This window comes from Spirochaetota bacterium (assembly GCA_038043445.1).
In the GTDB taxonomy this organism is placed as follows: Bacteria; Spirochaetota; Brachyspiria; order Brachyspirales; family JACRPF01; genus JBBTBY01.
In genome coordinates this window covers 57,672-109,864 of record JBBTBY010000063.1, presented here as the reverse complement: position 1 = coordinate 109,864, position 52,193 = coordinate 57,672, and the positions used below count along the sequence as shown (strand labels likewise).

General features: G+C 53.7%; 41 protein-coding genes (1 of these 41 only partly in view). 9 read left to right on the top strand and 32 right to left on the bottom strand.

Features of this window, described 5'->3' with window-relative positions; translation table 11 throughout:
- Positions 1–74: 74 nt before the first annotated feature.
- The gene (locus AABZ39_09660) at positions 75–1,775 is read left to right on the top strand and encodes a TonB-dependent receptor (protein MEK6795032.1); all 1,701 of its coding nucleotides are present in this window, start codon (positions 75–77) and stop codon (positions 1,773–1,775) included.
- Positions 1,776–1,823: 48 nt separating this feature from the next.
- Positions 1,824–4,379 (top strand): MMPL family transporter, encoded by a 2,556-nt coding sequence (locus tag AABZ39_09655; GenBank protein ID MEK6795031.1) that lies wholly within the window; start codon positions 1,824–1,826, stop codon positions 4,377–4,379.
- A 497-nt stretch (positions 4,380–4,876) separates the two neighbouring features.
- Here the strand turns inward: AABZ39_09655 and AABZ39_09650 are convergent, their stop codons facing one another.
- Positions 4,877–5,179: a type II toxin-antitoxin system RelE/ParE family toxin gene (locus tag AABZ39_09650; GenBank protein ID MEK6795030.1), complete on the bottom strand. Its 303-nt coding sequence runs from the start codon at positions 5,177–5,179 to the stop codon at positions 4,877–4,879.
- The gene (locus tag AABZ39_09645; GenBank protein MEK6795029.1) at positions 5,179–5,457 is read right to left on the bottom strand and encodes a prevent-host-death protein; all 279 of its coding nucleotides are present in this window, start codon (positions 5,455–5,457) and stop codon (positions 5,179–5,181) included. Before AABZ39_09645 ends, AABZ39_09650 begins: the two co-directional genes overlap by 1 nt.
- 105 nt (positions 5,458–5,562) lie before the next feature.
- Here AABZ39_09645 and AABZ39_09640 point away from each other — a divergent pair, with 105 nt between their 5' ends.
- The gene (locus tag AABZ39_09640) at positions 5,563–7,356 is read left to right on the top strand and encodes an ABC transporter ATP-binding protein (GenBank protein ID MEK6795028.1); all 1,794 of its coding nucleotides are present in this window, start codon (positions 5,563–5,565) and stop codon (positions 7,354–7,356) included.
- A gap of 116 nt (positions 7,357–7,472) precedes the next feature.
- A complete protein-coding gene (locus tag AABZ39_09635; protein MEK6795027.1) occupies positions 7,473–8,312 on the top strand; it encodes an AraC family transcriptional regulator in 840 nt (279 codons plus the stop codon).
- A 7-nt stretch (positions 8,313–8,319) separates the two neighbouring features.
- Here AABZ39_09635 and AABZ39_09630 read toward each other — a convergent pair whose 3' ends face one another.
- From AABZ39_09630 to AABZ39_09615, 4 genes are all read right to left on the bottom strand, one after another.
- Positions 8,320–10,614, bottom strand: coding sequence for a right-handed parallel beta-helix repeat-containing protein (locus AABZ39_09630; GenBank protein ID MEK6795026.1), 2,295 nt, complete (start codon positions 10,612–10,614; stop codon positions 8,320–8,322).
- Positions 10,615–10,642: 28 nt separating this feature from the next.
- On the bottom strand, positions 10,643–12,160 hold the full coding sequence (locus tag AABZ39_09625; protein MEK6795025.1) for a sulfatase-like hydrolase/transferase: 1,518 nt from the start codon (positions 12,158–12,160) through the stop codon (positions 10,643–10,645).
- A gap of 65 nt (positions 12,161–12,225) precedes the next feature.
- Complete coding sequence (locus tag AABZ39_09620) at positions 12,226–13,680, bottom strand: sulfatase-like hydrolase/transferase (GenBank protein MEK6795024.1); 1,455 nt, start codon at positions 13,678–13,680, stop codon at positions 12,226–12,228.
- Positions 13,681–13,715: 35 nt separating this feature from the next.
- On the bottom strand, positions 13,716–14,756 hold the full coding sequence (locus tag AABZ39_09615; protein MEK6795023.1) for a glycoside hydrolase family protein: 1,041 nt from the start codon (positions 14,754–14,756) through the stop codon (positions 13,716–13,718).
- Between the two features lie 106 nt (positions 14,757–14,862).
- On the opposite strand from AABZ39_09615, the gene AABZ39_09610 reads away from it, so the two are divergent.
- A complete protein-coding gene (locus tag AABZ39_09610) occupies positions 14,863–15,195 on the top strand; it encodes a YkgJ family cysteine cluster protein (GenBank protein MEK6795022.1) in 333 nt (110 codons plus the stop codon).
- 3 nt (positions 15,196–15,198) lie between these two features.
- Here the strand turns inward: AABZ39_09610 and AABZ39_09605 are convergent, their stop codons facing one another.
- Entirely contained in the window at positions 15,199–16,233 is a 1,035-nt protein-coding gene (locus tag AABZ39_09605; protein ID MEK6795021.1) for a tetratricopeptide repeat protein, read from the bottom strand.
- A 64-nt stretch (positions 16,234–16,297) separates the two neighbouring features.
- On the bottom strand, positions 16,298–17,386 hold the full coding sequence (locus tag AABZ39_09600) for a GerMN domain-containing protein (GenBank protein ID MEK6795020.1): 1,089 nt from the start codon (positions 17,384–17,386) through the stop codon (positions 16,298–16,300).
- A gap of 61 nt (positions 17,387–17,447) precedes the next feature.
- Here AABZ39_09600 and AABZ39_09595 point away from each other — a divergent pair, with 61 nt between their 5' ends.
- From AABZ39_09595 to pheA, 3 genes are read left to right on the top strand one after another with little or no spacing between them, the layout of a single operon-like run.
- Positions 17,448–18,638: an MFS transporter gene (locus tag AABZ39_09595; protein ID MEK6795019.1), complete on the top strand. Its 1,191-nt coding sequence runs from the start codon at positions 17,448–17,450 to the stop codon at positions 18,636–18,638.
- Entirely contained in the window at positions 18,639–19,607 is a 969-nt protein-coding gene (locus AABZ39_09590; GenBank protein ID MEK6795018.1) for a site-specific DNA-methyltransferase, read from the top strand.
- Complete coding sequence (pheA, locus tag AABZ39_09585) at positions 19,594–20,673, top strand: prephenate dehydratase (protein MEK6795017.1); 1,080 nt, start codon at positions 19,594–19,596, stop codon at positions 20,671–20,673. The genes AABZ39_09590 and pheA overlap by 14 nt, the downstream gene beginning before the upstream one ends.
- A gap of 72 nt (positions 20,674–20,745) precedes the next feature.
- On the opposite strand, the gene AABZ39_09580 is transcribed toward pheA, so the two are convergent.
- Entirely contained in the window at positions 20,746–24,480 is a 3,735-nt protein-coding gene (locus AABZ39_09580; protein MEK6795016.1) for a sugar-binding protein, read from the bottom strand.
- 436 nt (positions 24,481–24,916) lie between these two features.
- Between AABZ39_09580 and glyQ the strand changes: the two genes are divergently transcribed.
- The gene (glyQ, locus tag AABZ39_09575) at positions 24,917–25,786 is read left to right on the top strand and encodes a glycine--tRNA ligase subunit alpha (protein ID MEK6795015.1); all 870 of its coding nucleotides are present in this window, start codon (positions 24,917–24,919) and stop codon (positions 25,784–25,786) included.
- A gap of 12 nt (positions 25,787–25,798) precedes the next feature.
- On the opposite strand, the gene AABZ39_09570 is transcribed toward glyQ, so the two are convergent.
- The 23 genes from AABZ39_09570 to gmd all read right to left on the bottom strand — a co-directional run.
- Positions 25,799–26,512, bottom strand: coding sequence for a glycosyltransferase family 2 protein (locus AABZ39_09570; protein ID MEK6795014.1), 714 nt, complete (start codon positions 26,510–26,512; stop codon positions 25,799–25,801).
- Positions 26,509–27,759, bottom strand: coding sequence for a DegT/DnrJ/EryC1/StrS family aminotransferase (locus tag AABZ39_09565; protein MEK6795013.1), 1,251 nt, complete (start codon positions 27,757–27,759; stop codon positions 26,509–26,511). Before AABZ39_09565 ends, AABZ39_09570 begins: the two co-directional genes overlap by 4 nt.
- 37 nt (positions 27,760–27,796) lie before the next feature.
- Positions 27,797–29,227 carry a glycosyltransferase gene (locus tag AABZ39_09560; GenBank protein ID MEK6795012.1) on the bottom strand — a complete coding sequence of 477 codons (1,431 nt, stop codon included), beginning with the start codon at positions 29,225–29,227 and terminating at the stop codon, positions 27,797–27,799.
- Positions 29,217–30,158, bottom strand: a complete 942-nt coding sequence (locus tag AABZ39_09555) for a GDP-mannose 4,6-dehydratase (GenBank protein MEK6795011.1) — start codon at positions 30,156–30,158, stop codon at positions 29,217–29,219. Before AABZ39_09555 ends, AABZ39_09560 begins: the two co-directional genes overlap by 11 nt.
- Complete coding sequence (locus AABZ39_09550) at positions 30,155–31,393, bottom strand: class I SAM-dependent methyltransferase (GenBank protein MEK6795010.1); 1,239 nt, start codon at positions 31,391–31,393, stop codon at positions 30,155–30,157. Before AABZ39_09550 ends, AABZ39_09555 begins: the two co-directional genes overlap by 4 nt.
- Before the next feature lie 190 nt (positions 31,394–31,583).
- A complete protein-coding gene (locus tag AABZ39_09545; protein ID MEK6795009.1) occupies positions 31,584–32,957 on the bottom strand; it encodes a hypothetical protein in 1,374 nt (457 codons plus the stop codon).
- On the bottom strand, positions 32,954–33,349 hold the full coding sequence (locus AABZ39_09540; GenBank protein ID MEK6795008.1) for a DUF2304 family protein: 396 nt from the start codon (positions 33,347–33,349) through the stop codon (positions 32,954–32,956). Before AABZ39_09540 ends, AABZ39_09545 begins: the two co-directional genes overlap by 4 nt.
- Positions 33,346–34,068, bottom strand: coding sequence for a glycosyltransferase family 2 protein (locus tag AABZ39_09535; GenBank protein MEK6795007.1), 723 nt, complete (start codon positions 34,066–34,068; stop codon positions 33,346–33,348). The genes AABZ39_09540 and AABZ39_09535 overlap by 4 nt, the downstream gene beginning before the upstream one ends.
- Before the next feature lies 1 nt (position 34,069).
- Positions 34,070–34,885: a glycosyltransferase gene (locus AABZ39_09530; GenBank protein ID MEK6795006.1), complete on the bottom strand. Its 816-nt coding sequence runs from the start codon at positions 34,883–34,885 to the stop codon at positions 34,070–34,072.
- A 79-nt stretch (positions 34,886–34,964) separates the two neighbouring features.
- Complete coding sequence (locus tag AABZ39_09525) at positions 34,965–37,136, bottom strand: hypothetical protein (protein MEK6795005.1); 2,172 nt, start codon at positions 37,134–37,136, stop codon at positions 34,965–34,967.
- A gap of 7 nt (positions 37,137–37,143) precedes the next feature.
- Positions 37,144–38,310 (bottom strand): UDP-N-acetylglucosamine 2-epimerase (non-hydrolyzing), encoded by a 1,167-nt coding sequence (gene wecB / locus AABZ39_09520; protein ID MEK6795004.1) that lies wholly within the window; start codon positions 38,308–38,310, stop codon positions 37,144–37,146.
- Positions 38,311–38,325: 15 nt separating this feature from the next.
- Positions 38,326–39,267 (bottom strand): GDP-L-fucose synthase, encoded by a 942-nt coding sequence (locus AABZ39_09515; protein MEK6795003.1) that lies wholly within the window; start codon positions 39,265–39,267, stop codon positions 38,326–38,328.
- 19 nt (positions 39,268–39,286) lie between these two features.
- Entirely contained in the window at positions 39,287–40,705 is a 1,419-nt protein-coding gene (locus AABZ39_09510; protein ID MEK6795002.1) for a glycosyltransferase, read from the bottom strand.
- 77 nt (positions 40,706–40,782) lie between these two features.
- Positions 40,783–41,973 (bottom strand): glycosyltransferase family 4 protein, encoded by a 1,191-nt coding sequence (locus tag AABZ39_09505; protein MEK6795001.1) that lies wholly within the window; start codon positions 41,971–41,973, stop codon positions 40,783–40,785.
- Between the two features lie 5 nt (positions 41,974–41,978).
- The gene (locus AABZ39_09500) at positions 41,979–43,625 is read right to left on the bottom strand and encodes a glycosyltransferase family 39 protein (GenBank protein MEK6795000.1); all 1,647 of its coding nucleotides are present in this window, start codon (positions 43,623–43,625) and stop codon (positions 41,979–41,981) included.
- Positions 43,626–43,734: 109 nt separating this feature from the next.
- Positions 43,735–45,588: a glycosyltransferase family 87 protein gene (locus AABZ39_09495; protein ID MEK6794999.1), complete on the bottom strand. Its 1,854-nt coding sequence runs from the start codon at positions 45,586–45,588 to the stop codon at positions 43,735–43,737.
- Positions 45,585–47,411 (bottom strand): glycosyltransferase family 87 protein, encoded by a 1,827-nt coding sequence (locus AABZ39_09490; protein ID MEK6794998.1) that lies wholly within the window; start codon positions 47,409–47,411, stop codon positions 45,585–45,587. Before AABZ39_09490 ends, AABZ39_09495 begins: the two co-directional genes overlap by 4 nt.
- Before the next feature lie 2 nt (positions 47,412–47,413).
- Positions 47,414–48,232 carry a class I SAM-dependent methyltransferase gene (locus AABZ39_09485; protein MEK6794997.1) on the bottom strand — a complete coding sequence of 273 codons (819 nt, stop codon included), beginning with the start codon at positions 48,230–48,232 and terminating at the stop codon, positions 47,414–47,416.
- A gap of 1 nt (position 48,233) precedes the next feature.
- Positions 48,234–49,328, bottom strand: a complete 1,095-nt coding sequence (locus tag AABZ39_09480; protein ID MEK6794996.1) for a DegT/DnrJ/EryC1/StrS family aminotransferase — start codon at positions 49,326–49,328, stop codon at positions 48,234–48,236.
- 1 nt (position 49,329) lies between these two features.
- Entirely contained in the window at positions 49,330–49,935 is a 606-nt protein-coding gene (locus tag AABZ39_09475) for a GNAT family N-acetyltransferase (GenBank protein ID MEK6794995.1), read from the bottom strand.
- A 29-nt stretch (positions 49,936–49,964) separates the two neighbouring features.
- Complete coding sequence (locus AABZ39_09470) at positions 49,965–50,675, bottom strand: glycosyltransferase family 2 protein (protein MEK6794994.1); 711 nt, start codon at positions 50,673–50,675, stop codon at positions 49,965–49,967.
- A 6-nt stretch (positions 50,676–50,681) separates the two neighbouring features.
- On the bottom strand, positions 50,682–51,929 hold the full coding sequence (locus tag AABZ39_09465; GenBank protein ID MEK6794993.1) for a class I SAM-dependent methyltransferase: 1,248 nt from the start codon (positions 51,927–51,929) through the stop codon (positions 50,682–50,684).
- Positions 51,930–52,074: 145 nt separating this feature from the next.
- Positions 52,075–52,193 carry the 3' end of a GDP-mannose 4,6-dehydratase gene (gmd, locus tag AABZ39_09460; GenBank protein MEK6794992.1) on the bottom strand. 907 nt of this gene lie beyond the right edge of the window, so the window shows 119 of its 1,026 coding nt (coding positions 908–1,026); its start codon lies beyond the right edge, outside the window; it ends in the stop codon at positions 52,075–52,077.

Here is a 52,193-nt window from a genome sequence, read left to right as displayed (position 1 = left end):
GATGCAGCTTAATGCGGGCATCAGTCCCGATATATTCAGCATCAAGAACCTTGAGAAATAGGCGGGGGGGGGTCATGCGCATACAGCAGCTATTGACGATAGTAATGGCGGGGATACTCGTCGTCTTCACCGCATACGGAGCAACATCGGAGAAGGATGATGCCTCCTCCGCGAATGAGATGAAAATATACCAGAAGTCGACGGCGTATTTCTTCGTCCCGATCGCCGATCTCGTGCATGAGTCGTCCCTGTCGAATTATCTGCGCGCGCCCAAGCTTTTCAACAAGTTCGGCGTGGAGGTCACTGCCGCCGAGGTCAAGTTCGTTTCGCATTGGAACGTGGATCTCGTGCTTCAGGGCTTTGATAATATATCGAACATCGTTTCGGCGAGCGCACAGGACAATTTCATCGCATGGAATCCCCGCGGATCACGCCTGGGCTTAGGCTTTCAGACCTATGCATGGGGAAAGGCCGACGGTCTTAATCCGACCGCGGTTATCAATCCGATGGACTTTCGCATGCCGACCGATCTGAAGAAAGTGCCGGCATTGTCCGCATCGTACACCGCTTACCCCGCCCCCTGGCTCTCCATAGACGCGGTGTATCTTCCGTTCAAGCAGGAGAGCATACTCCCGTATTCCATCGCAGAGAAGATACCGCGATCTGTGTTCAACAAGTATACGGCGACATCGCTTTCACTCTACATCACCAATTTCGATATGGGCACCGGCAGTGTCGGGATGACCTCGCAGCAGACACTGCAGGAAGCTGCAATGACGAACGACATCGAGAATAAAGCGTTCGCATTTGATCTCAATAACCCCGTCGGCGCGCTGCGTGCGAATTTCTTCTTCGGCCCCGTGGACTTCTCGTTCATGTACGCCTACGACATCGATCAGTTCTACACGACATCGCTTTCGCTCGAACAGTACGCGGCGCTCACCCAGGCCATGGTCGATGCCGCGGTTGAGAGCGCCGTCGACGATGCGGTGGCGCGCGGGGTGATACCGGGGGCGGCCAGTGCCGCGACGAAAGCGGGACTGAAGGCGAGCATACCGAAGGATGTATGCCGCATCTCCGCGATCGACCTTATGCGTGCGCGTGCGCATCGCTTCGGGGCCGACATGAAGACGACGATAGGTCCCTCTGGCGTGTGGGCGGAAGTCTGTTATTCGCTCACGGAAGATCCGGGGAACACGAGCTCGAGGATACGGAACCCATACATTGACTGGACCATCGGATTCGACCTCTCATACGGCCCGGACGATCTGTGGTATATCAATGTACAGTATACGGGGAGTTTCGTGCAGAACTATGACGACCGCTTCTATACCGATTACGCGAACGGCCTCCCCGATCCGCTCCAAGCATCGAACACATCGTACATGGCAAACTATTACTACCGCGCGTTCACGCAGAAGTTCGGCAATCAGTACGAAGGCCTCACGCACGGCATCGTCGTCAAAGCGAACTGGCCGCTCTTCAATGACGCGCTTGTACCGTCGATCGCGGCGAGCTATTTCTTCCCCATGATATACGACACGAAGGAAAAGACGCGCTATGGGCGCGGCATAATCATGCCTGAGATCAAATGGAACATCAATGACGCATTGAGCCTCTCGCTCGGCGCGAACATCTATTTCGCGTTCAAGAAGGACGCCGGCTCGTCGAAGCTCGCGATAGACCGCAATGACCCCATCGGCATGTTCTACGACGATTCAAGCGCCTACCTCCGGTTCACGTATGCATGGAATATCGTACGGCAGTCAGAATGAAACAGAACGATCAAACTATATCTCTACTGAAAAAGAACAAGGAACACCATGATACAATTCATTGCTAGCAATCACATCCTGCTCATCGTGCTCGGATTCTTCCTCGCCGTGTATCTCGTCTATCGCTTCGTCGGCATCCCCCGCATCGCTACTGCGTCAACGCGTCATCCCATCAGAGCGATAGTGTTATCGTTCCTGTTCGTTGGGGTGCTCGGCATCGGCCTTAAGAACCTCACCATCGACGCGGATATGAACTCGCTCCTCCCGAGCACGGTGCCGTGCGATATCACGACAAAGAAGATCGATAAGATATTCGGCGGGGTTGAATCCGTCTTCCTCAGCATAGAACCGAAGCAGGGCACGGTGTGGACGCCCGCAATCCTCGAAAAGGTCAAAGCGATTAGCACCGATCTCAAGAAGGCGCGGTATATCGATTCTGTCATATCGATATCGGAAGCGAAGGATGTCGTGAACGAGGACGATACCCTGATAACACGCCCGTTCATGGAGCACATTCCGCGGACGAGCGCTGAGATGGCCGCGCTCCGTTCGCTCGTGAAAGGCAATTCGCTCCTCGGGAAAAAGCTCGTGAGCGAGGATGACACCGTTACGCTTATCATCGCCACCGTGCGGCAGCGCATACCAGTGATGACGAACGGTAAAACCGTAGCTGTTCGCATTGAGGATGCGGAAGTAAGCGCACGCGACAAAAATGACCCGGGCCGACCGACACTGGAGAATCTCAAGGCGAAATATGAGGACAGCACGGTCACCATATCCCCGTCCGGCTACACCTATCTCAGGCACGATATGTTCGGCAAAATGGTCGCCGACATGGCGTTCTTCATCATCATCGGCATACTCATCATGCTCGTGTTCCTCTACATCTGCTTCAGGAGCAAGCGAGGAATGCTCCTCCCGTTCACCGTCGTCATACTGAGCCTTATCGGCCTTTACGGCTTCATCGGATGGATGAAGGAAGTGCTCTATATCCCGTACGTGATAATAGCGCCCATGTTCATCGCCATTGCGCATAATTACGGGACACAGCTCATTGCCAATTATTACGAGGATGTACAGCACGATACTACTGCTGACAGCAAGACCGTGGCGCGCTCGGGGATAATCAAGATGGCGACGCCGATATTCCTCTCGGTAGCGACCGTGATATTCGGTTTTCTCGCCATGTTCGGGCATCCCTTGACAAGCATCGCCTATCTCGGATTCTTCAGCGCTTTCGGCATTCTCGTGTCGTTCATACTCACCATCGTCCTCACCCCGGCGATATTGAGCCTGCTAAAAGTCCCTTCGCATCTTTTAAAACAGAAGCACGGCACGATGACCGACCGCATACTCGGCGCTGTCGCATCGTTCATCATACGCTTCCGCATACCGGTGATAGCAGTGTCCGTGCTTTCCCTCATCGGGTTCGCTTTCCTCATTCCGCGCATCGATGCCGAGAGCAACATGGTCGAGTTCTATAAAAAAGGCGCTGGGGTACGCAACACATTCGAGATGCTCGGAAAAAAATTCTCGGGCGCGGCAACGCTTAATCTCCTCATCGAATCGGAAAACCCCGTCGCGCTCGACTCGCCCGATGACGGCATTATCAAGGGACCGCAGATTCTGCAATGGATGGAACGTCTGCAGGCGACCGCACGATCGGTCAAGGATCCCGTCACCGGAAAAGCGTATGTCGGCGATTCCTATTCTCTCGCCGATCAGGTGGCATATCTCAACAAGGTCATGCAGAACGATCCGTCGCAGGACCGCGTACCTTCTAATGGAAGGCTCATCGCACAATATCTCCTCCTTTTAGACAGCGCGGGGGGCGGCAAGGACCTTTCATCGCTTGTCGATTATAAATACAACAATGCGCAGATAGTGCTCCAGATGCCGGAGATCAATACGAAGAAGGTGCAGACGGTCATCGACACGATACGTGATTTCGCGAAAAAGAACCCGCCGCCCGGTGCAAAAATTTCGTTCGGCGGGACCGTCATGTACGGCCAGGAGCTCACCCCGCTCCTCATCGAAGGACAGATACACAGCATCATATTGAGCCTTGTGATCATCGTCATCTGCTACATGGTGATATTCCGTTCATTCACGGCGGGATTCATCTCATCGATACCGCTCATCGTGGCGATCCTCTCCGTGTTCGGGCTTATGTCGATATTCAGGATAAAGCTCGATTTCGTGACATCGATTCTCACGAGCATCATGATCGGTGCGGGAACGGATTACACCGCGTATTTCCTCTGGCGCATGCGTGAGATGACACAGAAGCACGGCGATGTGAAGAAGGCGTACCATGCGACGATGCTTACCATCGGCAAGGGCATAGTCTTCAACGGATTCTCGGTGGTCATCGGCTTCGTCGTGCTCTTATTCAGCAATTTCCAGCCGGTGATATTCTTCGGTTTCCTTATCGCCGTGTCGATATTCATCTGCATCATCGCGGCGCTTACCGTCATGCCGGCGGTGATAATCATGATGAAGCCGAAATTTCTTTTCGTGAAAGGAAAGGATATTCACACAGCGGCGCATTCGCATGGCGGGGTGATCGCTGAGACTTTGCCGGTGGAGGCGAAGGGGGAGTAACCCCTATGACCGCCAGATTATTTTCGACTTCCACTGGCATTGCTTTGAGGCATATACCAGACGCCTACCTCCTCTCTCTTCCTTAAATCGGTGCTCGCTTCGACAAGCTCAGCGCGGGTTCGGCGTCCTCAGTGTCAAAAAAATATGACAACAAGCTTAACAATCCTCAAATAATCACATATTCCGACCAGAATATTTTCCCGCAAAGCTTTGCGCGGCTTTCGTAAAGGTCGAAAAATAATTATTCCGACCCGAATTATTCCCCGCAAGACCTTGCGCGGTCTCCGCAAGGGTCGAACTTTTCTCCGCAAAGCCCGAAAGATAATAATCCCGGTCCGAATTATTGCTCGCAAAGGGCGAATTATCCCGCGCAAGGGGTGAAACAAAAATATTCGGACCCGAAACATTCTCCGCAAAGGCTTGCGCGGTCTCCGCAGGGTCAAAAAGTAATAATTCTGCCCTAAATAATTCCCAGACATAGAGAGTGCCGGTGCGTCCTATCTGGGGATCCGTCTCTGCGTGTCTCTATAGACCTGCATATCCTCGCGTTTACCGATCGCGATAATATACACTCGTACTTCGTCCTCGATAATTTCATATACGATCCGAACACGTCTATTGTCCACATACAGTTTCCGATAGCCGGTGAGATTCATTCCGGCACGATTGCCAAGTTCTTCACCAAGTCTGGGGCTCTCTCGAAGCTTCGCGATCTGCCTGATCACCTTCTGCCTGACGCTCCCGTCAAGATCGTTCAATTCCTGCTGAGCAATGGGATGAAATAGGATCTCGTATGCCATTACGAGCGTTTCACCGCTTCTTTGAACGGAACAAATCGACTGCGGGGTGTTCGGCGTCGTTTACTAACCGTACTATAAATATCACGATGTTCACGTAACGATGCCGCCTCCGCCAGACGTTCATATTCCTCGACGGGCAGTATGATCGCCTCCATGCTGTTGTTACGGATCACAGCAATACGTTTCAACTGTTGTGAGCGAAGCTTCGACAACAGATCACCGAAATGGCGGGTAATACTTGTGGCGGATACCAGTTCATTCTTGAGGTAACTGATCATACTGCGCTCCCCTGCAATTGATGCGTATAATTATACGTAATATATTACGCACTGTCAAGTGCGCTGCCAGATTGACTCTTCCGCTGAACGTCATATACTCACTGCATGCGTGGAAAAAATTTCGGCAAGATAGATCGCCCTGCCGGCAGTCAGATAAAAATACTGTTCCGCCTCTGGCTTGAGGCGCGCCGGTACTGGCGGTATTTTCTCATCGCGGTGTCGGCACATATCGTCATTACCGCGGTCAATCTCTCCGCTCCGCTCTTCATCAAGGCGATATTGAAGGCACTTCGTATCGGCGGCGGCGAGCAAAGCATCATACATACGATAACATATTGCAGCATATTCCTCCTCGTTTTCTATATCATCCGCACCTCGGCGCAGTTCGCCGCGCGGTATTTCAGCCATGTCGGCGGCTGGCGGCTTGTGGCGCATATGAGGACGATCACGTACGATCACCTGCAGAAGCTTTCGCTCCGGTTCTTCCACGAAAAACAGACCGGTCAGCTCCTCTCGCGCACGGTCAATGACAATGCGAACCTCGAAAGCCTTGTCTCGCATGCCATACCGGACGCGATAATCAACAGCCTTCTTTTCGTCGGCGTGACGATAATGCTCTTCACCCAGAACAGGACGCTCGCGTTCTACAGCCTTCTCCCGCTCCCGATACTCATCTTCCTCGTCTTCCGGTTCAACCTCGTGATACGCCCGGTGCTCAGGCTGGCGCAGGCAAAGCTCGGCGATCTTAACGCTGTCGTGTTCGAGAACCTTTCGGGCATGAAGGAAGTGCAGATATTCACGCAGGAAGAGCGCGAGAGCAAGCGGGTGCATCGCTCCGCATGGGATTATACGAGCGGCATACTGGGATCGCTCAAGAAAACGGCATTCTATCACCCGGTCATTGAGTTCTGCGGGACCATCGGCACGCTTGTCGTGATATGGTTTGGCGCGCATATGGTGCTCCGCGGGCAGAACATCGCCGTCGAGGACATCGTCGCATTTCTCCTCTACCTCGGCATGTTCTACGGACCGATAACCGCCGTAGGAGGGATAGTCGAAACGATACAGACATCGCTTGCCGGCGCCGAGCGCGTGTTCGAGCTTTTGGATACGGAGCCGGACATCAAGGATGCGCCGCATGCACGCGAGCTTGCCCGCGCCCGCGGCGAGATACGGTTCGACAACGTCACCTTCGGATATACACGCACGACGAATGTTCTTGAAAACGTGAGCTTCTCGGTGAAACGCGGGGAAACGCTCGCGCTCGTGGGGCCTACGGGTGTGGGAAAAACCACCATCATCAGTCTCATCCCGCGATTTTATGATCCGCTCGGCGGGAACATACTGCTCGACGGCCACGACATACGGGGCGTTACGCTCGAATCGCTCCGCAGCCAGATAAGCATCGTGCTGCAGGACTGTTTTCTTTTCAACGGCACCATCGCCGATAATATCCGCTACGGCGCGTCGGATGATGTGAGCGGCCGCGAGCTCATTCGCGCATCGAAGCATGCGCGGGCGCACGACTTCATCACGCGCTTCCCGGACAAGTACGATACCATCATCGGCGAACGCGGCGTAAAACTTTCCGGCGGGCAAAAGCAGCGTCTCGCTATAGCGCGTGCGCTTCTTCGTAAAACACCGATACTCATTCTCGACGAAGCGACATCGTCGGTGGACTCGGAGACCGAATCGCTTATACAGGAAGCGCTCTATGACCTTATCCGCAACCGCACGACGATAGTCATAGCGCATCGGCTTTCGACGGTGCGCCGGGCCGACAATATCCTTGTGCTCGGTAATAAAGGGATAGCGGAGCAGGGTACGCATGAGCGCCTCATGAAACAGAACGGCATGTACGCGAAGCTATCAAGGATACAATTCAGACCGGGCGCGTAAACATTCTTACTTGAACGCCGGGATGACGATGCCCTCGAGTATCACCTTCTGCGCCATGAAGATCCAAAGCCGTTTGACGTAACGACGGATACCGGTGTATACTCCTTCATAATACCATGAAGCCGTCGCACATTAAGGAACATAACCGCATAGCGCATGATGCCGTCCGCCACGCAGGAACGATCTCCGTGGGCGAACATACCGCCGTCATCCTCAATTATCTGGTCACCGCGGATGCCGCCGGAACGCGCATCGAAATGCACAGCCATGTCCATTGCGAGGTCGGTATCGTAACGAAGGGCACGGTCGTCTATATGTTCGGCAAAAGGAAATTCACCGTGCGGCCGGGTGAGGCCATCGTCATTCCGCCGAAGACACCGCATATTCGCTCCTGTTCGGAGCAATGCGTGATACACGGATTTTGGATATACATGACCGGCATACCGCCGGGCAGGGATGCTGTTCATGTGACGAACACCGACGACGCGTCGCAGTTCATTTCGTCCATACACGCCGAGATCAAGCGCGGCGAAGCCGGACTCGCCTGCACGATATCGCATTACATCGCGCTTGTGCTCATTGCCGTGCTCCGCAGGCTTCCCCCGCCGGCATCGCACACGTCAGCGCGGGCGTTCATGCTCATACGCATCCGCGATGCGATAACGTTCATCAACGATCATCTGTCCGAGGACATGTCGGCAAAGGTCATTGCCCGCGAATTCGGGATATCGGCGCGCCATGCGAACCGTCTGTTCCTTGAGGCGACGGGGAGCACGCTGCATGACTTCGTGCGGAACACGAAGATGATGACCGCGTACATCGCGCTCACGCGCGGCAGGAGAACGAGCGTCCGCGAAATAGCCCTGAGCGTGGGCATGCGCGATTTCAGTTACTTCTCAAAATGCATGAAGATATTCTGCGGGTTAACACCGTCGGAGATACGAAGCATGCTGTAGGGGCGTCTCATTCCACATGCTTCGACATATCACGGTTCTTCGTGTCCGCTTCCCGCCGCAGATCGACTATCTTTTTTGCGTAATCCATCGCTTCACGATGCGCTTCACTTCCTTCGGACCGTGTCGTCAGGAAAGATATGTTCACGCGGACACCGGCAGCGCGCGGACCTGCATCGCTCAGGTCGATCTGTTTGAAACCGTGTTTGAGGAGGGGCGAGCCGGCGGCGGCATTGCGCACGCCGGCGGTGTAGGAGAAATCCCGTGCAAGCACGACATCGCCCGATCCGTTGCCCGTGAGGGCGCACCATTCGGAGTACGCCATGGACCTTCCGTACGCGCCGTACGTGCCGTCAATACCGACCGTATGCGGCGCCCCGCCGACCGAGTACAGGTAATTATCATGCACGTTCATCCCGGAATTCGTAAGACCATCGGCGTTGTTGAAGTCGAACAGCAGTCCGTTCGTCGTGATGAGGAGATTTCCGTACAGATGAGCAAGCTCGTTCTCGTAGGACTTATGCGATGCCCGTCGGGCTATGCTTCTTCCCGAGGGGCCGAGGATATTATTGCGAATGATGCTTCGCCGGCCCTTGAGATTGAACGCATCCGAGCAGGTGTCGGCAACAAGATTATCCTCAACCGTCAGGTACGAGGCGCAATCGTCGATATAGATGCCGTTGCCGCCGTACACGCTTACCTGGATGTTGCTGATGATATTGCCGCGCACGACTGACCCGATCATATTGCCGTGGGTATATATCCCCGCAAGATCGTTGGCGCACGGCCACGACTGTCCGATGTTGTAGATATGGTTCTTCGCTATGAGCGTATCGAACATGCGGAAAACATCCTCATGCCCCATCGATCCGCCGCCGCAATTGATGGCGGTCATATACCCGTCGGTGATCCTGTTATGCGCGATGACAGAGTGTGATGCCATTTCGAGGAGGAGCGCTACCGCGCCGTGAAATACGCGTCCATACCCTGCTATGTCATTGTCGGTGATGGCGATGCGCTGCATTCTGCCGGTCTCATTGTCCTCGGGCTTCTTTTCCCGCCATGCACCCATGGCCCGGATGGCGCCGCTCGCAAGGTCGCGGAATACATTACCGATGATCGCGATATCGGAATTGCCGTAGGCAAGGTCTATGCCGCATTCCCCGAGGTTCTCAAAACGGCAGTTGAGGACGGACGTCCGGCGCGTGCCGGAAAAGGTGAGCACGCTCGGCCCGTAATTCCCGTACCAGTTCCCCGTACCGTAATGGGCGTTCCACACATACTCGGAATAACGGAACGCAATGCCCTCGAACGATACCCCGTCGATGTACGCCGAATTTTTCCAATCCGACTGTACGATGAAGTACTGCGTCAGACGCGGTGCCCATGCCTCGATCGACGATGCGGTCTCTCCGTCAAGCGGCAGGTAGTAAAGCTTTCCCGTCGTCCGTTCCAGATACCAGCTCCCTTTTTCACGAAGTTCATCGAAGACATTGTCCATATAATATGACGCACCCTGGTACCACGTTTCAAAATCGTATGCGGTGTCCTGCTTTATCCAGTCCGCAACGCCGTGGGACGGATGTGAATGCACGAGCGGCATGTACGATGCATTGCGGAAATATACCGTGCGGTCGGCGGGCGATATGTTCGTAACGGCGAGATACGCCTGCTGCCAGTAATGCACGACCATGGCATTGATATCGGTGATATTCGTCCATGCTTGTACATCACCCTCGCGGAACATGAACCTGTCCTTGAACGCGGTGGAAAGTATGCGCCCCGGCTTGGAAGGGATGAGCGACTCGATGCGGCTGAACCCTTCCTTCGGATATCGCGGACGCTCGGCCCTTCGCCCATTGACGAAAAGCTGGCGGAAATACCATTTTTTCACATCCCCCACATCGGCCACCAGACAGGGTACACCGGTAGTGGGAACAATGCCCGGTTTCCATCCGACTATTTTTCTCGCGCCGGTGACTATCGGTTTTGCGCCGGGTAACGCCTTGAACATGATCGGCCATGCATCGGAATTCGTGATACGCACCGGGGCCTCGAGAACATGTACGCCATCCATGAGGTATACGGTCACCGGCTTTGCAAGCGGACCCGCGCCGGGGTCGAGCGCGGCGGCGGCAACGGCATAATTTATGCTCTTGAGCGGCTTCGCGCTCGTACGCCCTGAATTGGAATCCATACCCGTCGGTGAGACATAGTACGATGTTCCATCAACGCCGGCGGAATACCCGGGCGTTAGAGCGATCGCTATGAACAGTACGATAATCCCGACAGCGTTCATTTTCATGCCGATGCCCCCGTTCGTTGCGTAAACATTAATGCTTTTCCCTCACCAGTATCCCCGCTTTCTCGAAACGGTCAAGATACTCATCGTAATCCCAGGGGGCATCCGCGTACACCCGTTTTTTCCATTCTTCGAATGCCGATCGTAACTGGGTCACTTTTTCCGGCATGGAAGAGGCCAGATCATGCTCCTCTCGCGGATCGGCACTCAGGTCGAACAGACGGAACGGCGTCCCCGATCTGTCCTGAAGCAGTTTCCAGCGGCCGTCGCGTACTGCCGCCCGGCGAATATGGAAATTCTTCATCGATACCCCGGCTGGTCTTTCCCAGAAAAGCAGCCGACGCTCCATTCCCTTTGACTGCGTGAGCACGGGACACAGGTCCACGCCATCTGCAAGCACCTGCGCGGGTACCATAATGTTCGCCGCACCGCAGATCGTAGAAAAAAGGTCCATGCTCATTGCGGGTTCGCGGCACACCGTCCCGGCTTTGATCTTTCCCTGCCAGCATGCGATCGTCGGAACGCGCGTTCCCGCTTCGAACAGATTCGTTTTTCTGCCTGAAAAACCGCCGGGGCTGCCGTGGTCAACAGGGCCGTTGTCCGATGAGAAGAGAATGAGCGTATTCTCGAACAGGTCAGATCTTTTCAACGCATCGATGATCCTGCCGACGGCCTTATCCATACCCTCGACAACATCCTTATATGCCCGGTATAGATCGCTTCGCGGGGAGTCACCCTTCTCGTCCCATGCATCCGCTATCGCCTTGTCGTTCGGCCCGACATAGGGCAGATGCGGCGCGGTGAACGGAACATAGGCGAAGAACGGCGCGTCGTCGTTCTTCTGCATGAAACGGACAGCCTCATCGGCGAGCACATCGGTGAACCAGCCGCCCGGCGCTTTCGCCGTCGTTCGCCCGCGGTAAAAATACGATTTTCCTTTCTGTTCCATGGAGAAATTGTCGCCGGCGCTCCCTTCGACCCCGACGAATTCATCGAAACCGTTCAGCAAGGGGTGATGCGTTTCCATAGGACCAAGATGCCATTTGCCGAAGCAGCCGGTGCGATATCCGTTGTCCTTGAGTATCTCGGCGACGGTCATTTCCTCCGGGCGAAGACCCGTGAACGGTATTTCACCGGGTTTGGCCACTTTGACCATGGCGTTGCCCAACTGCCCGAGGACATTACACACGCCGGTGCGCTGATTATATTTCCCCGTTAAGAGCGATGCTCGTGTCGGACTGCACACGGCATCATTGCTGTGAAAATCCGTGAATGAGACACCTTCGCCCGCCAATCGATCGATGCAGGGTGTGGATATCGTTATATCGTTCGGGCCCGGGACAACGGATATCCAGGGGGAGCCGCCGCGAAAGCAGCTTATATCCCCGTACCCGAGGTCGTCGGCCAGTATGAGCAATATATTCGGACGCTTCCCGCTGTGATCGGTCCTGCGTTCGTCATGCAATGCCCCTTGAGCGGCCAGTCCGCTGTACAAGGAGAGGCCCCCGGCAGCGAGCATCGATCGTTGTATGAATGTTCTTCGGTCCATGGTGCTCCGCCAGACATTATCCATCTCCAGTATACTTGAACGCGCTCACCGCTGCAATGCAAAAATCAGGACAATGGAGAAAAAAAACGGACATCAGTCTTCATCGGCGCCATGGTGTTCTCCCCGCGCCAGTTGTCAGGGTCATTACGCCTTTCGCGGTTCACCGACTCGAACCAGTTTTCCAGTTCACGTCTCATGCGCCCTGCGCGCTCCGTCTCCGCGCCTGCTCTATCGTATGCCTCCGCCGGGTCATCGGCGATGTTGAAAAGCTTCGGCGTCCCTGGTGTCGGTATCTCGCGCACTATCGGCGCGCGGTCGATATCGGTGAGGAAATGAGGCTCATGAAAAAGCCGCCGATACCAGTGATTATCCCCTTCGAGTTTTTTGTCCGACGCACTCACCCGCGGCCAGTAGAGCTTCCAGTCGCCGTCGCGCATGGCGGCATTGCAGTTGAGCGCGGGTTCATAGCGGTTGTACTGCCAGAATCGCTTTACCGGGGCGTACGCTCCGCTTTGCAGATACGGCAGCATGTCCATGCCGTCGAGGGGCCTGCAGATGTCGGTGCGGATACCCGCGCATGCGGCGAGCGTGGGGATCCAGTCGCAAAAATGGATCATGTCATTGCGTACCGTACCGCCGGATAGCCCGCCGCCGGGCCAGCGTAGTACGGCCGGGACACGTATGCCGCCTTCAAGCACATCGTATTTCATCCCGGAAAATGGTCCATTATAACGGAGCATGCTCTGCGGTGCGCCGCGATACGATTCGTTTCCCATGAACGGCCCGTTGTCGCTCGTGAAGAGAACGATGGTGTTTTCTGAAAGGCCGCATGCATCGAGTGCCGAGAGTATTCGCCCGATGCCGCGGTCCATGACGCGTATCATCCCGTAGAGGGCGGCGACAGCGGGGGCGCATGTTCCCTCGAACACCGCCGCATCCATTTCGGGCGCTTCGAGCGGCGAATGCGGGGCGTTGTACGTGACCGTCAGAAAAAAATTCTCCGCTGCGTGTCGATGGATGAACGATACCGCTTCGTCGGAGAAGACATCGGTGAGATACCGCCCGTCGGAACGAATGCTCGATCCGTTGCGATCGAGTATCCAGTCGTAATAGCCCATGCCGCCGTTGAGGAATCCCAGGAATTCACGGAACCCCCGTGCGTTCGGGTGATGGCGCATATCGAAGAGCCCATTATGCCATTTGCCGATCATGCCGGTGACATATCCCGCATGCGAAAAAACATCCCCGAGCGTCCGCTCGCAGAGCGCGATACGGTCCACGCCGCGGTTGGACGAAACATCGACCGCGCCGACGCGGTGATTGTACCGCCCGGTGAGGAATGCCGCACGCGCAGGCGCGCATATCGGCGATGCGGAATAATGCTGATCGAGCCGAACACCGCTTCGCGCAAGCGCATCGATATGCGGCGTATCAACGATCGGGTTGCCGTACACCCCGATATCGCCGTAGCCGAGATCATCGGCCATGATGGCTATGATATTCGGCTTCGTATCGTTCATGCTGCGATCACTCCTTTTCCGGAAAAGGCCATGCGTTAACGGTCGTTGAGCCTTATCACGGTCGTCCATGTATCCTGTGCGTTCGAAAAATGACCTGGGCCGTCCGCGGTAGCAAGGATAAGATGTGTCGGCCTTCCGTTCTCGATAAGGAGCTGCGGCCGCTCAAGCGAACCCTGCGTCGTTACGCTGCCGTCATCCCATGATACAGTCCGGGAATACGCCTTCGGCGCCGGCGCTATCGCCCACCGCTTCAGGTCCCGCGAAAAGGCGTGTACCCCGGCATGATCTTCACCGGTGATCTTCCCCGTGAGGTCGTTGATGAGCATCTGGTAGACGCCGTCCTCATACCACATGAATGCATCTTCGATGCGAACGCCGGCATCGTCGAAAGAGAAAAGCGGTTCGTCCGAAAATCGGGTGAATTCGGGACCGAGTCCGTCCGCCGCAAGCATGCCGTATTTGAGAATGACCGGCCAGCCGTGCGTATCGGGATCCCTTCCGGACTTGTATGCGACAAAAACGCGCCCATCGGGATGGAAATAGGCGGCAGGGTTCGTGATCATGTATTCATCCCACATCCCCGGACGCGGCATGGCTATCGGCGCATCGAGCCTCGCCCACGGGCCGTACGGGGAATCGGAAACCGCATAGCCGACATACTGTCCGCGCATTGCCTCACGGTGAATATCGCTCCATTGCTGTGCCGGGTGTTCTGCATCCGGCATGTCGTCGCGATATGTCGTTGCAGTATAGAACAGGATATATCTGCCGTCCACCCGGTGTATGTGCGGATTATGTGTCATGCGCCCGTCCCAGAACGAACGATCCCGCGGCGGAAGCGACACGTCCGAGAACGCATACGGCCCCTCGGGCGTTCTTGAAACGGCATGTACGATCTCGGAATTGGGCACCCAATGCACGGCGAACGGCAGCGACTTCGGTATACGCGATGCATACAGATGATAAAGATCGTCATCACCGCGAACGGCGCTCCCGCACCACACCCAATAATCGCGCAGCCTGAACCCGCCGTTCTTTACGGCTTTTCCTAATCGATCACTGAAGGGGATCATCATAGAGTGAATATATATCGCGGAGCTGCTGCAAGCAATAAGAAAATCAGGACTTTACTATAGAGGGAAAGGACATGGACTATCGCATTACAAGTGATATACTATCCGCATGGGATATCAGTTCTCGTTCGCCTGCAAGCGCTGCGGACAATGCTGTCGCGACCGCGGCTTCGTCTATTTCTCCCGCGACGATATTCGCCGGGCGGCGAAGTCGCTTCGTATCGGGGAAAAGGACTTCATGAAAGGATATCTCTTCCGCCGAGGCAGACAGTCATTCATCAAAGTGGGCGACGATGGCTGCCCGCTCTTAACGGCGAACGGCTGCAGGATACAGGATGGGAAACCGGAACAATGCGCGACATTCCCGTACTGGAAAGATTACGTCGATGAGGACGGACGTCTTATCAATTTCGATCGCGATTGTCCGGGAATAGCGGAATAAGAGCTACTGCTCCTGCTCTTTAAGCTTTTCCGAGTTCTCTTTTTCGCTCTTAACGAGCGCCATGCCGTTGCGGTATGCCTGCTCGTCCGGGTTCATGGAGAGCGCCTTTCTGATGTTCTCCATGGCGTAATCGTACTCGCCGTTGAACACCAGCGCAAGGCCGTAGTTGTAATATGTCTTCGCCTGTATCTCGGTTTTTGTCCCTTTGCCGAGCATGTTCTTGAGCATCTCGATGCCCTCGGGCATGAGGTCGCTTCTGATGTTCTTCACGGCAAGGTCCACTTCCGGCAATTCATTATCCCGCATGAAATCCGCGCGGACGTTCACGTAGGACGGTGTTATCATACGAACGAACGAATAGCAGGATTCGGCGAGCGTTGTAGCGAACGCCTCTTCCTTATCGATGGCTTCGGGGACCTCATCTTTTCCGATCTTCACGAATTTGCGCTTGATGTTCATCGGCCGTACCGCAGCAAGCGTGGCCTTTTCGATATCAACGACCTGATACGTGATGTTGAGCGTGTAGGTGCCGGTACGCGTATGCATCATATTCGAAAATACGGTTATATTCGTGACCCACGTTGACTTGTCTTTCGGGTTCTTCTTGTCGATGTTCGTTTTCGCGGTCACCACCATTTTCTCAGTGAGCGTTTCCGTGTATCCGTCATCGTCGATGCTCGCGTAGATGATGCCGGCGGCGGCAATGAATTTCCCTATCTGGGCCACGGACTTCTCATTGAACATGCCGGTAAGCTGAATATTATGCTCTTTCAGCACATCAGCCATATGCTTCCTGTCGATGACGCCCTCAAAGGCCTTACTGTCTATCATCGACGATTCCAGCCGTGCGATGAGCTTGTTCACATGCGCCGCATTATTGCCGGTGAAATTGCCCATGGCCATGCGTTTGACGCCGCGCATGGATATCTGGGCGGGTCTTTTCACGGTGAAAAAGACCTCGGTCGTGGCGCAGCCGCCGAGCGTAAGGAGCAGGGCGGCGATAGAAACGGTGAGAAGGGGGGTGGTTTTATTTTTCATGGCAGTAATAGTAACGCACAGTAAAAAATCTGTCAAGAGCAGGTCGATGATTTAAAGGGCGGTATCAGTTGACCGTAAGCGCGCTGCCGGAGCGGGTGAACGGTTTTGCTATGGAGAATCCCTCGCCGCCGATGCTGTCGCGCCGTTTGCCATTGATAAGGAAGACGACGCTCTTTATCCCGGAGAATTGCGTTGCGGTGAACACTATCTGATTCACCTGCGCGCGAAGGCCTTCATATCCCAGGCGATTGTATTCGAACTCGGCATTGAAATCGAGGAATACGGTATCCCCTTCCTGCTTCGCATCGATAAGATACGCTTTTTCCGGTATACAGGTGATGATATTCCCGTCGCGTTCGCGATTATCGGGTCCGTCAAGGAGCGCGGTGATGGCATCCTTTATCGTCGGCTTGTAGCCGAGCGGCCGCTTGCGCGGTGCCAATTCGATATTTCCTTTGTCCTCGTCATATTTTATGAAATATATGGAAGGCTTCACTGCTTTTACCGGTGCTTCCGCACGAGCAACGGTCTCAGTCCTCTTTTTGACCGACGTATCGCTTTCCGCGGTCCGTTCGGCCGTTCGTTCTTTCGGCTTCGCTTCACCCTTTGCGGTCCGTGATGCCGTCTTCACCTCGCGGCGGGGTTTTGTCTCGACGGCTTTTTTCTCGGGAACTTCGGCTTTTGCCGTTCTGTCCGTCTTTACCGCATCGTCCTTTTCTTCCCGCACGGGCTTTTCACGCTTCGTGATATGCTCTTTACCGGCGTCATCGTCGTCGACCTTGGTGACCACGGTAAGCTCACGGGCCGGGGGTGTCTGCACGTCTGCCAGAAAATTCTTGAGCGCATCCTCGAGCTTTTTCGCCTTGGGGTCGATCTTGGTCTCGGTCCTCTCTGCCGCGGGCTTCGTGATGAATCTACCCACGATCTCGCGCCCGCCGTTCTTTGCGATATATATCACGCCGACTATGGCGCCGATGATGACGATGTTACGCAGGAGTACGCCGCCCTTTCCCTTGCCCGTAGCGCGCCCGAAATACGTCCGCCCGCGGGGAAAATGCTCATGGACGCCGTGCGAGAGGCGAGGGCGTGGGCGGTGCTTGAATCGTTCATAGTGCGGCATAGTGATGCATCTCCTGTCGTAGGTTTCATCCATATTATCGATATTCCGGGGGATTTATTGATTGAAAAAATCCGCCCCCGTGATACAATATCCCATGCTGGCCCGTCTACGTTTGCGCTTCGAACACATACCCCGAGATCTGTGGCTTTTCATCGCCGTTGTCGCCGCGACCGGGTTCACCACGAATGTCATCGAATCGACGTTCAACAATTTCCTGAGCGAAACGTACAATCTCACCGGCATGGCGAGGAGCGTCCTCGAACTCCCCCGTGAATTGCCCGGGTTCACCGTCGTATTCGTTTCGGCGCTGCTCTTCTTCCTTTCATCGCGGAGGCTTGCCGCATTTTCCATGTTCCTGCAGGCAGTGGGCCTCATACTGATAGCGTTCTTTGCGCCGAAGTTCAACATCATGCTCGCATGGCTTTTCATCATGAGCTTAGGGCAGCATCTTTTCATGCCGCTGTCGTCGGCCATCGGGATGGAGCTCGCGCATGCGGGCAAGGAAGGCAGGCGCCTCGGGCAGTTGAACGGCATACGGACGTTCGCAGCCATCGCGGGCGGCGGTCTGGTCGTCGTCGGCTTCGGTTATCTCAAGTTCACGTTCGCGGTCACGTTCACCATCGCGGCTGTGTGTCTTGTCATCGCAGGCGTACTCATGCTTTTCATGAAACCGAAGGCAGCGCCCCCTGCGAAGATGCGTTTCATACTCCGCCGGGAATACTCGCTGTACTACTGGCTTACCATTCTCTTCGGTACAAGGAAGCAGATATTCATCACCTTCGCGCCGTGGGTGCTCGTTACCATCTACGGGAAACCGACGGCCATCATCGCGGTGCTTTTCACCATCGGCAGCATCATCGGCATTCTCTTTCAGCCCTTTCTCGGGCGCATGATAGACCGCCTCGGCGAACGGACGGTGCTTGCCGTCGAAGGCGGCGTGCTCATCGTCGTCTGTCTCGGCTACGGTTTCGCGAAGATACTGTTCGGCGATGCCGGGTTCTACATCGCGGCGTCATGCTATGTTCTTGACATGCTCCTTTTTTCGTTCGGCATGGCGCGTGCGACGTATCTCAAGAAGATCGCCGTTATACCCGCCCATGTCTCGCCCACGCTCGCCATGGGAACGACCATCGATCACGTGTTCTCCATAAGCATCGCCCTTGCAAGCGGCGTGATATGGCTCACGTTCGGCTATCAGTATGTGTTCGCCATCGGCGCTGTCATCGCATCGCTCTACGGGATATCCGCGCTTCAGATGAGACTGCCCGTACCCAAGCGGGTGTAGATGACGAAGGACCGTTCTCCGCGGAACAAGACGATGACGCTCTCGGCAGCGGAGGTACGCCGCTTCAGCACGGATATCACTACGCTCAAAGCCCCGTCATCGGTGGATGCCATTGCCGGAAGAACGATATGCCAGGATATTATCCATGCGGCGAAATATCTCCCCGCGCGTTCCGTCGACCTTCTCTTCATTGATCCGCCGTATAATATCGATAAGGAATTCCACGCAGAGTCGTTCAGGGCCCGATCGTCCGCGGGCTACGCGGAGTACATGGGATCATGGTTCCGTGCGCTTGTGCCGTCGCTCAGGAGAACGGCATCGATATACGTCTGCGGTGACTGGCGGTCCTCCGCCGCGATATACGACGTGCTTTCCCGGCATGTTATCGTGCGAAGCCGCATCACCTGGGAGCGAGAGAAGGGCCGCGGCGCGAAAGCGAACTGGAAGAACGCATCGGAGGATATCTGGTTCGCGACGGTGTCGGATAACTATGCCTTCAATACCGATGCGGTGAAGATAATGCGGCGCGTCATCGCCCCGTATACCGAGAACGGCAAACCCAAGGATTGGGAGCGGACGGCGCACGGCGGTTTCAGAAGGACGCATGCATCGAATCTCTGGACCGACCTTACCGTACCCTATTGGTCGATGCCTGAGAACACCGAACACCCCACGCAGAAGCCGGAGAAGCTCCTTGCGAAGATAATGCTCGCTTCGTCGAACGAAGGCGATATGGTACTCGACGCATTCGCCGGCTCGGGGACCGCGGCGGCAGTTGCAAAAAAGCTCGGAAGACGTTACTGTTCGATAGAGAAGGACGAGCGGTACGCGGCGCTCATCGAGAAGCGCCTTGCCGGCATCGAACGCGGCGATCGCATTCAGGGATATGAGGGCGGCGTGTTCTGGGAACGCAATTCGATCGCAGCCCAGGAAGCATTCGCCCAACGGAGAACGCATGGACATCGATAAACATCGCATTTCGATAAACCGCATCGACGAAGAGATAGTGAAGCTCATCAATGAGCGGACATCGCATGCGGTTGCGATAGGCAAGATAAAGCGTGAGCTCAACCGCGTGATATACGACCCCAAGCGCGAGGCGGAGATACTCGAGCGCATCGAGACGCTTGCAAAGGGGAAGCCCTTCCCCTCGCGCGTGCTCCGGATGATATACCGTGAGATCATGTCCGCTTCACGGGAGATAGAGGAGCCGATATCGGTGGCGTATTTCGGCCCGGAGGGAAGCTTCACCCATACGGCGGCGATAGAGCAGTTCGGGTCATCGACGGAATTCGCGGCGCTTAAGACCATCGGCGATGTGTTCAAGGAAGTGGAGGTCGATAAATACGATTACGGCGTCGTGCCCATAGAGAATTCCAACGAGGGCGCGGTCAATTACACGCTCGATATGTTCATCACCTCGACATTGAAGATATGCTCTGAGCATTTCATGAACATACATCACTGTCTTCTCTCGCAATGCACGGACGTCTCCGAGATAAAGAAGATATACTCGCATCCGCAGTCCTTCGGCCAATGCCGCATGTGGATAATGAACAATCTCCCGCATGCCGAGCTCATCGAATCATCGAGCAATTCGGAGGCGGCGAAGGTCGTCGGCTGGGATAAATTCAGCGCGGCCATAGCGGGCGTGGTGAACGCGGAGCTGTACAAGCTCAACGTGCTCGCGGAGAACATCGAGGATAATCCGGAGAATTTCACGCGCTTCCTTACCATCGGCAAGGACGATAATGAGCCATCGAAGAAGGATAAGACATCGCTCATCGTCGCCATCAAGGACAAGCCGGGCGCGCTGCAGACGGTGCTCGCGATATTCAGCGACCGCAACATCAATATGAACAAGATAGAGAGCCGCCCGACGAAGAAGAAGGCGTGGGAATATCTCTTCTACATCGATATCGACGGGCACCGGAAGGATAAGCATATCACCGAGGCACTTGCCGCGCTCGATCAGGAAACGACATTCCTCAAAGTGCTCGGATCGTATCCCAAGATCCGCATATTCCGTCAGTAGTCAGTAGAAGCCGCGCCGACGGGACCTGTGAGCGATGTTCCCCCGTTGAATAAGATCGATGTGTTTTCAGCCCTACCGCGATCGTTCCCGGGAAGACAGCATCACCCGGCCGAAATTGAGGCGGTTCTTATAGTAATCCGCATCGCCTGACCAGACAAGCGATAATTTCCTGCTCGTCGCATCGTCATCGCTGAGACAGACATCAAAACCGATCTGTGTCCCGGCTTCCGGCTTCAATCCCCCGAGCTCCTTCCACGGTATCGCGAGCTCAACATCATATCCGCCCGGCTGTGTAGATGTCTTGACGGGCATGTTCGCCGTGTTCACCTCAAGCATCCCGCTCGCCTTGAGCATGACTATCTCCGGGAATTGTACGGTCGGCATGCCGATCACGATCTGACAAGCGTTCGCGTTGAATCCGCTCGCGGTCGGCTGATCATCCGGGGCGGTGTCGAGAAAGAGTTCGATGCAGTCGCTGTTCCATACGCCCAGTCGGTTATTGCGTTCACCGCGCTTGTCATCAAGCACCTTGAAGCCGAGATAGAGCGAGACGCTGTCCCAGGCAAGCCATACACGGCCGGACATGTCGTTCCTGCCGCCCCATACAGCGGGCACGGCGTTCCTCAGGGCCGGGAGCGAATCAAGGGTTATCCCGGCATGACCGTCCCACTCACCGGCATTGACAACGCCGTCTATCACGGGCGTTTTTCCGCTGCTGGCTGCCGCCAATGGGCGAAAGCGTATGGTGACCGGCGCAAGTTCATAGTGTTTTGATCCCGCTTCGGCCTTGAACGAAAGCTCGGCTGTTGTCCACGGCTTTTCAAATTTCAGCGGGAAGAGAACGGGTGTCGCTTCCCGCGGACGTGCCGTTACATCGACAGTGCCGCCGGCTATCTCGCTTATGGATGATCTGAAGCTTAAGCGCATCGGCATGGTATCCGCGCCATGGTTCATCACCTCGGCACGGATGACGGGCGTTTCATCACGGTAACCCATACGCGCGGTGACCGCCACCGGCACACGGTATTCCATCTCGGCGGTTCCCATCAATTTCAGGAATTCATCTTTACTTATCCTGTTGGGCTTGATGTATACCGGATCAACGGCGTCATTGAGAAGGTAGCCGTTGTTCTTCTCTGCCGGGTTCTCGAGCGGATTCCCCATGAGATCGAACAAGAGTATCCTGTCTTTGGAATTCCTTAACGCGAGCGCTGCCGAACTTTTTGCGGAATAGCTGTAATTCCAATACGCGGCTATCGGCCCGTCCGCTCGCTCATAGATATAAAGTTTGTTCTTCCCGGTAAGGGTTATCTGCTTTATCGGTTTGCCGCCCTCGAAGAAACGCGCCCAGGCATTGTTTATCACAAAGAACTGGCTCGGTATGGGCTTGCGCGGATTATCGAGCGCAAGCGGCGCGATGCGCGCACGATTATATGCACCATCAACGCAGGCTGTACGTGCCACACCGTGGAACTGATCGATGAGCAGTCGTCTTGCTAATTGATGTCCCTTGACGGCCAGAGAGCCATAAAATTGTTCCGGAAGGTCCTGTTCAAAATAAAACACCTCGGAATTCCATATCTCCTTCTTTTCAGCCCCGACATCGGCAAGGAGCTGTTTGATGTCGGCTATCGCCTTTTCAGCCGGATAACTGCTTGAATCAAGCGGCGAATCGTAGGGGTGGAATGACATCGCATCGAAATATTCGTTCGCGCCTAAGTCCATGCATGCTTTCACGAACTTTAAAAGCTTGCCGCCGAGGTCCCCTGTGGCGCAGAAACCGATGACACGCGCATCGGGGTCGATCTCGCGGACGATCGTATACGCGGCCTTGAGGAAACCGATGTACTGTTCGGCGGAGAGCCAGAGATTCGGTTCATTTAATATTTCATACGCCCGCACTTTTCCCTTGTAGCGCAGCACGCATTCCCTGAAATACCGCGCCCATATATCCACCGGCGGAACGCATACGCGGCATTTCATCGACCCTTTCGTGTCGGCAATGCCGTATCGTTCCTGCGCCCATTTCGGCACTTTTGCATATATCTTCTGGGAGTTTTTTTCATCGACGATGAACGTGTCGAGCGAGGCCACCGGCTTTATGCCGCGCTTCGTGAGCTCTTCTATCTGCCTGTCGAGGACCTGCCATTCATAATTTCCTTCATCGACCTCATTGTGGCCCCAGCCGAAATCCCAGCAGCGATACCAGCGGTCGCCGACATTCGCTATGAAATCATACGTCTCATCTATGGTCGCGCCGAGATACTCGAGCGTCGGCTGTGTGGCCCAGCTCTGGGCGAACCAGTTGGCCCGGAAATTCATCTGCCCGCCGCTGGTGAACCCCTTGGGCCCCGGTATCGCCATGAGATTCTCGATGACGGCGTAATCGAATGAATACGCATCGAGCACAGCCCCCGTTTTTGCATTGACAAGTTCATAGTTCATGACGAACATCCCGTAGCGCTTCGGGTTGATCTCCGCGGATATCTCCCCGGCGGAATTCCCCTTGAGCGTAATGGATGATGTCTCTCCCGTCCTGACCGTTCTGTCGAAGTAGTTATCCAGTATGGAGAATCTGAATTTGACCTCGGCGTTCCCTGCGGTATTGTTACGCGCCCGGAACGTCACTGTATAGGGCTCGTTCGGGGTGTACGCATAGTAGCGATTGAGCGTACGCGTGAGGCCGATCTCAAAATCGTCGGGCTGATACTTCGATGATCTCCCTTCTGTGAGCTGTATGCCGTCTATCCACATCGTCCCCGCCTGATTGCGTGTCGGCGGCGGCATCTTTCCGTGACCCTCGGGTATATTGGCTATCTGCAGCGTATAGAAATCGTGGTTCGGCGCCGCGGTAAAGGTTAACGACATGCGCTTCCAGTCGCTGCCGACCTCATTCCACACGGAATATCCTTTTCGTGCGCCGCTCGAAATGATGCTCAGCAGGGAGAAGGCAACCACCTTGATATCGCCGGCGGTCTTGAACCATCCGGACAATGTATATTCCTTGCCGGGCACGAGCGGTATATCGCGGGAGCTTAAGAGCATCGCGTCGCCGTCGGGATTATCAAGCCGGAGGCTCGCTTCCCCGTGCATTTTCTCGTTCGGATCGATGAGCGGCTGACGCGGTTCATTATTGTTCGGATCGCGCCCGCGCATATAAAGGCCACGCGTCAAGGCATACTCATCGAAGCCGATCTCAAAGCTCGAGTTCTGAAAAAGGTTGCTGCGGTTAAGCGATACCACGGCCTTTTTTTTCTCCGGCGGGGCTTCCGTATTGGGCGCAAGCACAACGTCATCAAGATATACCTCGCCGTAGAGGATATCAAAACGCATGAAAAGGTCCCGGTCCTTCCATTCCGCCGTAAGCGGCAGTTTCAGTACGAACTCATACGCATCCCACTCATCGCTCACCGTGACCGTCTTAAGCTTGTAATAATGCGGCGACACGGATGTGTCGGTATAATAGTACACCCGAAGCGGCTGATCCTTCGCCCGCGCGCGTGCAAAAAAACGGAAGCGGTATTCCGTACCGGCGACGATGCCCGCTATCTTCGCGCGGGTAATGAGTACGACGGCTTTTGCGCTTGCTGCGGCGTCCTCACTTTCATGCTTCAGGTGAGCGGATGCCTTACCGCGTATATCGCCTTCTTCGGCGGCGGTCGACACGGTATTTTTGCTGCCGTACGGGGCGATGGTCCATCCTGCCGGCATGCCGTTCTCAACAGCCTCAAAGTCCCCGTTCAGAATGAGATCCTGTCCAAAGAGAGAAGCGATCGCGATGATGAAGATGACGGCGTATTTTAACATGCGTTTTCCTGCTGAGGTTCGTTCGTTGCGATGTCTGCGGTAAGTATACTCATGCGGTATCAGGGCGTCAAGACAAGAACGGTCATTCTCATGCACTTTCCGGTCATTATCTTAATATCACCCGGGAATGCATTAATTTCCGAAGGATGTACAAACAGTGTTGTATTCGCCGCTCGAGCCTCAATGATCGGGCCTACAGTCTTCGCTGAACTTCCACGAATACGGGAACCCGTGTAGCACCCGTATGCTCCCCACCTGACCGTTAGGCACATAATAGAGAGGTATAGTATGAATATGCCTTTCTGACACAGGCACTATACGCAGATATCCGTGCATTGTCAAGTGCTGGGGCGACACTTCAATATGACATGATTGACGCCGCCCGCATTTTACTGTATTGTTCTCCATATGCACAGCGAAGCTGAAAGGAAGAACCATGACCTTTTCATCGCTCATACACACGCTCAACGATTTTTGGGCGAAGAACGGCTGCATCATACAGCAGGGCTTCGATATGGAAGTGGGTGCGGGCACCTACAACCCCGCTACCGCCCTCCGTGCGCTCGGCCCTGAGCCCTTCAATGTGGCATACGTGGAGCCCTCGCGGAGGCCCACCGACGGCCGCTACGGGGAGAACCCCAACCGCATGCAGCACTACTATCAGTATCAGGTGCTCTTGAAGCCCTCGCCGGATAATATACAGGCGCTCTATATCGAAAGCCTTGCCGCGCTCGGCGTCGACTTCAAGGAGCACGATCTGCGCTTCGTCCATGACGACTGGGAATCGCCCACGCTGGGTGCTTGGGGGCTCGGCTGGGAAGTATGGCTCGACGGGATGGAAATAACACAGTTCACCTACTTTCAAGGCCTTGCCGGCATGGACTTGAAACCCGTCTCGGGCGAGATAACCTACGGCCTTGAGCGCATCTGCATGTACCTGCAGAACGTGAACCATTTCAAGGACATGGAATGGGGACACGGCGTCAAATACGGCGATGTACACATGCAGGGCGAACGCGAATTCTCGAAGTACAACTTCGAGATAGCGGATACGGCGATGTACTTCCGCCATTTCAACGAATACGAAGCCGAGTGCAAGCGCTGCCTGGCGGCGAAGCTCCCGCTCCCGGCATATGACATGATATGTAAGGCCGCTCACACGTTCAATATGCTCGATGCACGCAATGCCATATCGGTCACCGAACGCGCCACCTACATCGGCCGCGTGCGCGACATGATGAAAGAGGTGGCAGGGATTTATATCGCAGAACGAGAGACGATGGGATATCCGCTTTTGAAAAAATAACGGGAACGGCGGTCAGCGCTTTTTCGTGAATATCTCGGAAAAAAGCAGTTTCAGGAACGCTATGCCGGTCGGTATGCTCTTCGCATAGCTTTCCCCGCCTATGCGCGGCCCCTCATGTGTGGGGAATTCCGCGATGCGTAGCCTCGCCTTCATAGCCCGTATCGTCATCTGATATTCTATCGTATACCCGCGCCCGTCGGGCTTGAGCGTATCGAACACGGCACGGCGTATCATGCGGTAGCCGTTGATGCTGTCGGTGATGAATCTTCCGCTCCTGTTGAAGAGCGCGTTCGCCATGAGATTGAACGCATTGTTCGCCCACTTGCGCATCTTTATCGGCTGATCGTCCTCTTCGTTGTGTGCGCCTTTCATCATGCGCGATGCAATGACCATGTCATAGCTTCCGTCCGCATACGGCAGGAATTTCAGAATGTCGGCGGGGTCCTCATTACCGTCGGGGCTGAAGAAGATGATGTACTCCGCCTTGGTGCGTTCTGCTGCGATGCGAAACGCCTCGCCCCGCCCGCGCGATGTCTGGGAATAGACCTTTATTCTGTGCTTCTGGAATAACGCAAGCGTCCCGTCAGTAGAACCGCCGTCAACAGCGAAAACTTCGGTGAATGATGAGAACGGTATATGCTCGACAAGCGCGGTCATTCCGTCGATCTCGTTCCTTGTAAGTATGACAAGCGCAACTCTATTTTGTTTTCGGTTCTTCACCGTCATTGCCAGCGTCCATTGTTCGACAGCTTTCGAAATACATCAACAACGTGATCAAGATCATCCTGTTTCAAGTATTGATGGCAGCCGATATAAAAACCGTTCTCGCCGATATAGTCCGAATCGGGGACTTTTCCCTTATATCGGTCGCGATATGCCGCATACGCTGGCTGCTGTGTCGGTACCGACCCAAAAAGAGGGCGGCTTTCTATTCCGTTCTTTTCCAGATGGTCTCGCACCGTCTTCCTTGATACGATGCTGGTGTCCTTTACGACAAGCGGATAGGCAAGGTAACTTACCTCGGCACTGAATCGCGGCAGACGTATCACCGGTTCAAGGAATGACAGCCCGTTGTTCAGATAACTTACGTTCTTAAGCCGCGTATCGAAGATCTCATCCGCACGGGCAAGCTGTGTGAGCGCAAGCGCCGTCTGCAGGTCCATGGTCTTGAAATTGAACGATATGTAGCTATGCATGAATCGCGGATCATTATCGGAATTCGGATCGGGATCCCGATGCGGACATACCCCCTGCCGCCGAGTACAGACATTACAGTCGCACATGCGACCGTTCGCTTTTAATTGTCGGGCGAGCCGCGCGAACCCATCGTCATTCGTCATAAGCGCGCCCATCTCACCGGCTTGTATATTATGCGCTATATAGAACGAGTATACGGACATATCAGAAAGGGACCCGACAACATGGCCGTGATATTTCGTACCGTGCGCCTGTGCTGCATCCTCAACGACAAAAAGTGAGCACTGCCGGGCGATCTCATTTATCGCATCCATATCCGCCGGGTATCCCATCAGGTGAACCGGTACAATACCGGCGATGTTGTCAGCACCGTGTTCCTGTATCGCTGCTTCAATATGCCCTGGGGTGCAGACAAGGTCGACCGGGTCCACATCGACGAATATCGGCTCAAACCCGGTCAGGACTTGTGCATTGGATGTTGCTACGTATCCAAGCGCAGGAACTATCACTTTCTTCCCGCGGACCGCTTTTGGGTATCGTCCGGAATATTGAAGTGTCAGGCTCGCGAGCACTAATGCACTTGTTCCCGAATTCACTGCGACACCGGTTTTTGTACCGATATATTTTGCGAATTTGCGCTCGAATTCAAAGGTCTTCACGTGTTCTGAAATGCGGTTTGAATTGAGCACCTCAAGGACTGCATCCCGTTCAATATCGCCGATGATGAAATCACCGACAGAAACCGTGCGCCGTTGACTCTGTTCTGATAGTCCCATTATTTCACCACTCCGCCTTTGCAATGCATGTATTCGCTCACATTTTCTCCGCAACAATGACAGCATAGGTGAACATATCACGCAAGCCGAACGAATATCGCATGACGCGATACCCCGCCTTTTCCATGAGGGCGAACGCATGCTTTTTCGAACGTATCCTCGATATTTCATCGGGGTGGAATTTCACGTTCTTTTTCCGCAAAAGGCCTTTCACGAAGAACGATAGTATCTTGAAGAATATAACGCTCATCCCGAATTCCGGGGGCCAGAAAAGCACGACACGCCCCTTCGGCTTGAGAACGCGCGAAAATTCCTTTAATATTTTTGCTATATCGCTTTCGGTAAAATGTTCCATCACGCCGAGATTATATATACCGTCCATCGATGCGTTCTTGAGCGGCATATCGAAAATGCTCCCATGCACCATCGAAGCCTTCCCATGATGTATCGTGTTGTAGATGCTGAGCGCGGCGGGAGAGATATCGAGCGCGGTAACGGAAACCATGTCCACCACTTTTGTATCGACCTGCCCGCTCCCACAGCCGGCATGGAGCACCGTTGACCCGCGGATAAAATACTTTCTGATGAAATGGTTGAGCGAATTGATGATGATCACTTTGCGATAGAACGCCGCTATGGCATCGTAGACAAGGCGCCCCGTCGTTTTCTGCTGCGCCCAATAAGCATCCCAATCCTCGCGTACAGGAATACGAGGGTTTATCTTCATGAAAGGCTTCCCGACCAGGAATCGTTCATGATTTACCAGCGTATTGACGAATATCGAGAACAGGAAGCTGAAACTTTTCCACGCATCCCGCAGTTTCATCTTTGAATGCCCGTAGGTCCTGGCGGGAAGCGCTATGGGCACCTCGACGATCTTGAATTTGTTGAAATGCAGGATGTAGAGACTTTCATAGAAGAACGAGTAGCCGCGTGAACTTACAGCACCGAAGAGATGCCGCGGGATAACGGTCAGATCGTACAGGCGGAAAGCCCCTGTCGCATCGTACGGGAGCCGCAGAAAGAACGCGGTCAACAGATGCCCCGTATGCGTCAGCACCTTCCTGAGAAGATTCCATCCCTGAAGACTTTTCTTCTGACTGTATCTCGTTCCGACCACGACCGATGCCTTTTTTCCTGCCTGAATGAATGCGGGAATGTCCGACGGGCGATGGGTGAAATCGCAGTCCATAGTGATAAGCGCTCTATATCCTTGATCGTATGCATACGCAATGCCGTCCTGATGCGCGCTCCCTATGCCGAGCTTTCCCGCGCGATGCATGACCTTGATCGACCTGTCCTTCTTCGCTATCGTGTCGAGGACCGCCCCGGTACCGTCGGGGGAATTATCATCAATGAAAAAGATGTCCGCCTTCACTGGCAGTGCTCGCAACTCAGCGGCAAGTGTTCCGACGTTCTCCCGCTCATTGTACGTCGGGATCATGATGAGAATTCTTTTATTTTTCAATCAATTCATCCTGTGCTTCAACTAATATCCTTACCATTTCAGTGAACGATACCGTCGGTTTCCAGCCCGTCATTCGCCGCAATTTCGATGCATTGCCGGCAACGGCACGGCGGCGGCGTGTAACGACATCGGCCTTCTCGCGCACATGCTTTTCCCATGAAAGTCCGAGATGCCCGAACGCGATCCGTGCGAATTCTCGTACAGTATGCGTTTTCCCCGTTGCAATGATGAAATCATCCGGCTTTGCGAGCGAAAGTATGCGCCATGCTGCATCGACATAGTCCGGCGCATAACCCCAGTCGACCGCGGCATTAAGATCACCGACAATCAATGTATCCTGCTCTCCTCTTTTTATATTCACTGCCGCGCTCACTATTTTTTTTGATATGAACTTCTCCCCGCGATATGGTGACTCATGGTTAAAGAATATCCCGACGGATGCGAACACATTGCAGGTGTTGCGATAGAAACGGCAAAGCGATCTGCCGTCCCACTTCGTTATCCCGTATACCGTTGAAGGTTCACAAGGGCTCGATTCTTTCTGTGTCGAATCTGTATCACTGCTATACAATAATGATGATGCCGCATAGAACATGCGCGAATGCTTCGTCCGCCGCATTGCATCGAGGAAATTCACGAGCCCGAACACATTGATGCGATAGCTTTCCGCGATGAGCACGCTCGGCTCAATAGGCTCATCCTCGGACGAATGATGATATGCTGCGAAATAATATATCTCGTCGAACGATATCGCATCAAGAAGTCCGTGCACTGCAGCGGCATCGGAAATATCGATGGGTGTATCGTAAGCAATGCCGTGTGATTCAACGTGACCGACATCGATGCCGATAACGGCATAGCCCTTGTCACGGAGCATGTCGGAAAGCAATTTCCCGTCCTGGCCCCTGCAGCCGACGATAAGAGCCGTCATTGCACGATCTCTATCTTCGGCAGCGGGAATACCAGTCGCCCGCCGGCGGCGAGATACGCCGATTCACGCTCGATGATGGTGTTCCTGAAATGCCACGGAAATACCATGAAATAATCCGGCTTCTGTGCGCGCGCATCCGCCTCGGACACGATGGGTATCTTCGTGCCGGGGGTCACGCTCCCGAATTTATTCTCGTTCACCTCGGCTATGCACGGGAGATACTTTTCCGTGAGTCCGCAATACTGCAATATGACATTCCCTTTGGTCGATGCGCCGTAGCCTATCACTTTCTTCCCGGCACGTTTTGCCTCTGTGAAGAAAGCGAGCAATTCATCGCGATGCTTCACTATCGCATCAGCGAAAGCCTTGTAGGGCTCAAGGGTATCGAGCATTTTCTCGCGCTCCGCGTCCATCGCTGCACCGACGGACGAAGCAACGGCAAAGGACGATGCCTCCTTCGCTGCGGTGACGGAAAAACTACCGCCGTTGACCGCATTGAATTCGACATCAATGATCTTCATCCCGGTCTTTTTCATCATCCATTCTATCTGCGTGAGCGCGTAGTATTCCAAATGCTCGTGGCACACCGTGTCGTATGACCGCATGGCGAGCATGGTGGGCATATAACTCTGCTCGAACACCCACACACCGTCGTCGGCAAGCCGGTCATGTATCGCACGAACGAAGGCGAGCGGATCCTCGAGATCATAGAACATCGATATCGATGTTATCACCTTCGCTTTCCTCCCGCCGATGGCGTCAGAAAGCTGCTTCGAAGGGAAAAAGTCGGGGATGAGACGGATATGTTCAGGATAGTATTTTTTGAACTTGACGCCGGTAGGGTCTACGCCGACAAGCTCAGCCGTTCTCGGGTATGCCTGGAGGAGCGTGCTGTCATTGCTACCGATATCTATGACAAGGTCGCCGTCCGCAAGTGCGACCTGTGAAAGAATACGCTCCACCTTTGCATGGAGATGCGCCACCATCGACTTGTTGAGCCCGGAGCGATAGCCGTAATTATCGCCGTACAGTGTCGGAAGATGATAATTGTGCGCGAGCTGCACGAGCCCGCAGCCGTCCATGCATTTGACGAGAGAAAGCGGACCAGCGGGAACCTCATCGTTCCTGCTCTTCGGGAAGATACCGGTAAGCGCCTGGGTGCCAAGTTCAAGGATGGGGGCCAATTGCTTATTCCCGCATATCCGACACGATGATATCTCAGTATATAGTTTCACATATGTTCCTTACTACAGCGTAATGCAAATGCTACGGGATCAATCCATACTGCGTGCTGTATCTTCAATAGAACACTCGAACCCGGATCAGACCGACATCGAGAATTTATCATGAATACACGCATATCTCAATAGCTGACACCGCTTCTGCACAACTTCGAACACCCAGTCCCATGCTGAAAGCGAAGGTTCAAGGGGAAATGACCACGGGGGTCTCAGCCCCATGCCATCCCGTCGGATGCGCACGAACGATCACGGTCACCGGCTTTGTCAGTGCCTTCATACGCTTCGCATTGAGAGCAGCCTGCACTTGCTGTGCCTGTGCGGGCCAGTGCAGATCGAGCCGCTTATGGGTGACCCACCATGACATGGAATTCACGACCAGCAGTATGACCGCTATAGTGATCATTATCCGTCCGGCACGATTCTTCTCCGTATGCCGGAATGCGGCAAGCCACCAGAGAAGCACGGCTATTGATGGCAGGAACGAGTACCTCGTCCCCCAGTAGGTATATCCGTATTCGCGTATGATCATACCGTTTCGCACCAATGCTACCACCGAGAATGTCGCTATCGTACCGCAATAGATGGCAAGCCACAGCCAGAATTCAGCACTGCGATAGGGCTTCATTTTTTTCGCCCAGTACACGCATGCCCCTGAGATGATCATCGTGAATGGCCAAAATACAAAGTCAGGCGTACGCATGAACCATTCAGTGATATTCCTGCCGAAGAACGGCAGATAGAACAGCCGAACAAAAAAATTATCGAAGAACACACGGAATACGGCGTTCATGTTCTTCAAGCTCAAGTGTCCCGTTGTTGCGGTCTTACCGGCAGGATCGACGACACCGAGGAAATTGATGACCATGACTGTAGCAACAATGCCGATGATGATGAGATATCGCGGCCGTCGTGTGACGATCAGGAGCAGAAGTGCTGCCGGCAGGAAAAGGAACAGCTGTCCGGCGGAGAAAGCGAGTATGGTGAAAAAGAATATCTTCACCGCCCCGGGCTTCCGCGGATATTCCACCATCAGGAGCACAGCGAGCATGGTTGAGACCGTCGTGAGGTTGGCGAAGTTGAGCAGTACTTCCGCAGTGCCGGGCGCCATGGCGAGCAGCATACATACCGCGATACGGCCGGAACGTGATGGTATGACGAACGAGAAACCATCGCGGGAAAAATAGCCCATCGTTATTATCGCGAGAATATAGCAGGCGAACGCATAGATATACGGCGCAGCGATGACGGGGAAAAATGTCGCTGCGTATCCGATAAGGCGCGGAATGAACATGTGGTACCCCCACACCGGCGTGATGATGCTCAGGGGCCCTAGTTCATATGCACCTTTGAATATCTCGGTCAGGTCCTCGGCCCAGAACTCAGCACGCAGGAGCGGTGTTGAATACTGGAGAAAGATGACGGCCGCTGTAAGAAGATACGGCAATGATCGTATTACGATCGAATCGCGTGACATCCGCGAAAGATCATATTGATCGACCCATTGCAGCAGCCGGCGGAACATATCGTTCAACGATATGAAGAGCGATCCTAACTTCATTGTCTTCCTGTCCTTCGCCGAAATGGCTTTTTCTGTTCCGTGATGTTCTCGACCGATAATTTCAACAGGGCGATCTCCTGCGCGAGCTTTTTGTTCTCGGATGACAGCTTTGATATGACTATCGAGAATTGGATCAATATCAAGAGGAGTGCGGCGACGAGAAAGAGGAGCAGCGCTGCGGGCGGATAGGCGATGCCGACCGCGAATGATATCTGCTCCAAGCCTCGGCGCCAGAACGAAAGAACTGCGAAGAACACTCCGGCAGCAAGCCACAATATCCCATACGCTTCTTTGATCCGTTTCCTCCGTATCAGTTCGATAACGAATAAAAGAAAAACAGCACTGGCAGCTATGCTGATATATTGTATTCGCTCGATATGAACCGTATTCACTTTTTCCACCTCACTCGGGGCCGAAGCGCCGTCATTGCTATCGCAAGCAGCACTTTGACCATATAGTAGAACGACCTCAACCCGCTGATCGATGATATCCCCTGTGCCCGCTCACGCATCTGGGTAAACACCTCGACGATACGAAAGCGGTTCTTCGCGAGAAGCACGACGGTCTCCGGCTCGGGGAAATCGCTTGGATAGTGTTCAGCAAGAAAATCGATCGCATCCCTGTTGTATGCGCGGAACCCCGACGTGCAATCCGTGATGTTCACGCCGGCCGCAAGGAAATTCGCCAGCTGCAGGATACGTATGCCGATGCGTCTCGCTGCCGTCGATTTGAATCCCGGAAGCCGCGAGAGGAATCGCGAGCCGATGACGGCATCCGCCTTCCCTTCGATGAGCGGCTTGAGCACGGTCACGATCTCATCGCCGCGATGCTGCCCATCGCCGTCGAATTGGAACGCAAAGTCATATCCGGAACGCTTCGCATAGAGAAGGCCTGTCTGCAGTGCCCCGCCGATGCCGAGATTGACCGGGAGATCGGCCACCAATGCCCCTCCGGCTGCCCGTGCCGCGGCCGATGTACGGTCTTTCGATCCGTCATTGATCACGATAACATCGATGTCAAAAGTCGCCTGCCCGATATCACGAAGCGTCCGAGCAATACTTTTTTCTTCGTTGAACGCCGGCACCATAGCGAGAACTCTTGGTTTTGCCATATCATGCCCTCTTGTTCGATGCGTAGCTGAGTGAATACAGTGAACGGATCATGTCCGCGATGACGGGCGGCAATGCACGTGAAAAAAGCCGCGCGTCCTCGTCCTGCCTCCGTTTCCCGGCAATGCCTGATGATGTCTCCGACCGTGCATGTATGCGATGCCACATGAGCACGCGAGGTACGCGAACGAACGCCCCGTTGACATCTGCGAGCCTGAGCCACGCGTCCCAATCCAAGTTAATGGAAAAATCACGTGAGAACGAGAACGAGCTCAATTGCGCCCGATGGTACGTGACCGCAGGGCACGGTATCGGTGAACCGAATGACAGGAGCAGGCGCTTCAGCCAGACCCACGCTATTCGGCCGGTGGCGAAGAACGGGAGCAGCAATATCCTCTTAATCATTAAATTGATATTTCTTGGGATATGAGCATCCCCGCAGATCTCGCCATAATCCGTGAAGCCGATGAGCGAGTCGTCATGTCGGTCCATGGCATCACAGAGCATTCGCGCATATTCCGGTTCATAGATATCGTCCTGATGGGCAAGCGTTACATAAGGGCTTTTCGTCTGTTTGAACGCAAAATTCCAATCGTCAGCGATAACGGAGCGTTGCCTGTTCACCGCTAACCGCAGTCCATATGCTTTCGAGATCTTCTTCTGATACAGGGACGGAGTCCCCGTACTTAATATCACCGTGCTCCTTTCACTTTGAGCCGCAAGTGAATCGAGACATGCCGGAAGATGCGGCGAATCCTTATGCAGCAATACTACGAACGAATGGCGCCCGTGCTGTGATAACCGATTGTCCTTATGCATCGAAATTCATGATACACGTGAAAATATATTTTTTCAATGATCCCCGCCGCTGAAGCAAATGCGTCCGGTGCCGTTCATGCTACCACAGCTCGATAAAACGTGACTTCCCGGATGCAAAAATGACATGTCGTGACAGAACGCCATTGTCGTTCTTCAGGACATGGGCCGCGGAACTATCGCTCGGCATGAACATATATTTGATGTTGTTCTTTTTCAGCCAAGCCAGATCATAGTTTGCCGCAACTGCCCGCGCATAATTGTTGAACGAATACTCCCTGCTGCCCTGAAAGAAAAAAAAGGCGACAGGGAACACATCATAGAACGGTATTATCCATGCACCGCCGACAGGGAACAGCCACTGCTCGCGGCCGACCTGCCGCATTTCGTTGGGTACAATGATCTTCGGTGTATCCTTGAACGTGATCTTTTTCCCAACGGACGATCGATATCGACCGTATTCCTTCTCGATCGCGCGTATAACGGCAAGATCATCCATCGTGACTGTTCCGATGCCGCCCTGCACAAAGGCACGCGGGTATACAGAGAACTGGCGCCCGGGAGAGGCGATCACAATACCGACCGCTATCCAGCATCCGATAAAAACAAGAAGACCGGCGATGCGGAAGCGCTCGAATGCGAATGAACACAGCCAGGCAACAGCCGCCCATACAAGCACGTACCCGTATTGCTGCGCGCTGAAAACGGTATACGGGAATAACAGGAACGATTCTCCGCGCGGATCGATGACGCTCGCGATCCCGATAGCAACGACCGAGACAGAGGCGACCACTGCCGCTGCAATTGCATAGAGCATGAGTATCGACCGGAGCGCTGCCGATTTTCGATATCGTATCAATACAAAAATGAACATCGCCGAGAGCAGCGAGAGGAAAGCGATCGCCTGCCATTCCTTATAAACGTTAAAAAAGAGCGATATCCGCTGTGAAGAAAAGAACGATATCGCACTTGCGATGAACTGTCCTGCCAGGTTCGAGGTGTGCACTGACAGGACCGCTTCTGCATGCCCAAGGGACGGGCTGGAATGATCATGCGAAATGTATCGTCCTATCATATTCGGGTCAGCGAACACGATGAGGAAGCAGAGGAGCGCGAGCAGTGATCGCGGGATATGTCCCCATGCTCGTTCGGCGATAACCCGGTACAGCATGGCACCGGCGACGAGAATGACCGGAATGAACACCAACGCCGGATTGAAAAGGAAAAGCAGGGCCGCAGTCATGCAGGCGATGATCGACGATACAAAATAACCGCGCGCATACGTTCGTGTCAGTATCGAGTAGACGAAACTTATGACAATGCCGACGAATGCCAGTGCGCTTATGCGTGCTGTGCCTTCGAGATAGGGGTGAGTGATATGATACCCATGGGGCAGAAGAAAAAAGAACAGCACGGCAATGAAAAACATCCGAACGAATTGACGGGGCTTGCTCATGCTGCTCTTGTCATTCATAAGAATATGAGCGCCTGTCATTTCGAACATGAGAAGCACGGCGATCACTGCCTGCACCATCGGCTGCATCGCGACGATGTTGCGCACATCGACACCGGAAAGCATATGCCATACGTAATTAAGAACGGCAAAGCCGGCTGGATATGCGAAATTCCTGTCCCCCCATTGGAATTGACCGAAGTACGGCAGCGTATGGAACCGGGATATCTGCTTCGCCCAGAATGCATGCTGGTTCGGATCGCTCGACATCATTACCAGCCGCGGCAATTCATAGAATGACAGGAGCAGTATCGTAATGAACAGGAAGAACAGCAATGACGAATATGCGCTCACATTGCTTTTCACGTGCTCCCGCAAGCGCCGGAACGAATTCTCCCTGTATTCGAATGCAGCCAGTACAGCAATGATCAGTATCACATCGGCTATCGTTATCGGAATGACGAACGGGATGAGCGCGTTCAAAAGCGAGCGGGCATATACGTAGAGTATCAGGAGCATCTGGGCTGATGCAATGCCATGTATCAAGGAAACCCGAAAACCGGAGAACCATATCGACGATATGCGAAATTGCATCAGTATGCCGAGAAACGCAAGCAGAACGATGGCACCGAGGAAGCGGAACGTAGAGGCGAATGCAATGAGGATGTGCGTCGGCAGGAATTGCAACCGATCGCCGTAGATCCCGAACAATATTTCATCCGGCAATGTGCCAGCGACGATACAAACAGCAATAGCCGCTGATAATCCAAGCAGGATGACAATGATCGAACGCCGCTTCATCGCATACCTAATTTGCATGCGAATGCATTATTGCAACGATCCGCTCGCTCGCCTTCCCGTCCCCGTACGGATTTATCGAGCTTGCCATTCTGTCATATGCTGCGCGGTCATTGAGGAGCGTTGTGCACTCACTCACTATCTTCTTTCGATCAGTGCCGACGAGCTTCGCCGTGCCCGCTTCCACGCCTTCCATCCGTTCAGTGACATCGCGCATGACGAGCACCGGTTTCCCGAGCGACGGTGCCTCTTCCTGTATACCGCCGGAGTCGGTGATGACAAGGCATGAACGGTCCATGAGCCAGATGAGATGCGGATAATCAAGCGGTTCTATGAGATGTATGTTCTGAATGCCGGCGAGAATGCGATTGACCGGTTCTCGTACATTGGGGTTCAAATGTACCGGATACACGATGGCGATATCGGGGAACCGTTCAGCGATATCCTTGGTCGCGTTACAGAGGTCCTCGAACGGCGCACCAAAACTTTCGCGGCGATGTCCGGTAAGGAGTATCACTCGCTGCGTATCATTGAGGAAATCGAAACGCTTCGCGTATTTCCCCTTCCCCTGCTTCTTGATCAGCTCAAGCCCGAGAAAAAGCGCATCGATGACCGTGTTCTGGACCACATGCACGTTCTCGGTTATCCCCTCGCGGGCCAGATTGACCTTTGCCTGTTCTGTGGGTGCAAAATGATAAGTCGAAAGATGCCCGGCAAGGATACGATTCCCCTCTTCCGGGAACGGCGAATACATATTCCCGCTCCGCAGACCGGCCTCGACGTGGCACACCTTCACTTTCCGGTAGTATCCTGCGAGCGCACCCACGAATGCAGTGGTCGTATCACCCTGGACAAAGATATGGTCAGGAAGCCACTCATCAAGTACGCGGGCAAGACCGGCAAGCGCCTTTGCTGTGATATCAAAAAGTGTTTGATCGGGCTTCATGAGATCGAGGTCAAAATCCGGTCTTATATCGAAGAAATTCAAGACCTGATCGAGCATTTCGCGGTGCTGTGCGGTCACGCAGACCTTGGTTTCAAAGCGATCGGGATGCGCGAGGAATGCCCTGATGAGCGGCGCCATTTTTATCGCTTCGGGACGTGTGCCGAAAACGAACAGGATCTTTTTTGACTCCGCAATCATTACTGCCGACGACACGGTACGAGCAGGATTCATATGCTGCTCGCGGGATTATTCTTTGATCCTGCCATCTTTTTTGAGCTTCCTGTACTCGTCGATCGTTCTTGTAATACCCTCTTCTAACGAGATCGCGGGGGCGAATCCGAGCCCTGTCATGCGGCTTGTGTCGAGACATTTCCGGGGCATACCGTCCGGCTTTGAGGTATCCCATTCGATCTTCCCTTTGAACCCGGTGAGCCGCTTCATCTTCTCTGCCAGCTCTCGTATGGTCACATCGCTTCCCCATCCGGTGTTCAGGAACGTGTCGCCGTCATACGAACGCATGACGAATAACGCCGCACGTGCGCAGTCGTCAACATGCATGAATTCCCTTCGCGCATTCCCCGATCCCCAGACGGTCACGGAACCGCTGTTCTGGTCGCAAGCGTCTACGAATTTCCTGACGAGCGCCGACAGCACATGCGAATGCTCAAGATCATAACTGTCATTCGTTCCGTAAAGGTTGCACGGCATGAGCGCAACACCTTTGAACGCGTATTCACGCCGGTAATACTCAACAAGTTTGAGCCCGGCAATCTTCGCGAGCGCGTATCCTTCATTCGTCGGCTCAAGCCGTCCGGTCAGAAGATACTCCTCCTTTATGGGCTGAGGACATTCGCGGGGGTATATGCATGAACTCCCGAGGAAGCAGAGCTTTTTGGCCCCGATATCGTAGGAAGATCTGATGATATTGTTCTGTATCATGAGATTGTTGTAAAGGAATTCAACGGGGTATCGTGAATTGGCGATGATTCCCCCGACGGTCGCCGCGGCAAGAAACACATGGTCAGGTGTTTCCTCTTGAAAGAAATTTTTTACCGCAGCAGTGTCCGTCAGATCGAGCGCTGCATGCGTACGCACGATTATGTTCGATGCTCCTTCCTTCCGAAGAAGACGGACGATGGCGGACCCCACCATGCCTGAATGACCGGCTACATATATCTTCGCGTTCATATCCATACCGTTTTCCCGATCAGACGAATTTTATCTTGTTCATTGCAAAAAGCACCATTCTGAAGAGGAGCAGGCCGTGACGGAAGCGTGATATGTTGGTGCTCCCGTAGGTCCGCGCCTGATATCGAATGGGGACTTCCACGATCTTAAGGTTGAGTTTTGATGCGCCGAATATGAGATCGAAGTCGCCGAATGGGTCAAAGTCGCCGAAATAGGATCGGTTCGCGACGAGTGCATCCCAGTTCTTCTTTGAAAGGACCTTTGTTCCGCACAGTGTATCCTTCATGCGCTGGCCAAGGAGCCAGGTGAACATCACGGAAAAGAATTTATTCGCAAGCATGTTGAGAAAGCGCATCGCCTCTTTTTCCATCGGGTACACGAGGCGTGTCCCGTTGATGTATTCGCCCCTTCCGTTCGCGATCGCTTCATAGAACTTCGGAAGGTCCTCCGGCGGCACGGTGAGATCGGCATCGAGTATCATGAGAATATCGCCTTTCGCCAGCGCGAATCCCTTGCGCACGGCATCGCCCTTGCCTTTGCCGTCCTGCACAGCGAACGATATGTTGCGGCGTTTGTGCTTTTTCGCGACACGCTCGATCTCCGCGAGCGTACCATCTCTGGAATGCCCCTCGATAAAAATGATCTCAGTGCGCGAGCCCATGTCCGGTGTCCGTATCACGGCGTTCTCAATGTTCCCTTTCTCGTTCCGCGCAGGGATAATGACGCTGACCGACGGTTTCTTTCGATCGGCGCCGGTCATCCGCGCGATGAGATATCCCGTTATGCATAATCGGTTGAATCCGGGCAGGTATGCGAGGAAACGATTCGCGAACCACGACACGAGCGGGAAGAATTTCGGAATAAGGAAACGCCGCCCCTTCTTCACCACATCGTACCCTTCAAGATACAGGATATTCTGGATGTCTTCGAGGTTAAGCCAGTTCAACCGCGGCGGAGACATCTTTAGGTGAAGGAATTCGGCAAATTGCAGTACGGGCTGCCAGATGAAATTGTGATAGGTGATGATGATACGTGTCGAATCGGTGCACGCCGAGCGGAGCGCACGCATGGTCTTCTGTACATCCTCAAGATAGCCGATGGTGTCAGAAATGATGATATAGTCGAACGATTCCCGGGACGACAATTCCTCGGCATCAAGCTCCATGAAGCGCAAATGTGGATACTTCTTCTTCGCGATACGTATCATGCCCGGAGAAATATCCACACCGACACCGTACGAAGGCTTGACAGCGTCGAGTATCTGCCCGGTCCCGCAGCCGATCTCAAGCACCCTGCTGCCTTCCGGTATCGAATAGCGGAGAAAACGGATAAGGTCCCGGTAATAATAACGGTTCCGCTTCTCCCACCGCTCGCGGCCCGATGAAAGCATGTCCATACGGCGGATCATCTGCTTTTTTAATTCGCTTCTCAGTTTCATGCGAGATGTACTATATCGCATGGAATGGAAAATGTCCATATTCCCTGATAGTGTAGTCTAGCCGCGAATGCGTTCAATTATCGGATAATGTTGCGTATCCGCTGCGCAAAAAGGATGACACACTTGACGATCGCGGTCATAGATCGTAACGGTGCAGCGAAGGCTTTTTTGCGAAGCGTATACACTATACCGTATATGCCGGTCGGGGCGGGGATCGATGACTCAGCGATCGTATCGAGCATCGATATGAATATATGATCGAACTTCTGCTGCGGTCTCTTTTTCCTGCGATAAAGATCTTCCAGAATGTCGATCGTATCGTCCCACTTCATCTGGGATGCAGTCTTACTGCCGTTCGATCTGAGCTTCTCAAGGAGATCGCGGTCGTCGATAAGCCGCTTGATCTGCCTGCGGGCCGCTGCACTGTCACCAAGTGCAACGGTAAGCGCATTATACCCGTCGACGATATACTCATCATACCCGGTCACCCGCGTCGTCACCGCTGTCCCGCCGCATGCCATCATCTCGAGCGGCGGTCCGAAAAATCCTTCCACCGTGCTCATCTTAAGCAGAACATCGCAGGATGAATAGATACGGTTCATGTGGTAAAACGGCACCCGTTCAAAGAACCGGTCATAGCGATGCCAGAACCGCGGTAATCCCGATGAACTTACATACCATACCTCGACCGGAAGACCGTTCACAGCGCGGAACGAATCATCCACGCCTTTGTAGGGTACCGTACATGGCCCTTCGATGAGAACGCGAAGTCGTTTGCCGCGTGGTGCGAGCGGCGCAACAGGATGCATGATCTTTTCATTGAGCGCATTCGGCGCATAGACCGCTTTCTGCCGATACGCATCCTTAAGCCAGGTGCGTATCCATTTCGCTTCGGTAAGGTATTCATACGGCAGCCGATAACTGTATGCTGCAAGCCTTGACGGAAGCGACTGCGGCGGGGAAAAACGGCTTTCATCGCTCTGGACAAAATAAACATACCTGCGCGCACGAAGCGAAAGACGATGTATCGAATACGCCGTCTGCCACCCCGTTGCAACGAGCACATCGGTGCTTTTCGGGTATCGCCCGCTCCAGTGATACACGGGGACTTTATTGCCGCTGAACCAATCGAGGTTCCCCTGTGCACCCATGTTGATGATGAAGGTCTCAATGCCGCGTGCGCGGAGCCTGTTGGCATGCTCAAGCACGACAATAACGCCGCCGGTAATGCTTACCGTCGGCACTGCATAACAGACTGTCACCTGCATACTGCTCAATTCTTTGCCGTTCTTCGATAAAGAACGATACGCGGCCCGAAAGAGAGTTCGTACCGCTTTTCAAACCGATAGGGGATTTCGCCGTTATCCGCCGCGCGTCTCACTGTCGCATTCATCGCGTTGAGGAACGGAGTAAGATCGCCCGAGTTGTCAAGGAAGAGGATGAAGGACGGTTTGAATTCGTTTATTCGCCGGAACGTGTTCGCCGCGTTCTTCTCGCCGTAGCCAAGCGATGTGAAATAGATCGGGCTGTCGTACTGACGGGATGCTGCGTAATACGATAGCGTATTCGCGCTCACGGCGATATGCTCGACAGCAACGATGACATAGGGAGAAGCGTTCTGCATGCGCTGTGCCCCGCGATATACATGCTCGACCACATCCCGAATATGCCAATCCCGCCGATCGGGAGTGTGAAGATAAAAAGCGTTGTAGTACTGCGGGATAAAGAACGACTTACGGACAAGGTCTACTGCCGGCAGGGTAAGAACAAGCGCTGCGACAGCAAGGAAGAACACATGATGCATGCGCGGCAGGAACGCCGTAAATCCGGCACCGATAAGAATGGCGAATGCCGGCATGAGCGGCACTACATAGCGGATCTCCTTATTCCTGCCCGACATGAATACAATGTCCGTTACAAGCCACAGAAGAAGGAGCGCCACGCCGGCAAGCGGCACGGCATCCTTCTTCTTTCGCCGGAGAATGATGGCCGCGCTGAGCGCAATAACAGCGAGCAAGCCGAGAACAACGTAGTAATAAGAGATGACGTATGCTCCGATCGTCGTGAAATAGGCCGCGAGCGTACTGAGCGCAAATACCTTTTCGCTTCCGTAGTCATTGGCGACCACACCGTAGCTTGTTGAGAACGTATAGGGGAACGTAGTCTTGAAATTCCGTACATACCATACGGCGGCGATACAAAAGGAAATGGCGCCTATCTTGACCATCTCAATGATGAATGCGCGGTCTATGAATTTCTTCTCCCCTCGCCATCGCGATACAAGCGCCCACAGACAGGGCAGGCCTACATACAGCGGAAAGGTTATTTTTGTCAGCATCCCGAGCCCGAAGAGAATACCGAGCGCGGTGTTGTATCCCCGTTTTGTGAAATTATCGCTCCTGATGAGAAAGAGCACGAAGAGCGACACCATTGCTGCAAGCGCGTATTCCATGAAGAACTGTCTGCTCAGCGCGTACACCATCGGCATTGTCTGAATGACGAGCGCGGCGATGAAACCAGCGCGTTCGCCGAAATAATGTTCGCCGATACGGAACACCGAATGCGTAAGGATGAGCATGAACATGAAATTGACGCACATCGCGGCGAGCTGATGATTGCCGAATATAAGATAGAACGGCAATGGCAGCGCCGTGAGAAGCGGGGCTTTGATGCCGCCTAAGGCCTTTGTGAATGCGATAAAACACCCGAATATGCCGTCCTTGACAAGCGCGCTGTAAAGACGCTGCGAGGTTTCCAAATACCATGCCTGATCGAACGGCGGCGGTGTCATGTCCGCACGTAACCAGACAAAATTTATAATTATCAATATCCCTGTCACTGCAAGCGATAACCAGTAATATGGAGCTGCTGAAAGACGCTCATATGCGATTGCAATGATCGACTCGCGTTTTTTGGGCATCGCTATGCTCCTCATGATAATCTTCGTAATATCGGGCACTGTACTGAAAGATTATATCCGAAGCGAGGGAAATATTCTACTATCGCAGAGGCGATCAATTGCCTTGTTCTTATTTCTTCCCAGATGTCGAAACTTCAATACCATTGCTTCCGGCATATACAAAATTGCTTTGAGAAAGCCGAGCAAGATCAATTTGTCCGATATTGACAGCCGTTCCATATTGCTTAAAACAGCTCAGGTCCGCGAACGCAGCAGTGATATCGACCACCCCAGGCGAGAGCGATATCGTCTTCCGGAACACCGCACATTTTCCGCTCGGGAAGAGCGGCGTTATGATATCCGGGAATCCTGCGGCGCTTATCGTTATCGGCTTGGCAGTTTTTGCTCCATACGTTCCGTTCACCGAAAGAAGACAATGCTTCGGGATCGGCCGCTTTATATCAATGAGCACATCGATGTCATAATTGGTGGGCCGGTTCATACGTACGATGCAGCCGGCAAGCGATATCTCATCACTTATAGGACGCGACGTTCCGAAAGCGGCGCGCGCGATCCGGTATCGTTCATTCCCGGATGACACAGCGATAGCTGCGAAGAACGAAACTGAAAGGACAACGAGGAGCATCACAGCGGCGGCTATCTGCTTCGGTCGGTTGAACCATACGCCAATGCGCTTCCCCCATGAAAAGCGGTCATGAATGATATTCCATGCGAAGCGAGCTATAAAAAGCACGGTGCAGATGAAGAGAAGCACCGCAACGCGCCGTTCGACAAGCGGTTCAATCGGGTTCGGCGGTATCACCGAAAGCGGGAGATGCGCGATGAGCGAATACGGGATACGTGCGACGGTCTCGTTATAGATAGGCGCCATCACCAGAAGTGCCGCGAAATAGAGAACAAGCCAGCGGCGATAGGGTGTCCCTTTCGGCAATTCCATGAAATAGAACGGCAGAAGGAAGAAGAACACGAGCAATACGAGCTTATAATTGAACGACCAGTTCGCAAGAAGGTTCATAATAACGGTAAGCACGGCCAATTCTATGACTACATGCTTGTCCCGTTCTTTCGTGAACCACATGCTCACCGTATATCCTGCGACAAGGGCTATGGATAAGAGACGCGTGATGAGCAGTGCTGCATCAAAGTTTCCGTTCTGAAATCCGAGGACGAGATAGAGCAGCGCATGGTCCACTTCCTGACCCATATATGTTCCCGTGTTCACGGAAAGCATCATCGATGCCCACGCGATCCAGTTCTGCGGGCCTGTTACAATGACGACCACGATGCCGATGAGCGCTGCGTAGAGCATCGTTCTCCAGTCGCGGCGGACAAGGAAGATGAGCACGAATATCGCCGGGGTGAGCTTGAAACCGGCGGCGAGGACGAAAAAGACCGCAGCGAGGACACGGTTCTTTCGTATGAAATAGCTGTAAAGGAATATGCTCACGAAGAGGAGCGTCATCGTATCCGTCTGCCCGCGCTCGATATGGAAATAAAAGAACGATGCCGAAGCATTGAGCGCCGTGAGGAACACTGCCGCCATTATCTTTCGGCGCACGAACTGCACCGCAAAGAAAATACCCGTAAGCGTGCACAATACACTGAGCACATGCCATATCTCGCGGCTCAACGCGAACGAGAACGGGAGCGTGATGGGGATGTAGAGGATCGGATGCAGCGGCGGGTAGGACAGATGCCCTTCGCTGTATATTCGTGCGAACGCCGGGCTGTAGGGCGATACCCCCTTGACGAAGCGATGCAGATAATCGTAGGTCACCTGAAAATCGATATTGCGCGGCGAGAGCGGTATCCAGTCCAGGTATTTCCACGGCACATCGACGAAACGCGATATGATATGCGGGATGGCAGCATAGAAAATAATGGCGAAGAAAGCGGCGAACGCCAGAAAGGTCATCAACCGCTTGTCATTGATCGCATTGCGGAAAGCGCGCACGAACATCATCTCTTGTGCACCGGCTGTAGCGCATTCGTATGGATCGCCCCAAGATCGATACGGCCGAGCGGAGCTTCCGTACCGAATCGATTGCCTGAGCTCAGATCGAAAAACCCGACGATTACGTTCTGCACGCACGGAGTGAGCTGCACCGTTTTCCTGATCACGGTATACCGTCCCCTCGGCCAGAACATCGTCACCGCATCGGGATAGAAATTCATGCCCTGCACATTGCCGCTGCCGTCCGCCCAGCGCCCGTGTAAGAATATCGCCCAATGACGCCGCATCGGTCTTGTTAATCGATAGATGATCTCAAATTCATAATTGATGCCATGCATGCGCTGCACGGTATATCCGCATACAGCAACACCATCCGCAATGCTCTTTTCGACACCGAAAGCGGCTATTGCCGTTCGGTACCGCTGTGCTTCATCTTTATATCGGAGAGCGAAGTGCACAGCACCGGCAACGATAGCACACGCAAATATAGCGATGCCGGAGATCAGTGCAGGCCGCTTCAATCGTTCTATCCACGCACCAAGACCGCGTTCGCGCAGGAGCGATGCGCCGGCTAGCACGATCATATAGAGAACGAGAAGCACAAGAACGATCGCAACGCGGCGCTCAACGATGGTCTGCAGCGGGTTCGGCAGCATGAACTGCAGCGGCGTGATAAGGGCGATGAACGAATAGGGGAGACGTGCGTATGTCTCGTTGTACAATGGGGTGATGAGCAGAAAACAGAGAAAGAGGAATCCATAGTGATATTTGCTCGAGCGCTCACCGATATCCTCGGTCTGTAAGACATGGAACGGGAGCAGGAAAAGAAAGGCAAGCGTTATCAATTTATAATTTGCAGCCCATGGCGGCATCATATCGACGATGACCGAGATGACGGCTATCTCCAGGAGTGCAGTCGCCCGCTTGTCCTTTTTCAGGGCAGTAAGGGCTATAATGACCGCGAAAAGCAGGAGGGGTATGCCTTTTGCGGCAAGCCCTGCAAGGCCGGGAGCGCTGCTCAAAAGACCGTTCATGAGATAGGTGAATGAATGATCGACCTCATGGCCGATCTGAATGCCGCTCGTGAATGAAATGAGGCTTGTTCCCCATGCGACCCAATTCTGCCAGCCGGTGGCGAATACGATAATGAAGAAAAAGAGTGCAGACCACAGAATGACTTTTATATCCTTTCGGACAAGAAAGAAAACGATGAACACCGCCGGGAAAAGTTTTACACATGCCGCGAGCGTAAAGAACAGGGCCGTGAGTATCGTGTTCTTGCGTACCAGATAGCAGTAGAGGAACACCGATGTCAGGAACAGGATGAGCACATCTGTCTGCCCGCGTTCAAGGGTGAATTGCATGAACGTCGATGATAGATAAAGAAAAACGAGGAATACGAACGCCAGCCAGCGATGGGCGACGATGCGTGATGCGAACCACAGGGAAAGGACCGTGAGGAGGACGATGATCACCCGCCATGCTGCATAGCTCGATGAGAACGTGAACGGCATGACGATCGGCACGAAGATGAGCGCATGGAGCGGCGGATAGGAAAGATGCCCCTCGGAATATATCTTTGTGAACGCCTTGTCGTATATCGTTGTCCCTGAAAGGTAGCGGTGCAGATAATCATAGGTCACCTGATAATCACCGCCGGGGGTGCTCATGGGGAACCAGTCGAGCGATCTATATGCCTTTCCGACGAACGGCGAGAACGCGAGCGGGAACAGAAGTGCTATGATGAAGATCGCCGCGAAGAAGATAAGGGATGCACGCATCTTCCCATTTTCCCGTATGGTCCGTATCGCTCCGGCAAGGAGGGTGCTCATCGTTATTTCGCCTTTGCTTTTCGGATCTCAAAAAAGATGAGACCGCAATCGCAGTCATGCCGGCGCATATCATTTTCAGCCGTCCGTTTGAAAAGCCATGTAAGCGGCACCGCCGTAAGCCGCCGCAGCACTGGAACGAAGAACCATCGTTTGAATATCCTCCTCGAAAGAAATGAACAGATACTGAGCGGCGCAAGCATGTCATTGAGCAGACATATCGCTTTCGAATTATATTCCCGTGTGTCGGCGACTTTAAAGCCGTTCCGTTTGAAAAGCTTTTCCCATCCGGCAGCGTTATAAAAGTGATGATGCTGCCAGAAACGATTGAAAAAGCGGCGATACTTCTCGGCAAGTCCGCGCAGCCGCAGTGCTGAAAGCAAGACATATACCATGCTGTAACGATCGAACATGTCCGTCGGCACGGTGATATACATCCGTCCCCCCGGGGCGAGCAGTCGATTGCATTCCTTCAGCACCCCATCGAGATCGGGAATATGTTCGAGAACACTGTTCGTGAAGATGGTCTTGAAATACCCTTTTGGTTTCGGTACTTTATTCCCAAAACAATGTATATATTCGCGATAGGTGCCGAAACGCTTTGCCCGTGCAAGTTCCACGGCATTCGGATCGATGCCGACATCGATCGTCTCGTCGAAAAGAATATGCGAGAATATCCCGTCGCCGCAGCCGATATCAAGTATTGGCCGGGAAAAATCCTTCTCTCTGAGAATGGCACACTCGAACGAACGCTCAATGACAAGCGGCAATGGAGCCTCGCAGAGGTAGCGATAGAATAGCCGCTGCTTGTTCTTGAATACCATGCTATTTCCTCAGGCCGATAAGTACATCGCAGATATGACCGATCTCTTTTTCCGTCAGCTGCGGAAATGACGGAAGGCTCAATACATGCGCTCCGATCTCCTCGCATATCGGCATAGGTTGCGCTTGATAAAGCGGTAACACGCTGAACGGATAGAATCCTGGTCTCGTTTCAATGTCGGCCGCAAGCAGCGCCTCGATTATCTCGTCACGTGTCCGCTGGAATACTGCCTCATTGACCCTGAGCGCGACAGCCCATATGACCGGATCAACATCGTCCCGGATCGCCTGCAGAATAATGCCGGACTGGTTCGTAAGCCGTTCGCGGTACCACTCATACATCTGTTTCTTTTTCTCTATAATGGTCTTTGCCCGCGCGAGCTGCCCGCAGCCTACCGCCGCCTGCATGTTCGTCACCCGGAAATTGAAACCGACGACATCATGCCAGTAGCGTTTGCCCTTGCGCATCCCATGGTCACGTATCACCCGCATACGTTCATGGACCGCTTTGTCCCGTGAGATCACGAAACCGCCCTCGCCCATGGTGATCGTTTTCGTCGCCTGAAAGCTGAAACAGCCGATATCCCCGATCGTTCCGGCATAACGCCCTTTGTATTTCGAGAATGCCGCTTCAGCATTGTCTTCGATGACAAAAAGCTTGTGCTTCGCTGCGATTTCCATTATCGCATCCATATCACACACATTGCCGTACAGGTGAACAGGGATTATCGCCTTAGTCCGCGGTGTGATCGCACGCTCTATCCGTGTAGGATCGATGCACCAAGTCTCAGGATCAACCTCGACGAATAGCGGTTTCGCCCCGACGGCAATGGCCATATTCCCCGCGGCTACGAAAGTAAATCCCGGAACAATGACCTCGTCTCCCGGCCCGACACCGGCACCGAGCAGTGCAAGCTGAAGCGCCGTTGTACCGTTCGATGTAGTAATGCCGTACGAAGCACCGTGCCAGGTAAGGAATTCATTTTCGAATTGCTCAACGAACGGGCCATGGGATATCCACGTCGAATCGAGCGCTTGTGCAAGGTACTTTTTTTCCTTTTCGAAAAAAAGCGGTTTTGCCCATGGGATCATGCTCATGCTATGCTCTCCTGCCGATAGTGTTCGTATACACGTTCCACACGACACCGTACAGCGTGAACGACTTCGCAAGCGTCATGCCGAGCTTGCGGTAAAAATGGTTCGATCGCTCCATCTCGTTATGCACGGTCACCTTATAGGTCGCAACGCCCCGGCGCTTGAACTCCTCGTCCATCACCGATACCAGCCCGGCGCCTATGCCTTTCGAACGTATCGCTCCGTCGACCGCGATCACCACGAGCTCGGGCTTTATCTCCTCGCCCTCTTTTTCCGAATAGAAAAGCGTTTCCACAAGTTTTCCGATGACCGAAGGATTTCGTACTACACCAAGAAGGATATGCGGCAGGAACCGATACCATCGCCGCACGATCGTCGGGATCATTTTCGTACTGTCAAAACATCCGAGAAGGAAACCAGCAAGCGTCGTTCCCTCATGCGCCGCAGCAATGAACGCATTCCCGTCCTTAAGCAATGCCGTATACAGTTCGCGCAGAAATCCTTTCCCGAAGAACGTAATGAAACTCCGATATGACAGCGCGTCATAGTGCAGCTTCGCCGACTGTGCTACGAACCCGCTTGCGGTGTCGTATATGATTTCATATTCCATAGGTCATTCTGCCTTTCGGTACAGCGGATTCATTGTTCGCGGGGAAATATCCCGAATGCAAGCTTCAATGTTTCAGCGGTGTACTGGATGAGCGTTTTCAGGAATCTGCTGTTCCCGGTGCCGGATTTTCTCCTTCCATTGACCGCAGGGAATTGAAGTATGCTCGCGCCCTCTTCCTGCAGATAATACATGAGACGTATGCAGTAATCCCCGTATCCCCAAAAAACGCGCCCATACGGAATACGTTCGATCACCTTCTTTTTGATCGCCCAGTACCCGTATAAGCTGTCGGTAACGAATTTTCTCGTAACAAGACGTACAAAAATATTGAAAAACCAGCTCGCGACATGCCGGAAACGGCTCTCCATCTTTCCGCCGTAGACGAACCGCGAGGCGGAAACGCAGTCATAATGCTCGAGGTTCATCACCATATGCGGTATGTATCCGGGATCATGATTGAAATCGCTGTCCATTGCGATGAAGATATTCCCGCGTGCGGCTTCAAGCCCGGTCCGAATGGATCTTGCCAGGCTCGGGTCGCGCGGACGGCAGATGGCCTTCACATACGGCAGCCGTTTACTTGTCACAAGGGCGTAGGTCCCATCAGGACTATTATCATCGACCACGATGATCTCGTGCCGGCAGAACGAGAGCTCATGGTGGATCGCCGAGATCAGGGGGAGGATGTTCCCTCGTTCATTATAGCAGGGTACTATCACTGAGACGAATGTGTTCTTCATTCCGCCTCACACCACTTCAATGCGCGGAAGCGGAAATACGAATTTACCGCCTGCTGCGCGGTATGCTGATTCCTTGGCGAGTATATGGTCGCGAAAATGCCATGGCAGCACCATGAAATATTCCGGCTTCATGGCTCGGGCTTCTTTCTCAGAGATGATGGGGATCGCGGTCCCGGGTGTGAATGTACCGAATTTATCCTCATTGACCTCGGCGATGCAGGCTAGATCGCTTGCATTGATGTTACAATACTGAAGCATGACATTCCCTTTCGTCGATGCCCCGTATCCGAATATCTTCTTGCCACTTTTCTTCACGCCATCAAGGAACACGCGCATGTCCTCTCGGTGCTGCACTATCCGTGCGCAGAACGCGTCATACGGGGTGCACGTGGAAAGCCCGCGCTTCTTTTCATCCGCTTCAACGGCGGCGATCGCTGTTGCATTCTCACGGTGCGGCGAGTTCTTTTTTGCCGCCATTACCGAAAAACTTCCGCCGTTCACCGCATTGAATTCGACATCGAGTATCTTCATGCCGGCCTTTGCCGCCATCCATTGTATCTGCTTCAGTGCATAATATTCCAAGTGTTCATGGCAGATGGTATCGTATGAATTCGTGTCGAGCATTGTGGGCATATAGCTCTGCTCGAATAACCACACACCGTCATCCGCAAGATTGTCACGGATGCTTTCTACGAAGACAAGGGGCGATTCAAGATCATAGAACATCGAGATGGATGTGATGATCTTCGCCTTGCGCCCATGATACGCGTCTTTGAACCGCGGCGAAGGAAAAAAATCGGGTATGAGCTTGATATGCGCCGGATAATGATCTTTGAACTTTGCGCCCGTGGGGTCAACGCCGACGAGATCGGCCCCTCCCTTCGGATACGCTTGAAGGAGCGTGCTGTCATTGCTCCCCACATCGACGACAAGGTCCCCCGGGTAGACGGGAACGATGGACAGTATCTTTTTGACCTTCGCGTGCAGATGATCGACCATCGACCGATTAAGCCCCGAGCGATACCCGTAATTCTGGCCGTACAGTTTATCAAGCTGATAATTATGCTTTAGCTGAAGGAGCCCGCATGCGCCGTTCTTTTGTTCGTCGCACTTGACGATGGCAAGCGGCCCGCGCTCGACCGACTCCCCCTGTTTCGGGAATACCCCGGTGAGGTATTGCTCTCCGAGATCCACGACGGGGATCAGTGCTTCATTCCCGCAGATCCTGCATTGTGTGATGGCTTTATAGATCATATCAAATTCATCGCCTTAGCCTGAAATAAGTCAATCACTGAAGCCATATAATATATCAATTGATTGAATTATCAACCACGACCCATTCGACGATATCCATGGTGTTTCAAGCAGCGGGCAATGACAGTGAATGCCGTCACCGGATCTACTCATGCTCCAGGTCGTACTGTACCATCATGCTGACCAATTCCTCGAATGTGACCTTCGGGACCCATCCGAGCTTCTGTTTCGCCTTTGCCGGATCGCCGAGAAGGAGATCCACCT

Bases quoted from the DNA above. Each gene is read 5' to 3' on its own strand.
- AABZ39_09485 (MEK6794997.1), bottom strand. From the start codon at position 48,232: ATGGTATTCAAGAACAAGCAGCGGCTATTCTATCGCTACCTCTGCGAG.
- AABZ39_09515 (MEK6795003.1), bottom strand. From the start codon at position 39,267: ATGAACGCGAAGATATATGTAGCCGGTCATTCAGGCATGGTGGGGTCC.
- AABZ39_09490 (MEK6794998.1), bottom strand. From the start codon at position 47,411: ATGAGCACCCTCCTTGCCGGAGCGATACGGACCATACGGGAAAATGGG.
- AABZ39_09510 (MEK6795002.1), bottom strand. From the start codon at position 40,705: ATGAAACTGAGAAGCGAATTAAAAAAGCAGATGATCCGCCGTATGGAC.
- AABZ39_09535 (MEK6795007.1), bottom strand. From the start codon at position 34,068: ATGGCAAAACCAAGAGTTCTCGCTATGGTGCCGGCGTTCAACGAAGAA.
- AABZ39_09505 (MEK6795001.1), bottom strand. From the start codon at position 41,973: ATGCAGGTGACAGTCTGTTATGCAGTGCCGACGGTAAGCATTACCGGC.
- AABZ39_09625 (MEK6795025.1), bottom strand. From the start codon at position 12,160: ATGGACCGAAGAACATTCATACAACGATCGATGCTCGCTGCCGGGGGC.
- AABZ39_09620 (MEK6795024.1), bottom strand. From the start codon at position 13,680: ATGAACGATACGAAGCCGAATATCATAGCCATCATGGCCGATGATCTC.
- AABZ39_09635 (MEK6795027.1), top strand. From the start codon at position 7,473: ATGAAGCCGTCGCACATTAAGGAACATAACCGCATAGCGCATGATGCC.
- AABZ39_09495 (MEK6794999.1), bottom strand. From the start codon at position 45,588: ATGATGTTCGTGCGCGCTTTCCGCAATGCGATCAATGACAAGCGGTTG.
- AABZ39_09590 (MEK6795018.1), top strand. From the start codon at position 18,639: ATGACGAAGGACCGTTCTCCGCGGAACAAGACGATGACGCTCTCGGCA.
- AABZ39_09500 (MEK6795000.1), bottom strand. From the start codon at position 43,625: ATGCCCAAAAAACGCGAGTCGATCATTGCAATCGCATATGAGCGTCTT.
- wecB (MEK6795004.1), bottom strand. From the start codon at position 38,310: ATGAATCCTGCTCGTACCGTGTCGTCGGCAGTAATGATTGCGGAGTCA.
- AABZ39_09555 (MEK6795011.1), bottom strand. From the start codon at position 30,158: ATGACGGCTCTTATCGTCGGCTGCAGGGGCCAGGACGGGAAATTGCTT.
- AABZ39_09600 (MEK6795020.1), bottom strand. From the start codon at position 17,386: ATGGATGAAACCTACGACAGGAGATGCATCACTATGCCGCACTATGAA.
- AABZ39_09610 (MEK6795022.1), top strand. From the start codon at position 14,863: ATGGGATATCAGTTCTCGTTCGCCTGCAAGCGCTGCGGACAATGCTGT.
- AABZ39_09465 (MEK6794993.1), bottom strand. From the start codon at position 51,929: ATGATCTATAAAGCCATCACACAATGCAGGATCTGCGGGAATGAAGCA.
- AABZ39_09650 (MEK6795030.1), bottom strand. From the start codon at position 5,179: ATGGCATACGAGATCCTATTTCATCCCATTGCTCAGCAGGAATTGAAC.
- AABZ39_09470 (MEK6794994.1), bottom strand. From the start codon at position 50,675: ATGAAGAACACATTCGTCTCAGTGATAGTACCCTGCTATAATGAACGA.
- AABZ39_09580 (MEK6795016.1), bottom strand. From the start codon at position 24,480: ATGTTAAAATACGCCGTCATCTTCATCATCGCGATCGCTTCTCTCTTT.
- AABZ39_09480 (MEK6794996.1), bottom strand. From the start codon at position 49,328: ATGAGCATGATCCCATGGGCAAAACCGCTTTTTTTCGAAAAGGAAAAA.
- AABZ39_09655 (MEK6795031.1), top strand. From the start codon at position 1,824: ATGATACAATTCATTGCTAGCAATCACATCCTGCTCATCGTGCTCGGA.
- AABZ39_09630 (MEK6795026.1), bottom strand. From the start codon at position 10,614: ATGAAAATGAACGCTGTCGGGATTATCGTACTGTTCATAGCGATCGCT.
- AABZ39_09570 (MEK6795014.1), bottom strand. From the start codon at position 26,512: ATGACGGTGAAGAACCGAAAACAAAATAGAGTTGCGCTTGTCATACTT.
- AABZ39_09615 (MEK6795023.1), bottom strand. From the start codon at position 14,756: ATGATGATCCCCTTCAGTGATCGATTAGGAAAAGCCGTAAAGAACGGC.
- AABZ39_09545 (MEK6795009.1), bottom strand. From the start codon at position 32,957: ATGAAGTTAGGATCGCTCTTCATATCGTTGAACGATATGTTCCGCCGG.
- AABZ39_09530 (MEK6795006.1), bottom strand. From the start codon at position 34,885: ATGCATAAGGACAATCGGTTATCACAGCACGGGCGCCATTCGTTCGTA.
- AABZ39_09525 (MEK6795005.1), bottom strand. From the start codon at position 37,136: ATGAAGCGGCGTTCGATCATTGTCATCCTGCTTGGATTATCAGCGGCT.
- AABZ39_09605 (MEK6795021.1), bottom strand. From the start codon at position 16,233: ATGAAAAATAAAACCACCCCCCTTCTCACCGTTTCTATCGCCGCCCTG.
- pheA (MEK6795017.1), top strand. From the start codon at position 19,594: ATGGACATCGATAAACATCGCATTTCGATAAACCGCATCGACGAAGAG.
- AABZ39_09660 (MEK6795032.1), top strand. From the start codon at position 75: ATGCGCATACAGCAGCTATTGACGATAGTAATGGCGGGGATACTCGTC.
- AABZ39_09645 (MEK6795029.1), bottom strand. From the start codon at position 5,457: ATGATCAGTTACCTCAAGAATGAACTGGTATCCGCCACAAGTATTACC.
- AABZ39_09475 (MEK6794995.1), bottom strand. From the start codon at position 49,935: ATGGAATATGAAATCATATACGACACCGCAAGCGGGTTCGTAGCACAG.
- AABZ39_09640 (MEK6795028.1), top strand. From the start codon at position 5,563: ATGCGTGGAAAAAATTTCGGCAAGATAGATCGCCCTGCCGGCAGTCAG.
- AABZ39_09595 (MEK6795019.1), top strand. From the start codon at position 17,448: ATGCTGGCCCGTCTACGTTTGCGCTTCGAACACATACCCCGAGATCTG.
- AABZ39_09565 (MEK6795013.1), bottom strand. From the start codon at position 27,759: ATGGGACTATCAGAACAGAGTCAACGGCGCACGGTTTCTGTCGGTGAT.
- glyQ (MEK6795015.1), top strand. From the start codon at position 24,917: ATGACCTTTTCATCGCTCATACACACGCTCAACGATTTTTGGGCGAAG.